Annotated in this window: 41 protein-coding genes and 1 tRNA gene (1 of these 42 cut by a window edge); 32 read left to right on the forward strand and 10 right to left on the reverse strand. The window is 58.1% G+C overall.

Going from position 1 to position 57,671, the window contains the following annotated elements; translation table 11 throughout:
* Nucleotides 1–93: 93 nt before the first annotated feature.
* The 9 genes from obgE to HMPREF2980_RS05715 all read left to right on the forward strand — a co-directional run bounded on the left by obgE (nucleotide 94) and on the right by HMPREF2980_RS05715 (nucleotide 9,226).
* Nucleotides 94–1,701 (forward strand): GTPase ObgE, encoded by a 1,608-nt coding sequence (gene obgE, locus HMPREF2980_RS05675; RefSeq protein WP_070690688.1) that lies wholly within the window; start codon nucleotides 94–96, stop codon nucleotides 1,699–1,701.
* 411 nt (nucleotides 1,702–2,112) lie between these two features.
* Nucleotides 2,113–2,862, forward strand: coding sequence for a nicotinate-nucleotide adenylyltransferase (gene nadD / locus HMPREF2980_RS05680; RefSeq protein WP_070635090.1), 750 nt, complete (start codon nucleotides 2,113–2,115; stop codon nucleotides 2,860–2,862).
* Nucleotides 2,855–3,922 (forward strand): sulfite reductase subunit alpha, encoded by a 1,068-nt coding sequence (locus HMPREF2980_RS05685; protein WP_070690690.1) that lies wholly within the window; start codon nucleotides 2,855–2,857, stop codon nucleotides 3,920–3,922. The genes nadD and HMPREF2980_RS05685 overlap by 8 nt, the downstream gene beginning before the upstream one ends.
* Before the next feature lie 66 nt (nucleotides 3,923–3,988).
* Nucleotides 3,989–4,426 carry a ribosome silencing factor gene (gene rsfS, locus HMPREF2980_RS05690; RefSeq protein ID WP_005505774.1) on the forward strand — a complete coding sequence of 146 codons (438 nt, stop codon included), beginning with the start codon at nucleotides 3,989–3,991 and terminating at the stop codon, nucleotides 4,424–4,426.
* Between the two features lie 203 nt (nucleotides 4,427–4,629).
* A tRNA-Ala gene (locus HMPREF2980_RS05695) sits at nucleotides 4,630–4,702 on the forward strand.
* A gap of 112 nt (nucleotides 4,703–4,814) precedes the next feature.
* A complete protein-coding gene (locus tag HMPREF2980_RS05700) occupies nucleotides 4,815–5,789 on the forward strand; it encodes a cation diffusion facilitator family transporter (RefSeq protein ID WP_070690693.1) in 975 nt (324 codons plus the stop codon).
* A gap of 372 nt (nucleotides 5,790–6,161) precedes the next feature.
* A complete protein-coding gene (locus tag HMPREF2980_RS05705; protein ID WP_070690695.1) occupies nucleotides 6,162–7,562 on the forward strand; it encodes a glutaminase in 1,401 nt (466 codons plus the stop codon).
* A gap of 334 nt (nucleotides 7,563–7,896) precedes the next feature.
* Nucleotides 7,897–8,907, forward strand: coding sequence for a polysaccharide deacetylase family protein (locus tag HMPREF2980_RS05710; protein WP_070690697.1), 1,011 nt, complete (start codon nucleotides 7,897–7,899; stop codon nucleotides 8,905–8,907).
* Between the two features lie 46 nt (nucleotides 8,908–8,953).
* Nucleotides 8,954–9,226, forward strand: coding sequence for a hypothetical protein (locus HMPREF2980_RS05715; protein WP_246823570.1), 273 nt, complete (start codon nucleotides 8,954–8,956; stop codon nucleotides 9,224–9,226).
* Between the two features lie 96 nt (nucleotides 9,227–9,322).
* On the opposite strand, the gene HMPREF2980_RS05720 is transcribed toward HMPREF2980_RS05715, so the two are convergent.
* From HMPREF2980_RS05720 to HMPREF2980_RS05730, 3 genes are all read right to left on the reverse strand, one after another.
* Entirely contained in the window at nucleotides 9,323–9,901 is a 579-nt protein-coding gene (locus HMPREF2980_RS05720) for an excalibur calcium-binding domain-containing protein (protein ID WP_083313507.1), read from the reverse strand.
* A 221-nt stretch (nucleotides 9,902–10,122) separates the two neighbouring features.
* A complete protein-coding gene (locus tag HMPREF2980_RS05725) occupies nucleotides 10,123–11,301 on the reverse strand; it encodes a restriction endonuclease PLD domain-containing protein (RefSeq protein WP_070690700.1) in 1,179 nt (392 codons plus the stop codon).
* 22 nt (nucleotides 11,302–11,323) lie between these two features.
* Nucleotides 11,324–12,481 carry a DNA cytosine methyltransferase gene (locus HMPREF2980_RS05730; protein ID WP_083313508.1) on the reverse strand — a complete coding sequence of 386 codons (1,158 nt, stop codon included), beginning with the start codon at nucleotides 12,479–12,481 and terminating at the stop codon, nucleotides 11,324–11,326.
* Between the two features lie 307 nt (nucleotides 12,482–12,788).
* Between HMPREF2980_RS05730 and HMPREF2980_RS05735 the strand changes: the two genes are divergently transcribed.
* Nucleotides 12,789–15,419, forward strand: coding sequence for a Z1 domain-containing protein (locus tag HMPREF2980_RS05735; RefSeq protein WP_168165850.1), 2,631 nt, complete (start codon nucleotides 12,789–12,791; stop codon nucleotides 15,417–15,419).
* Nucleotides 15,420–15,671: 252 nt separating this feature from the next.
* Here the strand turns inward: HMPREF2980_RS05735 and HMPREF2980_RS05740 are convergent, their stop codons facing one another.
* Nucleotides 15,672–16,412: a DsbA family oxidoreductase gene (locus HMPREF2980_RS05740; protein WP_070690708.1), complete on the reverse strand. Its 741-nt coding sequence runs from the start codon at nucleotides 16,410–16,412 to the stop codon at nucleotides 15,672–15,674.
* 227 nt (nucleotides 16,413–16,639) lie between these two features.
* Nucleotides 16,640–17,767 (reverse strand): polysaccharide deacetylase family protein, encoded by a 1,128-nt coding sequence (locus HMPREF2980_RS05745; RefSeq protein WP_070690711.1) that lies wholly within the window; start codon nucleotides 17,765–17,767, stop codon nucleotides 16,640–16,642.
* A gap of 177 nt (nucleotides 17,768–17,944) precedes the next feature.
* On the opposite strand from HMPREF2980_RS05745, the gene HMPREF2980_RS05750 reads away from it, so the two are divergent.
* The 10 genes from HMPREF2980_RS05750 (at nucleotide 17,945) to HMPREF2980_RS05795 (ending at nucleotide 33,525) form a co-directional block, all read left to right on the forward strand.
* Nucleotides 17,945–19,054, forward strand: coding sequence for an App1 family protein (locus HMPREF2980_RS05750; RefSeq protein ID WP_005505793.1), 1,110 nt, complete (start codon nucleotides 17,945–17,947; stop codon nucleotides 19,052–19,054).
* Between the two features lie 786 nt (nucleotides 19,055–19,840).
* Nucleotides 19,841–20,065, forward strand: coding sequence for a glutaredoxin-like protein NrdH (nrdH, locus tag HMPREF2980_RS05755; RefSeq protein ID WP_005505794.1), 225 nt, complete (start codon nucleotides 19,841–19,843; stop codon nucleotides 20,063–20,065).
* 74 nt (nucleotides 20,066–20,139) lie between these two features.
* Nucleotides 20,140–20,670 (forward strand): class Ib ribonucleoside-diphosphate reductase assembly flavoprotein NrdI, encoded by a 531-nt coding sequence (gene nrdI, locus HMPREF2980_RS05760; RefSeq protein ID WP_070690714.1) that lies wholly within the window; start codon nucleotides 20,140–20,142, stop codon nucleotides 20,668–20,670.
* The gene (gene nrdE / locus HMPREF2980_RS05765; protein WP_005508802.1) at nucleotides 20,643–22,823 is read left to right on the forward strand and encodes a class 1b ribonucleoside-diphosphate reductase subunit alpha; all 2,181 of its coding nucleotides are present in this window, start codon (nucleotides 20,643–20,645) and stop codon (nucleotides 22,821–22,823) included. Before nrdI ends, nrdE begins: the two co-directional genes overlap by 28 nt.
* 146 nt (nucleotides 22,824–22,969) lie before the next feature.
* Nucleotides 22,970–23,947, forward strand: coding sequence for a class 1b ribonucleoside-diphosphate reductase subunit beta (nrdF, locus tag HMPREF2980_RS05770; protein WP_070690717.1), 978 nt, complete (start codon nucleotides 22,970–22,972; stop codon nucleotides 23,945–23,947).
* Between the two features lie 301 nt (nucleotides 23,948–24,248).
* On the forward strand, nucleotides 24,249–25,292 hold the full coding sequence (locus tag HMPREF2980_RS05775; RefSeq protein WP_070690720.1) for a zinc-binding dehydrogenase: 1,044 nt from the start codon (nucleotides 24,249–24,251) through the stop codon (nucleotides 25,290–25,292).
* 232 nt (nucleotides 25,293–25,524) lie between these two features.
* A complete protein-coding gene (locus tag HMPREF2980_RS05780; RefSeq protein WP_005508799.1) occupies nucleotides 25,525–27,237 on the forward strand; it encodes a formate--tetrahydrofolate ligase in 1,713 nt (570 codons plus the stop codon).
* Nucleotides 27,238–28,535: 1,298 nt separating this feature from the next.
* On the forward strand, nucleotides 28,536–29,309 hold the full coding sequence (locus tag HMPREF2980_RS05785) for an MBL fold metallo-hydrolase (RefSeq protein WP_049358352.1): 774 nt from the start codon (nucleotides 28,536–28,538) through the stop codon (nucleotides 29,307–29,309).
* 126 nt (nucleotides 29,310–29,435) lie between these two features.
* Nucleotides 29,436–32,324, forward strand: coding sequence for an excinuclease ABC subunit UvrA (gene uvrA, locus HMPREF2980_RS05790; protein ID WP_070690723.1), 2,889 nt, complete (start codon nucleotides 29,436–29,438; stop codon nucleotides 32,322–32,324).
* Between the two features lie 28 nt (nucleotides 32,325–32,352).
* Nucleotides 32,353–33,525, forward strand: a complete 1,173-nt coding sequence (locus tag HMPREF2980_RS05795; RefSeq protein WP_070593375.1) for a GNAT family N-acetyltransferase — start codon at nucleotides 32,353–32,355, stop codon at nucleotides 33,523–33,525.
* A gap of 153 nt (nucleotides 33,526–33,678) precedes the next feature.
* On the opposite strand, the gene HMPREF2980_RS05800 is transcribed toward HMPREF2980_RS05795, so the two are convergent.
* Complete coding sequence (locus HMPREF2980_RS05800; protein ID WP_070690848.1) at nucleotides 33,679–35,178, reverse strand: glycoside hydrolase family 1 protein; 1,500 nt, start codon at nucleotides 35,176–35,178, stop codon at nucleotides 33,679–33,681.
* Between the two features lie 142 nt (nucleotides 35,179–35,320).
* Here HMPREF2980_RS05800 and HMPREF2980_RS05805 point away from each other — a divergent pair, with 142 nt between their 5' ends.
* The 6 genes from HMPREF2980_RS05805 (at nucleotide 35,321) to HMPREF2980_RS05830 (ending at nucleotide 44,142) form a co-directional block, all read left to right on the forward strand.
* Nucleotides 35,321–36,019, forward strand: coding sequence for a lipoate--protein ligase family protein (locus HMPREF2980_RS05805; RefSeq protein ID WP_070690726.1), 699 nt, complete (start codon nucleotides 35,321–35,323; stop codon nucleotides 36,017–36,019).
* 105 nt (nucleotides 36,020–36,124) lie between these two features.
* Nucleotides 36,125–37,015 carry a fumarylacetoacetate hydrolase family protein gene (locus tag HMPREF2980_RS05810; RefSeq protein ID WP_070690729.1) on the forward strand — a complete coding sequence of 297 codons (891 nt, stop codon included), beginning with the start codon at nucleotides 36,125–36,127 and terminating at the stop codon, nucleotides 37,013–37,015.
* Nucleotides 37,016–37,883: 868 nt separating this feature from the next.
* Complete coding sequence (locus tag HMPREF2980_RS05815; RefSeq protein ID WP_070690731.1) at nucleotides 37,884–40,598, forward strand: Rib/alpha-like domain-containing protein; 2,715 nt, start codon at nucleotides 37,884–37,886, stop codon at nucleotides 40,596–40,598.
* Between the two features lie 117 nt (nucleotides 40,599–40,715).
* Entirely contained in the window at nucleotides 40,716–41,159 is a 444-nt protein-coding gene (locus HMPREF2980_RS05820) for an ArsR/SmtB family transcription factor (protein WP_070690734.1), read from the forward strand.
* A 132-nt stretch (nucleotides 41,160–41,291) separates the two neighbouring features.
* On the forward strand, nucleotides 41,292–43,325 hold the full coding sequence (thrS, locus tag HMPREF2980_RS05825; RefSeq protein ID WP_070690737.1) for a threonine--tRNA ligase: 2,034 nt from the start codon (nucleotides 41,292–41,294) through the stop codon (nucleotides 43,323–43,325).
* Nucleotides 43,326–43,875: 550 nt separating this feature from the next.
* Nucleotides 43,876–44,142 carry an aminotransferase gene (locus HMPREF2980_RS05830; RefSeq protein ID WP_070690739.1) on the forward strand — a complete coding sequence of 89 codons (267 nt, stop codon included), beginning with the start codon at nucleotides 43,876–43,878 and terminating at the stop codon, nucleotides 44,140–44,142.
* 74 nt (nucleotides 44,143–44,216) lie between these two features.
* Here the strand turns inward: HMPREF2980_RS05830 and HMPREF2980_RS05835 are convergent, their stop codons facing one another.
* The 4 genes from HMPREF2980_RS05835 to HMPREF2980_RS09435 form a co-directional block, all read right to left on the reverse strand.
* On the reverse strand, nucleotides 44,217–45,770 hold the full coding sequence (locus tag HMPREF2980_RS05835) for a hypothetical protein (RefSeq protein WP_070690742.1): 1,554 nt from the start codon (nucleotides 45,768–45,770) through the stop codon (nucleotides 44,217–44,219).
* A 266-nt stretch (nucleotides 45,771–46,036) separates the two neighbouring features.
* Complete coding sequence (locus HMPREF2980_RS05840; RefSeq protein ID WP_070690745.1) at nucleotides 46,037–48,943, reverse strand: FAD-binding and (Fe-S)-binding domain-containing protein; 2,907 nt, start codon at nucleotides 48,941–48,943, stop codon at nucleotides 46,037–46,039.
* Between the two features lie 368 nt (nucleotides 48,944–49,311).
* Complete coding sequence (locus HMPREF2980_RS05845; protein WP_070690749.1) at nucleotides 49,312–50,307, reverse strand: restriction endonuclease; 996 nt, start codon at nucleotides 50,305–50,307, stop codon at nucleotides 49,312–49,314.
* Between the two features lie 140 nt (nucleotides 50,308–50,447).
* Complete coding sequence (locus HMPREF2980_RS09435; protein WP_141744435.1) at nucleotides 50,448–50,678, reverse strand: hypothetical protein; 231 nt, start codon at nucleotides 50,676–50,678, stop codon at nucleotides 50,448–50,450.
* A gap of 113 nt (nucleotides 50,679–50,791) precedes the next feature.
* Here HMPREF2980_RS09435 and HMPREF2980_RS05850 point away from each other — a divergent pair, with 113 nt between their 5' ends.
* The 6 genes from HMPREF2980_RS05850 to HMPREF2980_RS05875 all read left to right on the forward strand — a co-directional run.
* Nucleotides 50,792–52,492: a potassium channel family protein gene (locus HMPREF2980_RS05850; RefSeq protein ID WP_070690751.1), complete on the forward strand. Its 1,701-nt coding sequence runs from the start codon at nucleotides 50,792–50,794 to the stop codon at nucleotides 52,490–52,492.
* Between the two features lie 493 nt (nucleotides 52,493–52,985).
* The gene (locus HMPREF2980_RS05855) at nucleotides 52,986–53,648 is read left to right on the forward strand and encodes a hypothetical protein (RefSeq protein WP_070690754.1); all 663 of its coding nucleotides are present in this window, start codon (nucleotides 52,986–52,988) and stop codon (nucleotides 53,646–53,648) included.
* Between the two features lie 87 nt (nucleotides 53,649–53,735).
* Nucleotides 53,736–54,311, forward strand: coding sequence for an HIT family protein (locus HMPREF2980_RS05860; protein WP_070690757.1), 576 nt, complete (start codon nucleotides 53,736–53,738; stop codon nucleotides 54,309–54,311).
* A 507-nt stretch (nucleotides 54,312–54,818) separates the two neighbouring features.
* Complete coding sequence (locus tag HMPREF2980_RS05865; protein ID WP_070690760.1) at nucleotides 54,819–56,018, forward strand: hypothetical protein; 1,200 nt, start codon at nucleotides 54,819–54,821, stop codon at nucleotides 56,016–56,018.
* A gap of 78 nt (nucleotides 56,019–56,096) precedes the next feature.
* Nucleotides 56,097–57,380 carry a Mur ligase family protein gene (locus HMPREF2980_RS05870; RefSeq protein WP_070690762.1) on the forward strand — a complete coding sequence of 428 codons (1,284 nt, stop codon included), beginning with the start codon at nucleotides 56,097–56,099 and terminating at the stop codon, nucleotides 57,378–57,380.
* Nucleotides 57,380–57,671, forward strand: the 5' end (the start) of a protein-coding gene (locus HMPREF2980_RS05875) for a type 1 glutamine amidotransferase (protein ID WP_070690764.1). Its footprint extends 476 nt past the window's final position; the window shows 292 of its 768 coding nt (coding positions 1–292); the start codon lies at nucleotides 57,380–57,382; its stop codon lies off the right edge, out of view. Before HMPREF2980_RS05870 ends, HMPREF2980_RS05875 begins: the two co-directional genes overlap by 1 nt.

Below are 57,671 nucleotides of genomic sequence, written 5' to 3' on the forward strand. Positions count from 1 at the left end.
CCCCAACCCGGTCGCGCCTGCCGCCGCATCCGCAGCATGATTGGTGTGTGCCGTGCGGTGGCGAAGTGAAGATGTTCAAGATAAGGAGAACCCGTGGCAGAGTTCGTGGACCGCGTGGTCTTGCATGTATCTGGCGGTCGCGGAGGTAACGGCTGCGTCTCCGTGCGACGTGAAAAGTTTAAGCCCCTGGGCGGCCCTAACGGCGGTAACGGTGGTAATGGTGGCGCGGTGATTCTGCGCGTGGATAACCAGACCACGACCCTGCTGGAGTACCACCACAGCCCGCACCAGCACGCCCCGAATGGCGATATTGGTCGTGGCGATATGCACCACGGCTTTAACGGTGAGGACCTGGTTCTGACCGTGCCGCAGGGTACTGTGGTGAAGGACCGCGAGGGTAATGTTTTGGCTGACCTGCTGCGTGTGGGCGACGAGTACGTTGCTGCCCGTGGCGGTATGGGTGGTCTGGGTAACGCTGCGTTGGCTTCGGCTAAGCGTAAGGCTCCCGGTTTTGCTCTGCTGGGCACCCCCGGTGAAGAAGCTGATATTGTTCTGGAGCTCAAGTCCATTGCGGATGTGGCTCTGGTGGGTTACCCCTCGGCGGGTAAGTCTTCGTTGATTGCTGCGATTTCTGCGGCGCGTCCGAAGATTGCTGACTACCCGTTCACCACCCTGATCCCGAACCTGGGTGTGGTGCAGGCAGGCGATGTTCGCTATACCGTTGCGGATGTTCCGGGTCTGATTGAGGGCGCTTCTGAGGGTCGCGGTCTGGGTCACCGCTTCCTGCGCCATGTGGAGCGTTCTTCGGCTCTGGTGCACGTGATTGACTGTGCGACTCTGGAGCCGGGCCGTGACCCGATTAGCGACTTTGAGGTAATCCGCGGCGAGCTGCAGAACTATGAGGTTGACCCGACTGCGGGTGTGACCGTGCCGCTGCATGAGCGTCCGCAGATTGTGGTGCTCAATAAGATTGACGTTCCTGAGGCTCGTGAGCTGGCTGAGTTTGTTCGCCCCGAGTTTGAGGAGATGGGTTTCAAGGTCTTCGAGATTTCGACTGCTTCCCATGAGGGTCTGAAGTCCCTGATCTTTGCGATGGCAAAGCTCGTTGAGGAAGACCGCGAGGCTCGTGCCGCTGCCGAGAAGGAAGCGGAGCGCGTGGTTGTTGAGGCTCCTGTGGTTCGCCCGAAGGGCTTCCGCGGTAAGAAGAAGCAGGAGTTCATTATTCGCCGCGAGGAGCGTAACCTTGAGCCGCTGTTCCGCGTGATTGGTGAGAAGCCTGAGCGTTGGATTCAGCAGACTGACTTCAATAATGATGAGGCTGTCGGCTACCTGGCGGACCGCCTGGCGCGCCTGGGTGTTGAGGATGAGCTGTTCAAGGCTGGTGCTCGTGCCGGTGACGCCGTGGTGATTGGTGAGAATGACAACTCGGTGATCTTCGATTGGGAGCCGACCATGGTCGGTGGCGCTGAGTTGCTGTCCTCCCCGCGTGGTACGGACGCTCGTCTGGAAGAGATCATTCGCCCGACTCGTGCGCAGAAGCGTGTGGAGTACAAGGAGCGTATGGACGCGAAGGCGGAGGCTCGTGCCGAGCTGGAGTCCGAGCGCGCTGCAGGCGTGTGGACCGAGTCGGTTGAGTACCGCAAGAAGTTGAAGGAAGGCAAGGTCGACGAGAATATCGACATGCCGAACGTCGACGACTAGTAGCTGAAGCGTAGCTGTTGCCTAGACAGCTGTTGCCTAGACAGCTGTTTCATAGACAGCTGTTTCATAGACAGTGAGTGGTGCCGCGTACCGGGGTTTGGCTCCGGTGCGCGGTGCTTTCTTGTGTGCGGTGCTTTCTTTTGTGTTCTGTGGTTGCCGCTCGCGCCGGATGTGCGTGTCGGAACACGCGGGTGAGCCTGTGGTCGGGCGTGCTGGCTGGGTATTCCACTGGCGGCTTAGCTCACCCCCGTCATTTCGGTTTTTTTGACCGTAAGCAGGTAGCATAGAGGGGAATGTACGCGGGCACCTTTTTCGGTGTTGCGTACCTTCTGTGTACCTGCCCGCATCCGCGCCTGTGGTGGCTTTTTAGCTGCCGTGGTGCGGTCTCTGTCCCCAGCAAGGACGGCATTTGTGACTGACCAGCCTGTTCACCTTGATTTTGGTGCTCCGAGCACCGAGTCGATTCCCCCGCGCACTCCCGGTCGGGTGCGTCTGGGCGTGATGGGTGGAACCTTCGATCCGATTCACCACGGACACCTGGTGGCAGCTAGTGAAGTTGCCGCCGTGTTCGACCTGGATGAGGTCGTATTCGTTCCGACCGGTCAGCCCTGGCAGAAGGTGGGGGAGCGGCACGTGAGTGACGCTGAGCATCGCTACCTGATGACGGTGATTGCAACCGCGTCGAACCCGCGTTTTACGGTGAGCCGTATTGATATTGACCGTGGCGGCGCCACCTACACCTTTGATACGCTTAACGAGCTGCGCGCTCTGCGCCCGGATGCTGACCTGTTCTTCATTACCGGCGCGGACGCGATCAGCCAGATTATGACCTGGCGTAATGCCCATAAGCTGTGGGATTTGGCAACTTTTGTGGGCGTGACCCGCCCCGATCATGATCTGGATCCGCCGCTGGCTGAGGGTCGTCATATTACGACCCTGAAGATTCCTGCGATGGCGATTTCTTCGACTGATATTCGTCGCCGCGCAGCTGAAGATGCCCCCATCTGGTACCTGGTGCCGGATGGTGTGGTGCAGTACATTGCTAAGTACGGCCTGTACAAGAAGGACGCTTTGACGGCGTACCGTGACGGCTTGCCCCGCGTGAAGGATGAGTCTGGGCAGGCACCCCAATCGACGAATAATGAGGGAACACATGAGTGAAGCTACGGGTTCGAAGCCCTATAGCGAGGACGAAGCGTACCTCTACGAGACGTACGTGACCGAGGACGGCATTGAGGTGCCGCCGCCTACTAAGGTGATGGGTCCGCGCCGTCTTGCCCGCTACCGTGAAGAAGTTGCCGAGTACCTGCGCGCGAACCGCCGCGGTGAGCCCGCGAAGCCTGTTGCGAACATGGGCTCCGTGATTTATACGGACGCTATTGACCCGCAGGTTCTGGCTGTTCAGCGTCGTTTTGCGGCGCTGGCGGCTCAGGGCAAGATTGACACTGAAGCGAACGATGAGGAGAAGCTGCACGAGCCTGCTCCTCTGACCAGTAGCCTGCGTATTCTGCGCCCCGAAGAGATCGCGCAGAACCGTGTGGATGCGACCAGCCCCTCCGCGGTGGATAACCCGATGACTTCTTCGATCCCGGTCATTGCCGTGGTTAAGGAGGAGAAACCGGAACCCGAGCTGCACCAGTACCTGGTGCGCGATGAGCCGAAGGTTGAGGAGCTGGACAGCTCTGACGTTGAGACTGAGCAGACCGAGGTTGCTTCCGTTGAGGAAGAGACTGTTGAGGTTGCTGAGGTTGAAGAGTCTGCTGACGAGCTGCCCACCCGCGTGAGCGCGGTGGACGCGCAGGGTCTTGACCTGAGCGTGCTGGATAGCGCCTCCGCAGGGGATACCGTGGATTCGGTGGACGGCGACCCGACTGTTGCTCTGAGCCCGGATGAGGTTGAGGAGCTGCTGCAGCGCATGGTGGATCGTCAGGATCCCGAAGAGTCTGCTGCTCTGGTCGAAGAGGTCACCGAGGAAGCTGAGGAGTCTGAGGAAGTCGCGAAGGATGCAGAGTCCAAGGTTGCTGATTCTAAGGTTGCTAAGTCCAAGTCTGCTCCGGTACCTTCCGCTGAGGCTTCCAAGGAGTCCGCTTCTAAGGGCGCTGTTGAGAAGACTGAAGAGGTTCTGCAGCCTGCGCAGAAGGCCTCCCTGGCGTGGCTGTGGATTGTGCTGCTGCTCGCCCTGGTTGTTGTTGGTCTGATTATGATTTTTGGCCCTAAGTAGGCCGTGAACAATGCACCCCTGTTGCGGGTGCTGCCGGCGGGTGTTCTGCCGGCAAGGAAGGAAAATATGACTGCTGCACAGTCCTCGATTGAGGCTCTGCGCATTGCCGCCCGCGCTGCGGAGGAGAAGCAGGGAACTAACCTGTTCGCTGTGGATGCATCCGACGCGATGGGTCTGATTGATGGCTTCCTGGTGGTTTCTGCCCACAATGAGCGCCTCGTGAACGCTGTTGCGGATGAGGTTGAGGACGCTCTGCGTGAGCAGGCTGACCTGAAGCCGGTCCGCCGTGAGGGTCGTTCCTCGGGTCGTTGGATTCTGCTGGACTTCGGCGATATTGTCGTGCATGTTCAGCATGAGGAGGACCGCGAGTTCTACGCTCTGGATCGTCTGTGGGCTGAGGCCCCGCGTATTGAGCTGGGGGTTGAGAACGAGGCTCCCTTCGACATTGAGGGTGAGACTGAGGAAGATGCTGCGCGCATCATTCCCGCTCAGGATGAGGCGTAAGCTTGATTTTTAGCTGATGAGGGGTGGGCTCTGCTGGCGCTGTATGGTGCCGCGGGTCCGCCCCTTTCGGCGTGTTTGCGGGTATTTCTGCATGCCCGGTTGCCCCGGAACTTTTTTGGATTTTTGGGTGCGCTGGTTTGCATCGTTGTCCGTGGTGTGTGTAATATATTCATGTTGCCTCGTTGAGGTCACTAACTGAATATGGGGATATGGCGCAGCTGGTAGCGCACCTGCATGGCATGCAGGGGGTCAGGGGTTCGAGTCCCCTTATCTCCACGTTTTCCTCGGTTGAGGAGCTTGTCGCCCGGTTCTTGTGAATCGGGCGATTTTGCTATCTGCCGATAACTCTCGATAGTCAACAACACAGTTCATAGTTGAGGAGTCACTCATGGGAGCGCACGCACATCACGGCCACGGCGGGCATCACGGGCATCACCACGACCATTCGCATGCCCCGAGCCCGGAGGACGCCGCCTCGATGCGTCCGCGTCTGCTGATTGCGTTCAGTCTGGCGGTCGTTATTGTGTTGGCGCAGGCGATTGGTTCGCTGGTCACGGGAAGTCTCGCGCTGCTGACTGATACGGCGCACGCTGTTACGGATGCCTCCGGTCTGCTGGTTGCGCTCACTGCGGCTTCGTTGATGACGCGCCCGGCGACTTCGCGCCACACGTGGGGTTTCCGCCGTATTGAGGTGCTTGCCGCCCTCGGGCAGTCGGTGCTGCTGCTCGCGGTGGGTATCTACACGGCGGTGGAGGGTGTGCATCGCCTGTTCGCCCCGCCGGAGGTGCCCGGCACCGAACTGCTGATCTTTGGTGTGGTTGGCCTGGTGGCGAACGCTATTGGCATTGCGGTGCTGGCTACGGCGAGGAACGCGAACTTCAACATGCGTGCCGCGTTCCTGGAGGTGCTCAATGACGCCCTGGGCTCGCTGGGCGTCATTGTGGCGGCTATCGTGATTTGGCTGACCGGCTTCTACCAGGCGGATGCCCTTGCGGGTCTATTCATTGCGGCGCTGATTGTGCCGCGTGCAGTACGTTTGATGAAGCAGACGACGGCCGTGCTCATGGAGTTCACCCCGGACGGCTTGGACCTGGACGCGATGCGTGAGCACATGCTCCGCGTTGAGGGCGTGGTGGAGGTGCACGACGTGCACGCCTCGATGGTGGCGACCGGTCTGCCGGTGGTGACCGCGCACGTGGTGGTTGCCGATTCATGCTTCCATGACGGGTCTGCGGTGACGATTCTGGACCATATCCGTTCGTGTGTGGCGAGCCATTTTGAGGTGTCGGTTGAGCACTCGACCTTCCAGCTGGAGACCGCCGAGCTGGGTGGTCGTGAGCCGGACTCGGTTCGCCACCCCTAGGCTGGCTCGCGCAGGTTTTGCCTCGCGTAGATTTTGCCCATGCTTCGCCGGCAGGTCTGCCCGCCGCGGTAGATAGAGCAGAAATAGCAAGCCAGAACAGGTACCAGAACCAGAGATAGCGGGGGAGAAGTGACCGTTATATTTGGTGGCTTCAACACGCAAAAGATACACTCTTTAGGGAGCAAAAGGTGCTCCTCACCCACACACTTTGACAGGCCCGCTGGCTGGCTCTTTAGTTTGGTAGCCGCGGTAGCCTGCAACGATGAGCGCCTCAGCCCAGCTGAAACGGAATAGCTGAAACGGAACAGCGGGCGGGCGCATCCATAGATTTTTGACGAGAACAACCACGATTAGCAGCAGATACGGAATACCATGCATTCACCTATTGCCACTTACCTGACCGAGACCCTCGAGTCGGTCGCTTCTGATACCTCCGGTGAGTTGGCAAACTACATTCCGGAACTTGCCGCCGTGGACCCGGACAAGCTCGCCGCGTCTATCGCCATGGTTGACGGTGAGCAGTATGCCGCCGGTGACTCCGATGTGGAGTTCACGATCCAGTCGATTTCTAAGCCGTTCGTGTACGCCCTGGCGCTCGCGGACCGCGGCTATGATGATGTGCTTGCGAAGGTGGGTGTGGAGCCTTCCGGTGAGCCGTTCAACGAGCTGTCCCTGGAGGACGGCTCCGGTAAGCCGCTGAACCCGATGATTAACGCGGGCGCGATTACCACCCATTCGCTGGTGGGCCCTCCCGGCGCGACTCAGGGCGAGCGCATGGAGCGCGTCATTTCTGGTTTGTCTGCGTTTGCGGGCCGTCGCCTGTCGGTGAATGAGCGCGTGTACGAGTCTGAGCTGGAGCACGCGCACCGCAACTACGCGATTGCGCATATGCTGCGCGGCCACGGCATCCTGACCGGCGACCCGACCGTGGCGGTGCAGGGTTACACCCGCCAGTGCTCGCTGATGGTGACGGTCAAGGATTTGGCGTTGATGGCGGCGACTTTGGCGAACTATGGTGTGCATCCGGTGACGGGTGAGCAGGTGGTTCCTAAGACTGTGGTGCGTCAGGTGCTGAGCGTCATGTTCACGTGCGGTATGTATAACGCTGCGGGTGACTGGGCGACCCAGGTGGGTGTGCCGGCGAAGAGCGGCGTGGGCGGCGGCATTATTGGTGCTGTGCCCGGTCAGCTGGGTGTGGCGACGTTCTCGCCGCGTCTGGACGGTCATGGTAACAGTGTGCGCGGTGTGGAGTTGTTTGAGCAGTTCTCGGATGACATGGGCATGCACGTGATGAACGTGCCGACCGTGGCTCGTTCGGCGTTGCGCGCGAACTACCAGATCGGTTCGGGCGATGAGTCTATGCGCCTGATTCAGTTGCAGGGCCGTATCCGTTTTGCGGGTGTGGAGCGCGTGATTCGTGAGATTGTGGAATCCCCGATGGAGGGTTCCAAGGTCGCCCTGGATGTGACGCGCGTGTACGCGGTGGATGAGGTCGCTCAGAGCATGCTCCTGGAGCTGATGCGTCGCCTGCGGAATGACGGGTTCAAGGTGTACCTGATTGATAATGACGAGACGATTACGAATACGGATGCGCTGCGCAGCATGGGTGTGAAGGTTCTGACGAACCCGGCGGCGGTGACTTCTGCTGAGTCGGATGCTGAGCGTGTGGCTGAGGCGGACGCCGAAGAAGCTGCGGAGGCTGCGGCTCTGGAGGCACTGAATGCGTTGGAATCCGCTAAGTCGGAGCAGCCGGAAGCTTCGGAGTCCGAGTAGGTTTCACTCCGCGTACTTGATCGTATCTGCGTACTTGGCAGTACGATTGCGTGAACTTTATATATTGAGGCCCCTTTCCCGGGCGCGTTGTGAACGTGTTCTGGGGGAGGGGTCTTGCTGTACTTAGAATTGCACCTTGCGCTGTAGCTGGGGCTGTACTTGAATCTGTACCTGGATTATCTGGCGTGCGGGTAGCTTAGCGTACTGAGCGTGGTCTTCGGTGAGTGAGGGGACTGAAAGTACGTAGAGGTTCTTTAATAGCGCAGTTGTTAATCATTAAGTAATATTTTGAATTTTTCGATAGCTAACAGTGGTCTCATCATACACTCGTAATATGAACACTGTTCCACACCCAGAAACACCTATCGCTCCTCGTCAATCCGCTATTACTGATCCCACCGCTGACCGGGCGGTGGCGGGTGCTTCTGCCCGCGCCTCCATGGGGCGACGGGAACTCTTACAACACGTTGGTACCTTTGGTCTGGGCGCGGTGGGCTTCGGCGTGCTGGGTCTTGGCCTCACCGGTTGCACCCCGTCGAACACCCCATCGAGCAGCCCGTCCGGTAGTGCGTCGGGTAGCGCCTCGGCGAGCCCTTCTTCGACCCCTTCGGCAAGTTCGGCGGCTGCCCCTTCCGCATCTGGCTCCGCAACGGGTGCCCCATCCTCGACCGCCGCGGCATCTCAGACCGCTTCTGCGACTGCGACCTCGTCGAACCCGGTTCCCGAAGCTCGTGCCTGGACTGGCCCGCAGACCGGCCTGCCCGGTGAGGGCAAGTATATTGCGTGGACGGTCGATGACGGCGCCGATCCGGAGGTGGTACGCGCCTACGCGGAGTTTTCCCGCCGTACCGGCACGCGCCTCACCTTCTTTATCAACGGTCAGTACCCGGCGTTTAGGCAGCATCGTGACCTGTTGTTGCCGCTGGTGAAGAGTGGTCAGTTGCAGATTGCGAACCATACGTATAGTCATGCGGCGTTGACGAGCCTGACGGATGAGCAGATTGTTCAGGAGTTGACCCGTAATGATGAGGAGATTAGGCGGCTTTTTGGGGTGTCTTCGAAGCCGTATTTCCGCCCGCCGTACGGGTATTATGATGCGCGCGTGTTGGCGGCTGCGGCGTCGTGTGGTTTTACGCGCCCGGTTCTGTGGTACGGGTCGTTGGCGGATTCGTCTAATATTTCTTCGGCTGAGGTGTATGCCTATGCGGAGAAGTATGCGTTGGCTCAGCATATTGTGATTGGGCATTTGAATTATCGGGGTGTGGTGTCTGAACTGGACCGTATTCGGGCGTTGTTGGATCGGCGCGGGTTGAAGACGGTGACGATTCGTGACTATTACGGGTAGTGCGGGGGAACCCCGGCGAGGGGTTCCGGTGGGTATACTGGGAGGCATGATGAAGCTTCCTCAGAACCCTATCCTTCGGCAGGTGCACCGTTTCCGTGAGTCGCTGCTGCTTCTGCTGTATTATTCGCTGTCTTTTCTGGGTGTGCGGTGGGTGCGCACGGGGCATCCGCGTGTGGCGGCGGTGTGGTCTGTGGGTTTGTGGCTGAACTTGGTGCTGCGCGGTATGGGCCAGGTGGTGCGTATGCTGGTGCCGGTCCTGCAGGATGCGGAGGCGCGCCGTGCTCGTGCTGAGCGTGCCCGCGCCTACCAGCCGCGCTAACCTCACCGGCTGAGCTAACAGACTAGGCTGATACGACGAAGCCCCCTCGTACTAGAAATAGTACGAGGGGGCTTCGCTATATCTGGGGGTAGAAGCTTAGTGCTTCTTCTTCGGCTCGCACGCCACGCCGTCACCATCAGAATCAAGACCAGGACGGTAACCCGGCTCGCCACGATGCAACGGCGCCGCACCAGCTGCACGTACCGCATCACAATTCTTGTAATAAACACTCGACTGCGCCGGAGCCTGCTGAACCGGCTGCGCGGGAGCTTGCTGAGCGGGAGCCTCAGCCGCCGGAGCCTGCGCGGGCGCCTGCTGGACGGGCGCCTCCGTAGCTACCGGCGCCTGCTGAACAGGCTCAGCCTGTTGCGCGGGAGCCTCAGAAACCGGAGCTGCCGGCGCCTCCGCGGAAGGTGCCTCAGCCGCCGGTGCCTGCACGGGAGCCTCAGTAGTCGGAACCGGAGACGGGGTTACCGTCGGGGTAGGAGACTCCGAAGAAGTCGCAGACGCACTCGGAGAAGAACTAGGAGTAGCTGAAACCGAAGGGCTAGCAGAAACAGACGTCGACGATGACGCAGAAGGCACAGGCTTCGGAGCGCGAACAGACGAAGAGCAACCAGTCAGCAGCAGAGCACCCGCAAGAACACCAGCGGTCGCGGTGTGAATTTTCAACACAATATTCCTTTATAAAGTGAGTGGACAAGGGTGTTCACCGTAGAACACACACTCAAGTGTAAATGAAAACAACCCCGCCCGCAGACAACATCGAGCCGCCCACAAAGAACCCGACAAGGAAAGACACAATGTGCGGGCACGGTAAAGCCCCCTCGCACCGGTTCAACTAAGAACCGGGACAAGGGGGCTTCGCTCTATCTGGGAGCACTCACCGGGAGGCGCTAGTTGTCCTCGTGGGAAAACTCGTTGACAATCTCGGGTGCTTGCAAGGCAACCTCATCGCGTTCTGCAGTCTCGCGTGAGAAATCCAGATAGTAGTTACCCTCAGAGGTGCGTGTAAAGGTGACGTAGGTGCGGCCGTAGTCAAGTAACTCACGAATACCAATCTTGGTTCCTGGTTGAAGTCCCATGCGCTTACGAAGATATGCACCAAGTTCGCTATTGTGTGGAATGGTGGACATATCTTTACCATAAGGTTTGTCCTTGTCACCACTGGCAACGCGCATGGTGAGGGCCTCACCATCATCGCAGTACACCGTAAACGGCATGTTCTTGCTGGGAAAGAAGTTTGACCGCGCAATCTCAGCAGGAACGGCGAAGTAGGCTTCATCCTTATTAGCTCGATTCTGGCGGAGACCCCAATTGATTCCGGCCCCATTATAAGATGTGCCCCCACGTTTGCGACTGTAGAGATAAAGATTGACGGACGGGAAGTCCTTCAGTCGTTCCTCGCGTTCCGTCTCAGGCTCAGGGAGAGGCGGTACCGGAGGCAGAGACTTATTCGCCAAGATATCGTAGGGTGCTTCGGGGAAAGCGAAGAGAGAATCAACCACAGGGTCGGTGCAGCTCAACGAAGCATCGAAAAGTGTGTCGAGGTAGTTCTCTGCGTGCTCCACCGACACCGGCACAAGAATGTTCTCCTGTTGACACCCTGAAGCGTCACGACCGATATTGAACCCATCCGTTGAAAGGTTAGCCGAGCCAGCGTAGGCAGTATCGAAGGAGCCGTTCTTCGCCCAAGCGTAGAGCTTGGTATGCACCAGAGGAGAGAGGCGGGGATCTGGGTATCGGATATCCAGATACCCGCGGCTTGATTTAACCCACTCTTTAAAAAGCTCGTGGGTTCTGGTGCTTATCGCACCGTCTCGTGCCATACCAACCAGAAGATGAATCTTAGGAGTAGTACCATTAGGTTCAAAAGCATTCAAATCGCCCCAGCTATTACCCTTGCCCTTTTGGGGCGTGGCATCTCTCTGATATAGGGCATACAAAATAGCGGCTGGGGAGACAAAACCTGTTACTGCCCATAGCTCTTGTCCGGTACAATCACCCTCAGGATAGGGCGAATGGAGAACATCTTTAACAAGGTCGTCGCCCATGAGTGACGAATAAATTTTCATGGGAATCAGGTCCTTCTTTCACCTAGAAAAGAGTGCTTTCTTTCTCTGCCTCGAGTTTGTCTTCCATCACCTGAATACGCTTCTCTACATCAATATTTGGTTCAATGCTTTCGTAGGAAATACCTTCAAGAGTCTTGAAGAGAGCCTCAAAAACGACCTGTGCACCGTCCGGGGGAACCGCCATGCCAATCTGGCGACGGACGTTCTCCTTGCTACCGATGAACTTATACCAGTCAGGGAACGTCTGCAGACGTGCGCGCTCGCGGTTAGTGAGGGCGCGGGGCTCTTCCCAGTGGTAGATGTGCGTTCCGCCGCCACCGGATCCGGTGACGGTGTACGCGGGCTTATTGGGGTCCAGACGCTTATAAATCTGGCTGAGCTTAGCGCCACGCACGTTGAGGCGCAGTTCCTCAGGCATGTCGGTAGCGTTGAAAGCGTTCTCGCCGGGCTTGATATAGGCGAGGCGCTGCTTCACCACCTCAGACTGACGGGTCGGTTCGTTGTTGGTTGCCCACTCGGGGATGGGAGGCTCGGTAATCGCTTGCTTAGCGGTGCGCATCATCGAAGGTTCGGGAGTGGTGGGTGCCGGAACCTTGAACGCTACACCCTTTGCGGCAACGTCATTGCGCAGACCCACGATAATGATTCGGTGTCGAGCCTGGGGGAGACCGTACTCTTCAAAACGGTATTTATGAGCAACAATGGTGTATCCCGCACGCTGCATTTCACGCAGAATGTAGGGGAAAGCAAGACCCTCATTAGCACCAGAAAGGCCGCCCACGTTTTCTGCCACAAACCATTCAGGCTTATGGCTCTTGAGCACGTTGATTCCATAGGAGTAGAGAGGACCGTAGGTACCGTCTAGGCCCTTCTGCTTTCCTACGAGGCTGAAGTCATTGCAGGGAAAACCGAACGCAAAACCATCAATCGGGGGTAGCGCGTCGGTATCGAGCTCACGAACGTCACCTACGTATACGGTCTCTTCAGATGCACCAGGAGTGTTTTCGCGGTAGGTATCTGCAGTCGTGGGGTCGTAGTCATTAGCCCAGGCATGCTCAATTTTGATGCCCGGAATTTCATCAGCAGCATTGTGCGCGCCCAGGGCAATGCCGCCGGGTCCGCAGAAGAGTTCTCCCATTTTGTAGGTTGTGAGTGGGGACGACGTGTGCTTCTTAGTCATAAGGTTCTCCGCTTGTAGTGGTTTGAATCTCTGTTTTAGGAAAGGTCATCGAATGTTCCGGATGTCCTGCATGGATTTTAAGGGTAACAATATTTCAGCTAGAAAGCAGCCTGCTCGGTCATCTTGAGCGGGCTGACGGGGCGAGGGTCTTGTAGAGACATGTTTCCTGATGAGAACCCAATGAATAAGCTGGTAACAGGCTGCGAAGTATAACAATATTCAGACATGAGTTAGATGCTATACTCACATAAGAACCTAATAGTCAGGTTCGTTTGTTCATACTTAATTTTTCGATGAGGAGAAAATGGTGGAGGAAAATAACTGTCAGAAAGAGCTGGTTGAAACTGCAAAGCAGGCAATCCAAGAGGTCGCGAAAATCAATGGCCTCAGTTATCAGGAAGCATGGAACCGGAAAATAAATGAATTGCGCATGTTTAGTGCGCCAGAGGAGCAATTTATGCCTGTATATAAAGAGGCATTGAGAATCCTAGAAGAGGAAGGTTCAAATAACGACCATGAAGGTAAAGCGTGGCCTTTTCTGCGGAAGACTCTACAAAAACAAATTAAAAACAAGGAAGCAGTTAAAACTATTGATCGTGAATCTGGAGAAATACTTAATCTTCTGGTAAATCTAAATGAGAAAGGGGTGAAGCGTAAGGGACTTGTCGTTGGTTATGTTCAGTCAGGTAAAACGGCAAATTTCTCGGCAGTTATTACTAAGGCAGTCGATGAAGGATATCGTCTTGTCATTGTTATGACTGGTATCCTTGAATCGCTAAGGAGTCAGACTCAAGCCCGCCTGCAAAATGGTGTTGCTGATGCAATTATTAAAAGTAAAAAGAGTGTTATTTCCCTGACATCAGTAAAGTCTGATATATCCTCAGATGATGCTAGCAACCTAGAGGCAAATTTGCATACTGGAGGTGTTGCATATGCTGTTGTTAAAAAGAATCATAATTGCTTGAAGTATCTTATGGAGCAATTGAGGATTGTAAATCAGAAGGGTTTGTTAAAAGATGTCCCTGTACTCATTATCGATGATGAGTCGGATCAAGCAACTCCTAATACAGCAAATAAAACCGAGGACTACTCGACAATCAATGGAGATATGCGTCAGATTTGGGAGCAGGTGCAACAGGGTTCATATGTTGCATATACTGCGACTCCCTTTGCTAATGTCTTTATGAATCCGAAAGATGAGGAACGCTACACCGAGCACGTAGAATCGGATAATCCTGAGAACCCCGAGGGCGAAACTATTGAGCGCTACCCGGGTCTGTACCCCTCAGACTTCATCTACGCTTTGGAACGCCCGAATGGCTACATTGGTGCGTCCCGTATTTTTGGTACCCCTCTGTGGGCTACCGAGGACGAAGACGGCACCCTTAACGACGGTGTAGATATTGATGCATTGCGCGATATCGATACTGAGGAAGCCAAAATTCTGCGTCATCCTACTCGTAAGGACGGCGGGGACTACATACCTGAGATGGTGCCCAGCCTTGAAGCCGCAGTGCAGTGGTTTATGATTGCCACGGCTCTTCGTCGTCGTCGTACTCAGAAGCAACAGCACAGCTCGATGCTGATTCACCTTTCACATCTGAAGGAAACCCATTTTGAAGTTGAGAAGGTCATCAAGGACTACATCTCAAAACTAAAGGAAAACTGCGGAAAGCCTGAGATTAACGATGCTATGCAGAGTCTGTACGAGCGCGAAGTTGCTCGTATGCTGGCTATCCGTCCCGAGAAGATTTACCCCGATTGGGATGAACTGAAGCTTGCCGTGAGTCAGGTTGTCCGCGAGACCAAGTGTATTGTGGAGAATAGTGCTTCAGACGAACAACTGAAATACGAAGACAAGGAACCGCTTACCTGCATAGTAATTGGTGGTAACGCTCTCTCCCGTGGCCTGACTCTTGAAGGTCTTATCTGCTCCTATTATCTGAGGAAGAGTAAGACTTATGATGCGCTTCTGCAGATGGGTCGTTGGTTTGGGTTCCGTCCGGGCTATGAGGATTTGATTCGTTTATGGACTACTGAGGATATTCAGGAAGATTACCGTTATCTTGCTGATATTGAGGATGAACTTCGTGAAGAGATTCGTGAGATTGACGACCCCTCTGTAGTAGCCGTTAAGATTCGTGCCGATCGGAAAAAACTAAATGTGACGTCTCCGAATAAGATGCGTAACGCGGCGCCTGTCAATATTAACCACAGCGGTAAGTCTTATCAAGTGACTCGATTCGAAGAACAGAATGATAAGTGTTTGAAACATAATATTCAGGTTCTTGAATCACTCATTAAATCTATCGGGAGTACCCAGGAAGCTTTGAGGGGAAAAAATAATGGTAGCTATCTCTTTGAAGGAGTTCCAGTAGGTACTATTATTGACTATCTCACAAATTATCAGGTTCACCCTTCGAACCCTGGAATAGATGCGGATAGACTAGTTAAATGGATTGCTGAGAACGTTACCCAGAATTGGAATGTAGTTATCTATTCAGATACTGATGAGAATAGGCCTAAGAGAGATTTTGCAGGATATGAAATTCGTATGGCAGATCGTACTGCGGTGAAAAGTAAATCAACTGAGGGTATCGTGGATATAAAGAGTCTTGCTAATCCTCAGACCTACGTGTTAGATCTTCGCATTCTAGCTCATCATGGAAAAATTAAAATTTCTGAGATTGACTTAAAAAAGGCAGAAAAGGATAGTGGGAAGAAACTTCGCTCTTTAAATGGAAATTCTCCTCTACTGGTTGTCTATGTGGTAAACCCTAAGTCACAAGCAAACAGGTCAGGGCGTCGTGACCTTGATGCTGTCGCTCCGGTTGTTCTGCATACGATTGTGATTCCTAAAATTGTTAGCTCCGGTAAATCAAACCATTTTTCGGTTGATGCGCTGTTGAATAACGACCTGGGCCTTGAAGAAGAGTAGGGGAAGGCGAATCCAGCCTACATTCTTCTGAGAGAGATGCACATTCATTAGCAATGAACCTGAAATAGAATCTTTTTGTGACTGTTTTGGCTGGTTCTACGTAACTATGCCTTGCAACTAATAAAAAGTAAGAAGCCCCCTCGCACCGGTTCGCATAGGAACCGGGACAAGGGGGCTTCGACCTATCTACGGGCTGTATGAGCCGGGGGGGCTAGGGGAGTAGCACCCCCGCCGCGCACTTCTCAGCGGCTACTAGGAGCAGTTGCCGTTCATATCGCAGGACGGACCCGCCTCCGCAGCATTGTTACCTGCCGCGTCACCAGCCGCGCCCGCCAGAGGGTTCAAAAACTCAACACGGTGAGTCTCCTCCCACACCTGACGCAGCGCCTGCACCAGCATTTCCGCAGGCTGCGCACCACTGACCGCCCACTTCGACTCAATCAAGAAGAACGGCACACCATTAATGCCCAGCTGGCGCGCCAACTGCTCATCAGCACGCACATCCGCCGCGTAACGGTCGCTCTTCAACACCGCCTCAACCTCGGCAGTATCCAGGCCAATCTCAGAAGCAATATCCAGAATCGACTCGTGATCCTGCACCGAACGGCCCTGCGTAAAGTACGCCAGCTTAAACGCCTCCTGCGCCGCCGACGCCAAACCCTGCTCCGCCGCATAATGAATCACACGGTGCGCATCAAACGTGTTACCATACCGCGCCTGACGCCAATTGAAATCCAAACCCACCTTGCGGGCACGATCCGCCAACGACTCCTGGCTCGCAATCGCCTGCTCTAACGGCATCTGATACTTACCAGCAATCAGCTCAGGCAGCGAACCGGCAGGATGCTCCGTAGCCGACGGATCCAGCTCAAAGCTATGCCACACCACCTCAACCTCGTCGCGGTGCTCAAACTCGGCGAGCGCCAGCTCCAGGTTACGCTTGCCCACGTAGCAGAAGGGGCACACAATATCGGACCAAATATCAATACGCATGGTAACTATTCCTCTCATACTCGGATGCGGCACGTTGCCGCCTTGTACGCTCACCTAACGCCCCGGTTGCCGTGTTTATTCCCGGCTATTCCCCAGCGTTATTTCCCAGCGGTTATTCCCGTCGGGTACGGCAAAGCCCCCTCGCGCCGGTCCGTACAGAATCTCAATACAGGATGTCCGTACAGGAACCGGGTCAAGGGGGCTTAGCACACGCGAAATACGCGACCCTATCGGCGGGCAGCCGCCGGTGTGGTAGTGGCAGTAGCCGCGGGAGCAGTCGTAGCCGCAGGTGCGGCGGTCGCACGAGCAGGCGGAGCCGTAGTGGTTGCCGCCGGAGCGGTCGTAGCCTGCTGATTAGCCGCTGCCTCATCCTCATAGCGGGTAGTCGGTGCCTGAGTCGGAGCCTCAGTAGTCGGCTCCGGGGTAGGGGCCGGCGCCTCCGTAGTAGCCTCGGGGGAGGGGGTGTTCTCCTCCGGGGTGGGGGTCGGCGAAGGAGCCGCCGCCTTAATCTCTTCCTCGGATGCGTCACCGTAGTAGTCACGAACCGTCACCGCAGTCAGGCCGCGGTCATCAATCAGGCCCTTCACCTTATCCAGGATCGGGATGATCGTCTCGTAGTTCAGGTGACCCAGCACAATCTGCTGCGGCAGCATGTAGCGGATGCAACGCATGTAAATCACGCGGGAGCTGGTCTTCGCCTCGTCACCGGTAGTGCCGTTCCACATGACCGGGCGGGTAAAACCAATCTCACCGGCAGCCTTCAGAACCGCATCGTTGTAGCGGCCGTACGGCGGGCGGAAGTACGGCTTCGACGAGACACCGAACATGCTCATAATCTCGTCTTCGTTACGCTGCAGCTCTTCCTTCACACCCTCAGCATCCAGGGTGGTCAGGTCAGCGTGGTTGTACGTGTGGTTCGCAACCTGAATCTGGCCGCTCTGAACCAGCGGACGCAGTAACGACACATGCTCCTTAAAACCGGTGTAAGAAGCGTTAATGAAGAACGTCAGGCGAGTATTCGTACGCTTCGAGAACTCAGCGTAGCCGCGAATCGCCTCCGGGCTTGCGCCGTCATCAACAGTCCACGCAACATACTTGCCGTCACCAACGAGGGAGTTGCCGATGCCGGGCCATTCGCGCGGCTTATCAACCGGGTTGCCAGCAGCGGCAACCGTCGGCGAATTTGTGGGTGCGGGGCGAGTAGCGGCAGCAGAGGTCTCGCCGCCAGCCTGGTACGGAGTGAAATTACCGCTGGTGCCGTCGTAGTCATTCGACTTCTTCGAGCAGGCAGCAATCAGCGGAAGCATAGCAGTGCCGAGCACAAAAAGTCGGCGGTTAGGCTGTGAGTGGGTCATACTCTCCAGGATAACGCCCCCACCTGCAAGGAACGAAGCTGAACAGCGAATACACCCTAAATAATGTGCACATCACACCCCGCGCTCAGCACCACAGTATTAATAGGTATAAAAACTAGGTATAAGAACACAAAATCCTAAAGCCGCAAGCCGGTAACGCTCCGCTACACTAGTGGGATGGAGAATTTGGGCACTCACGAACTGCGCAACCTTGTGAACGATGCTGCCGACGAGGCAGTCAACATCGGCTACCGTGTTGCAGACCGGCTGCACAGGTGGCGCGAAAAGCGCGCCATCGCCGCCGGTCGCGAGCCTATTCTCGTGCCCACCGAAGGCTACGGACGCGCCGCCTCCGAAGGAAACCCCGGCTGGGTCCGCATCATCGCCCGCGCACTCTACAAGACGGTCAACCTCGAACGCCTGCTACAGGTCGTAGAAGGCACCCAAGACACCGCCAACCCCATGCGCGGCTGGCGCTCCTTCACCGCAACCGCAATGTCCGACGCGCCCGTCACCATCGTCATCGACGGCACCAAGTACGAGGCGTACACCGACCGCGGCGGCGTGCTCGACGTCAAACTCAGCATCGACCTGGAACCCGGCATGCACGAAGTCATCATGTACGTGCCCGGCTCCCGCGCCGTAGCAACCAGCGTCTACATCGTTCCCGAAAGCCAGAAGCTCGGCGTCATCATGGACGTCGACGACACCGTCATGGTCACCATGCTGCCGCGCCCCCTCGTCGCCGCCTGGAACTCCTTCATTCTCGACGAGCACGCACGCATCCCCACCCCCGGCATGGCGGTCATGACCGACCGTATCCGCCGCAGCCACCCGGATGCACCGTTCATGTACCTATCCACCGGCGCCTGGAACATCACCCCGACCCTGCGCCGCTTCCTCAGCCGCAACGGCTACCCGCGCGGCACGTTCCTGCTCACCGACTGGGGCCCCACCCCCGACCGCTGGTTCCGCTCCGGAACCAACCACAAGGTCGAGTCCCTGCGCCGCCTCGCCGAGGAATTCCCGCAGATGAAGTGGATCCTCGTCGGTGATGACGGGCAGCGCGACCCGTACATCTACAACGGCTTTGCGGTACGCTACCCGGACAACGTGGCGGCAATCGTCATCCGCAACCTGACCGTGGGGGAGACCATGCTCGCCTCCGGCCGCGTGTGGAGCGACTACCGCGCCGAACAGATGATGCGCTCGCCGCTGTGGATTGAAGCCACCGACGGCGTAACGCTCAGTAAGAAGCTGCGCGAGCTGGGCCTGATTGATTTCTAGGCGGCTAGTCTTGTCGGTATGTCTCGCCGGTTGCTAAAACCAGCGCTGATACTCAGTAAACCCACCGCAAATACCGCGAAATACCGGTATATGCGGTGGGTTTTGGTGTTTCAGCGGAATTAACCAACTTAAACCCACGACACACCGGCTACTGAAAAAGAGTTAAAAATCTTTTCTACAGCCTTAATCACATAGCTTAAACCCGCTCGAAGGGGGTTAACCCCCGCCTTTAAGAAAGTCCGTTCTGCTTTAAAACCGCGCCGTTCCGCGCAAGAACGGGCGAGAGTTAAGATCTCTTTAAAATCAAGCCCGAATCTGCCGGGTTTTATGCCCCCAAACGCATACATGAGGTTAACTGAACCTCAACTCAGCGGGCGAATGAACCCTTAAAAATCCTGACCAACTTAAACCCCACCTGTGGATAACCCGGCACACCCCGCGAAAATACGGCGAACTAGCCCCGCGGCAGGGTGTGGATAAGCTGTAGACACCCCCTCTTAAGTGGGTTCAACTGTGGGTTTATCGAACGAAACACGACCCTCGCACCACATCATCTTGTGGTGCAGAAAAATCTCGACACTAGATGTAGTATTAATACTCGGTTCCACCACTACGGCACTTTTAGGCGCCCTGCCCCAGCGCAGGAAACCACCACACCCCACTAGGAGGGGGCAGCGGACGGCACAGCGCCCGCCGTAAATAACACGTGGTGAACCACCGACGAAACACGCCAGATTCATTCACGAGATAAGCCCGCCCGAGCGGGAGAAAGTAAGAGGCACTCCCATGGTAGTGACCGTGTACACCAAGCCCCAGTGCGTCCAGTGCAACATGACCTACCGCGCCCTCGACGCGAAGGGTATCAGCTACACCAAGGTTGATATCACCGAAGACGCTCAGGCCCTCGAAATGGTCAAGTCCCTCGGCTACATGCAGGCACCCGTCGTCATCGCAGGCGACGAGCACTGGTCCGGCTTCCAGCCCGACAAGATCAACGCTCTGGCAGCGTAACAACCCTGCCGAAACCCGTACAAACGGAAAATCGGCACGGAACCACACCGGCCCACGAGAATAAGGAGTACAGATTGAGTACCGCCCTCACGCCCAACCCCGTCGACGAGCACGCAGAAATCCGCAAGATTCTTATGGATGCACGCAATGCTTCCGAGGGTCGAGCGACCGAGGACGAACTGGACGATACAGCGCCACTCATCGTGTACTTCTCCTCCATCTCCGGTAACACCCACAAGTTCGTGGAGAAGATCCGTGCCCGCCGCCTCCGCCTGCCGCTGCGCACCGGCGAGGACACCCTCATTCTTGATGAGCCGTTCGTGCTCATCGTCCCCACCTACGGCAAGCCTGATGGCGCCGGTAACGTTCCCCCGCAGGTGGTTAAATTCCTGAACGTGGAGCAGAATCGCAACCACATACTCGGTGTGATTGGCTCCGGCAACACCAACTTTGGTCCGCTCTTCGGTATCGCGGCAGACATTGTCGCCAAGAAGTGCGATGTGCCCGTGCTCTTCAAATTTGAGCTCATGGGCACCGATTCAGATGTAGAAAAAGTCAACGAAGGATTGGAAGCATTTTGGACGCAAAACTGCCCTCAGCACTAGAAACTCTCGGTGCAGGCCACAACGGCAAGAGCGTGCCCGAGAAGTTCAAGGGTATGAGCTACCACGAGCTGAACGCACTGCTGAACCTCTACGATGAGAACGGCCAGATCCAGTTCGATGCAGACCGCCAGGCGGCACGTCAGTACTTCCTGCAGCACGTCAACAACAACACCGTCTTCTTCCACGACCTGGAAGAGAAGATCGAGTACCTGATTGAGAACCAGTACTACGAGCCGGAACTCTTCGACAAGTACAACTTCCAGTTCATTAAGAACCTGTTCAAGCGCGCCTACGCCGTGAAGTTCCGCTTCCCGACCTTCCTGGGTGCCTTCAAGTTCTACACCTCCTACGCGCTCAAGACCTTCGACGGTCAGCGCTACCTGGAGCGTTTCGAAGACCGCGTCTGCATGGTCGCACTGCTGCTGGCAGAAGGCAACGAGAAGCTCGCCGAAGACATCGTCGACGAGATTATCTCCGGCCGTTTCCAGCCGGCAACCCCGACCTTCCTCAACGCAGGTAAGAAGCAGCGCGGCGAGCTCGTCTCCTGCTTCCTGCTGCGCATGGAAGACAACATGGAGTCCATCGGTCGCTCCATCAACTCTGCACTGCAGCTCTCTAAGCGCGGCGGCGGCGTGGCATTCGCCCTGACCAACCTGCGCGAGTCCGGTGCGCCCATTAAGAAGATTGAGAACCAGTCCTCGGGCGTTATCCCCGTCATGAAGCTGCTGGAAGACGCCTTCTCCTACGCAAACCAGCTCGGCGCACGTCAGGGTGCCGGTGCCGTGTACCTGCACGCACACCACCCCGACATCTACGCCTTCCTGGACACCAAGCGTGAGAACGCTGACGAGAAGATCCGCATCAAGACCCTCTCCCTGGGCGTTGTCATCCCCGACATCACCTTCGAGCTGGCGAAGAAGAACGAGGACATGTACCTCTTCTCCCCGTACGATGTGGAACGCATCTACGGCGTGCCCTTCTCCGACATCAACGTCTCCGAGAAGTACTACGAGATGGTCGACGATGCACGCATCACCAAGAGCAAGATCAACGCGCGTGAGTTCTTCCAGACCATCGCAGAGATCCAGTTCGAGTCCGGCTACCCGTACGTGATGTTCGAAGACACCGTCAACCGCGCGAACCCCATCGCCGGTAAGATCATCATGTCCAACCTGTGCTCCGAGATCCTGCAGGTTTCTGAGCCGTCCACCTACCACGCTGACCTCGGCTACGAGACCGTCGGTAAGGACATCTCCTGCAACCTCGGTTCGCTGAACATTGCACTGACCATGGACGGCGACGACTTCGGCAAGACCGTGGAAACCGCGATTCGTTCGCTGACCTCCGTCTCCGACCAGTCTGACATCCGCTCCGTACCCTCCATCGAGCGCGGCAACGGCATGAGCCACGCCGTGGGTCTGGGCCAGATGAACCTGCACGGCTACCTGGCACGCGAGCACGTCTACTACGGTTCCGAAGAAGCACTGGACTTCACCAACATGTACTTCTACACCGTTGCCTACCACGCAATCCGCGCCTCCATGCAGATTGCTAAGGAACGCGGCCAGCGTTTCGAGGGCTTCGAGAACTCGAAGTACGCATCCGGTGAGTTCTTCGCAAAGTACATTGAGAAGGAATGGGCACCGCAGACCGAGCGTACCCGCGAACTGTTCGCTAAGCACCACATCCCCACCCGTGAAGAGTGGATTCAGCTGGCTGCTGACGTGGCACAGTACGGCATGTACAACCAGAACCTGCAGGCTGTTCCGCCGACCGGCTCCATCTCCTACATCAACGGCTCGACCTCTTCGATTCACCCGATCGCTTCGAAGATTGAGATTCGCAAGGAAGGCAAGCTCGGCCGCGTCTACTACCCGGCACCGTACATGACCAACGAGAACCTGGAGTACTACCAGGACTCCTACGAAATTGGTTACGAGAAGATCATCGACACCTACGCTGTTGCAACCCAGCACGTGGACCAGGGCCTGTCGCTGACCCTCTTCTTCCGCGATACCGCAACCACCCGCGATATCAACCGCGCCCAGATTTACGCATGGCGTAAGGGCATCAAGACCATCTACTACATCCGTCTGCGTCAGATGGCTCTTGAGGGTACCGAGGTTGAAGGCTGCGTATCCTGCATGCTCTAGCCCGAATGCTGTGACGCATTCAGCCTGAGCTGGCACACTATAACTAAAGACTGGAAGGGACGGTTATGGTGAACACGCGATCCGCCTGCGCGACTGGCTGGGCGCGCGTGGCACCGTAACCGCCCCTAAGAATCGGAGAATTACTAATGAGCGAAAAGGTGAAGCTCGTCGACCACGTGATCGAGGCTATCAACTGGAACCGTATTGAGGATGAGAAGGACCTTGAGGTTTGGGATCGTCTGACCGGTAACTTCTGGCTGCCGGAGAAGGTGCCGCTGAGCAACGACGTGCCCTCTTGGAAGACCCTGACTGAGGAAGAGAAGCAGCTGACCATGCGCGTCTTCACCGGTCTGACCCTGCTGGACACCATCCAGGGTACTGTCGGTGCTGTGTCCCTGCTGCCGGACGCTGTGACCGCGCACGAAGAGGCCGTGTACACCAACATTGCGTTCATGGAGTCCGTGCACGCAAAGTCGTACTCCTCGATCTTCTCGACCCTCGCCTCCACCAAGGAGATTGACGAGGCGTTCCGCTGGGCTTCTGAGAATGAGCACCTGCAGAAGAAGGCGAAGATTGTTCTGTCCTACTACACCGGTGACGACCCGCTGAAGAAGAAGGTTGCCTCCACTCTGCTGGAGTCCTTCCTGTTCTACTCGGGCTTCTACCTGCCCATGTACTGGTCTTCGCACGCGAAGCTGACCAACACCGCTGACCTGATTCGTCTGATTATTCGTGACGAGGCAGTGCACGGCTACTACATTGGCTACAAGTTCCAGCGCGGCCTGGCGAAGGAGTCCGCGGAGCGTCAGGCAGAGCTGAAGGAGTACACCTTCAACCTGCTGTACGAACTGTACGAGAACGAGGTGGCATACACCCACTCCCTGTACGACGGTGTGGGTTGGAGTGAGGACGTTAAGAAGTTCCTGCACTACAACGCTAACAAGGCTCTGATGAACCTGGGCTACGAGCCGATGTTCCCGGCGTCCGTGACGAACGTGTCCCCGGCGATCCTGTCGGCGCTGTCCCCGAACGCTGATGAGAACCACGACTTCTTCTCCGGTTCCGGCTCTTCATACGTCATTGGTAAGGCTGTGAACACCGAGGACGAGGACTGGGACTTCTAAGCACCCCTTCTCGCCGTGAGATATCAGGCTGAATAAACCGAGCGGAACCCCCGCGTATCCACTGTGGATGCGCGGGGGTTCCGCCATTTAACCGGGCTATTCAACGTGCCGGGATGCGGTGCGGAAGCGGGGGAGAGGCAGCAGAGAAGCGGCGGAGAAGCAGGGGAGTAGGAGCGGTTGTTCTGGTTCCGGTTGTCGGAATTTTTACCTTCACCCCGTAGCATAAAAAATTATTGATATATCGGGGTGTGGGGCGTACTCTGATACGACTAACCATCAACGCAGATTTGAAAGGAACATCATGCGTTCAGTTGTTATGGAAGCCCCCGGCAAGGTCGTCGTCAACGAAGTCGACAAGCCGACCCTGCTCGAACCCACCGACGCCATCATCAAGCTCGCAGCATCCTGCATCTGCGGCTCCGACCTGTGGCCCTACCGCGGCGCACAGCCCGTCGACCACCGGGCAATGGGCCACGAATACATCGGCGAAGTCGTCGAAGTAGGCTCCGAGGTCACCACCGTAGCCCCCGGCGACTTCGTCGTAGGCTCCTTCTGCATCTCCTGCGGCGAATGCGAAACCTGCACCGCAGGCTACCCCTCCCGCTGCCTCAAGGCAATCGCAACAGGCGACGCCTTCATCGGCGCACGCTCCAACGGCACCCAGGCAGAATACGCCCGCGTACCCTTCGCAGATGGCACCCTCGTCAAGACCCCCGCTGCACCCACCGCAGAGCAGATTCCGCACCTGATGGCGGCATCCGACGTGCTCGGCACCGGCTGGTACGCAGCAGACGCAGCGCAGGCAGGCCCCGGCAAGACCATCGTCGTTGTTGGCGACGGCGCAGTCGGCCTGAGCGCAGTCATCGGCGCTAAGCAGCTCGGCGCGGAGAAGATCATCATCATGTCCCGCAACCCCGAACGTCAGGCGCTCGCTAAGGCATTCGGCGCAGCCCACATCGTGGAAGAGCGCGGCGAAGAGGGCATCGCCAAGGTTCTGGAGCTCACCGACGGCGTGGGCGCACACGGCGTCGCGGAGGCTGTTGGCACCCAGCAGTCCTTCGACCAGGCTCTCGGCTGCGTACGCCACGGCGGCTACATCGGCTTCGTGGGCGTTCCGCACGACAGCTCCATCGGCACCGATAAGCTCTTCGGCAAGCAGGTTCACCTGGAGGGTGGCCCCGCCCCCGTGCGCAAGTACCTGCCGACCCTCATCGACCTGATTTACAAGGGCGAAATTGAGCCCGGCCGCGTCTTCGACATGGTTCTGCCCATTGACGAGGCGGCTAAGGGTTACGAGGCAATGGACCAGCGTACCGCCACCAAGGTTCTGCTGACCATGCCGTAATAGCCGCTCGTATCGCCGGTTCTTGTACTTTCTTGTACTAGCAACCCGGCGCGTATACGCTACTGATCCCCGCACCGACCCTGTTCACTCCATGTGAGCGTAGGGTACCGGTTGCGGGGATTCGTGCATTAAAAATTGAGTTTATTTGTCGGAGTCCGGCGAGGTGAGGGACAAATGCGTGAGCCAAGGCATAGAATAAAAGAGCATGATTCGTACAACTCGAAGGATGACAATGACGAAGAAGCCTTTCCCTTCCGACCTCGAAATCGCACTTGCCGCCGATCTTTGGCCTATTAACAAGATCGCAGCAGACAACGGCATCAGCGAAGATCGCCTTGAACCCTACGGCAAGTATGTCGCTAAGGTCCTCCTCGACGAAACCACCAACGCAGAGACCGCCCGCAAGCGCGGCTCCAAGTACATCGTGGTTACCGCAGTTACCCCCACCCCGCTCGGTGAAGGTAAGACCGCAACCTCCGTCTCCCTCGCACAGGGCTTCGCACAGACCGGCCGCAAGGCAATCCTGGCTCTGCGTCAGCCCGCAATGGGCCCGACCTTCGGCATCAAGGGCGGCGCAGCGGGCGGCGGCTACTCCCAGATCGTTCCCATGGAGAAGCTGAACCTGCACCTGACCGGCGACTTCCACGCCGTCACCGCAGCGCACAACCTGCTTGCCGCCATGATTGACAACCACCTGCACCACGGCAACGAGTTGCGCATCGACCCGCGCGCTATCGAGTGGCGCCGCGTTATCGACATGAACGACCGCTCCCTGCGCAACATCGTCGTGGGCCTGGGCGAACGCATGGACGGCGTGGTCCGCGAGACCGGTTTCGACATCACTAGCGCCTCCGAAATCATGGTGATTCTCTCGCTGGCAACCTCCTTCAAGGACCTGCGTGAGCGCCTGGCAAAGATCGTAATCGGCCTGAACTACGACGGCGAGCCCGTCACCGCAGCCGACCTGAAGGCTGACGGCGCAATGTCTGTCATCCTGGCAGACGCCATCAACCCGAACCTGCTGCAGACCCTGGAGCACACCCCCGCCCTGATTCATGCGGGCCCCTTCGGCAACATCGCAACCGGTAACTCTTCGGTTGTGGCTGACTACGTTGGTCTGGAGTACTCCGACTACGTCATTACCGAGGCTGGCTTCGGCGCCGACATGGGTGCCGAGCGTTTCTTCAACGTCAAGTGCCGCGTCTCCGGTCTGAAGCCGGACGCCGCAGTGCTCGTCGTAACCGTGCGCTCCCTGAAGTCCCACTCCGGCCTGTACAAGATTGTTCCGGGCAAGCCCCTGCCCGAGGGCATGCTGCAGGAAAGCCCCTCCGACGTGGAGAAGGGCGCAGAGAACCTGAAGAAGCACATCGAGATTGTGCGCAACTTCGGTGTTCAGCCGGTCGTGGCAATCAACGCCTTCCCGACCGACTTCGAGTCCGAGCACGAGACCATCCGCCGTATCGCTGAGGAAGCTGGCGCTCGCGTCGCTATCCACCGCGGTGTGGCTGAGGGCGGTAAGGGCACCACCGACCTGGCAGACGTGGTTGCTGAGGCATGTGACGACGTTTCGGATCTGAAGTACACCTACGATCTTGAGGACTCCATCGAGACCAAGATTGAGAAGGTTGCGACCAAGGTCTACGGCGCGGACGGCATTTCGATTGCTCCCGCTGCCGCTAAGCAGCTGAAGCGTTTTGCTGAGCTGGGCTACTCGCACCTGCCCGTGGTTATCGCGAAGACCCATCTGTCCATCTCTTCGGATGCAACTCTGAAGGGCGCACCGACCGGCTGGACCCTGCCCGTGCGCGAGGTTCGCCTGGCTGCAGGTGCCGGTTACGTCTACGCTATCTGCGGCACCATGCGCACCATGCCGGGCCTGAGCAAGAGCCCCGCAGCTGAGCGCATCGGCTTCGACGAGAACGGCGTGATGGTCGGCCTGTCCTAAAGCGGCTGTTCCAGCTGATTTATAGCTAGTGGAGGCGGCGCTCCTTCCCCACAGCGGGGGAGAGGCGCCGCCTTTGCTGTGCCCTATGGTGCTTTTGTAGAGTGCTCTGCCCCAGATACATGGAAGCATGAGGGGCGAATACGAGGTGCGCAACGCTTGAGGGCGAGGGAGCTCTTGAAAACAGAGTGAAACCAGACTGCAACCAAGCTGAAACCTGGCTACAACCAGACTGCAACCAGGGGGAGTGAAGGATCCTGAAACCCCTGGTGGAGGGGTCTTTCAACCTTTCATTGAGGCTTCTAGGGCGCCTGTTTTGAGGGCGGAATTGGTACGTGCTGGTTAATAATTGGGCTCTATTTGTGCTTGAAGGTCAGGTTTTATTAAACAATCTATAGAGGTTGATTTTTTAGTGACACACTGTCTTGCATTTTGTGAAAATACGGCATTGACTAGGTATTTTGCTTTTTGAAAGGGGTTTTAATGGGTGCACTCAGTGAACCTGAAAGTGGGGCTGATGTTATTGTTTTGTAATAAAACCTCTACTTTAGGGGGTACCTACAGGGGTAAAACAGACCAATTGATTTTGCCCTCGCGCGAATAATTGTGCAGATTTTGAACGGTGAGCAGTACATTTTTTCCTGCTCATGAAGTTGCAAGTACTTGAAGATACTTTCACCTTAACCCTCTACTTCCGCAGAATACCGGGCTAAAACTGTGTATTGAACCTTTGGGATTGCCGAGTGTGGAGCTTAAGTTAAAGGTGCACCGAAGTGCCAAAAGAGGGAAATTCTAAAATTATTTTGGGTGAAATAAGTCACGCTAAAACTCGAAAAAAATGAAATTGGTACGTATGGATACCCTAAAAAACACCTGTTTTTATTACAGAATGATTACAATGAGGCGCGGGTCACTAAATCCGGCTCTCCGTACCAAATTGGGTGGTAAAACAGCCCCCAAAAAGTTCGCTACTATTGAGTCATCAAGTAATCGTGAGATTTCCAAAGTCCTCGGGTTGCTTGTGTTTGAGTGAGTGATAGATACCCCTGGGTGTCATGAGAAGCGACTGTGTATCGATGCGCAGTCGCTTCTCTGTTTAACTTTTGAATTTCAGTGGAACCTCAGCCGGGCGGAATCCAGCCGGAACCTAATCCGTACCGAGCATGCTCCAGAATCTGTTCCCTGTGCATCCCGCACAGGCAACCCGTACATGTATCCCGCGCGGTCAATGCCGAATGCGCTGATAGGGGAGTATTACGCATAGGTGCCTGCTGTGCGGTCACAACCCCTACACTGGAACTATGACTACTTACCCCGAACCCACCCTCATCTTTGAGAACCCTGAACTGACCGTCCGTGCGTTCAGCGTCTCCGAGATGGACAATAGCGTCTACCTCATCACCATGCGCGCCACCGGCGAGCAGGTGCTCATCGACCCTGCAGACGATGCAGAAGAACTCTACGCATTCACTCTCGACGCGCTCCTGAACGACTGCCCGCAGCTCGAACTGGCAGATGGTGAAGAACGCCGCGTGCGCGTCATGGAGAAGGAAGAGGACTTCAACTCCATCAGGCCCCGCGCTATTGGTCTGACCGGCATTCTGGTTACTCACGGCCACTGGGACCACATCCGCGCTATTAAGGAGCTCGACCACCTCACCGGTGCCGTGACCTCCGCGGGTGCAGCTGACGCTGCTGAGATTAAGGAACTGGAAGACTACACCGTCGAAGAGGAGCTGACCGGCGGCGAAAGCTTCGACTTCTACCTCTCTGATACCGTCATCCGCGCCCTGCACGTGCCCGGCCACACCCCCGGATCCATCGTCTACACCCTCGAAACCACCTGGGAAGACGGCACCCCCGCAACCCTGCTGTTCACCGGCGACGCTCTCTTCCCCGGCGGCGTGGGCAAGACCGACTCCCCGCAGCAGTTCGGTGAGCTCTTCTCCAATGTGCTCGAAAAGCTCTTCGGCGGCTTCGAAGATGACGCCATCGTGCTGCCCGGCCATGGCCGCTCCACCACCCTCGGCGACGAGCGCCCCCACCTGGAAGAGTGGGGAACCCGCGGCTGGTAAACCGCGCCTGACAGTCCGCCTCATATAAGTGCTGCACCCTCATGCCTTCACCCGCCGCATAATCCCGCTGGTGAAAGGCGTGAGGGTGTAGAATTTAAGTTCGAAGATAAGACGAAAGGATTTTCGATGACACCCCGCCCGGCACACGGTAGCACCGCACTCAAAGCGAACGACCTGACCAGTATCCGGGTTCAGGGTGCCCGCGAAAACAATCTCAAGAACGTAGACCTCACCATTCCGCGTGATGCGATGGTCGTCTTCACTGGCCTCTCCGGCTCCGGTAAGTCCTCCCTCGCCTTCGACACCATCTTTGCGGAAGGTCAGCGCCGCTACGTTGAGTCGCTGTCCTCCTACGCGCGCATGTTCCTCGGACAGGTCGACAAGCCCGACGTAGACTTCATCGAGGGCCTCTCCCCGGCGGTGTCTATTGACCAGAAGTCCACCTCCAAGAACCCGCGCTCAACCGTCGGTACCATCACCGAAATCTACGACTACATGCGTCTGCTCTGGGCGCGCATCGGCCACCCGCACTGCCCCGAATGCGGCGAAGAAATCACCCAGCAGACCCCGCAGCAGATCGTGGACATTCTGCAGGATTACCCCGAACGCACCCGCCTGCAGATCCTCGCACCCGTCGTCAGTGCACGTAAGGGCGAGTTCGTAGACCTCTTCAAGGACCTGCTGACCCAGGGCTACTCGCGTGCCCGCGTGGATGGCGAAACCGTGCAGCTCTCCGACCCGCCCAAGCTCGCCAAGCAGTACAAGCACACCATCGAGGTGGTCGTCGACCGCATCGTCATTAAGGACGGTATTCACCAGCGCCTGACCGACTCCATCGAAACCGCGCTCAAGCTCGCCGACGGCCGCGTGCTCATCGACTTCGTGGACCGAGAGCAGGACGACCCCGAACGTACCCGTTCCTTCAGCGAAAACCTTGCCTGCCCCAACAACCACCCGCTGCAGATCGACACCATCGAGCCGCGCGCCTTCTCCTTCAACTCGCCGTTCGGCGCATGTAGCGCCTGTGACGGCATCGGCTCGCGCCTGGAAGTAGACACCGAACTGCTCGTGCCCAACCCCGACCTGACCCTCGGCGAGGGCGCTATCGCCCCCTGGTCACAGGGCAAAGCAACCACCGAATACTGGCTGCGCCTGCTCGCAGGCCTGGGGGAGGAACTCGGCTTCGACCTGGACACCCCCTTCAAGGACCTGCCCGCCAAGACCCGCGCCGCGATCCTGGACGGCAAGGACTACAAGGTTGAGGTGTCCTACCGCAACCGATTCGGCCGCGAACGCCGCTACACCTCCGGATTCGAAGGCGTGAAGGCGTACATCAAGCGCAAGCACGAAGAAACCGAATCGGACTTTGCCCGCGACCGCTACGAACAGTACATGCGCCAGGTCGCCTGCCCCTCCTGCGGCGGCGCGCGCCTGAACCCGACCATCCTCGGCGTGAAGGTCGGAGGCCAGTCCATCGCAGACATCACCGACCTGTCCCTGGCTGACGCGCTCGCTTTCGTGCGCGGACTGCAGCTCAGCGCCCGCGAAGCCAAGATTGGCGAGCAGGTCCTCAAAGAAATTGACGCGCGCCTGCAGTTCCTGCTGGACGTTGGCCTGGATTATCTGACCCTCTCACGCTCCGCCGGTACGCTCTCCGGCGGTGAGGCGCAGCGCATCCGCCTCGCAACCCAGATTGGTTCGGGCCTGGTCGGCGTGCTCTACGTGCTCGACGAGCCCTCCATCGGCCTGCACCAGCGCGATAACCGCCGCCTCATTGAAACCCTGACCAAGCTGCGCGACATGGGCAACACGCTTATCGTGGTTGAGCACGACGAAGACACCATGCGCGAAGCCGACTGGATCGTGGACGTAGGACCCGGTGCCGGCGAGCACGGCGGCGAAATCGTGCACTCCGGCAGCTTTGAGGAGCTGCTGAAGAACACCAAGTCCATTACCGGCGACTACATGGCTGGCCGCCGCAGCATTGAGGTGCCCGCATCCCGCCGCCCCGTGGACAAGAAGCGCCAGCTGACCGTGCGCGGCGCCCGCGAAAACAACCTCAAGAACGTGACTGTGTCCTTCCCGCTGGGCGTATTCACGGCGGTGACCGGTGTGTCCGGCTCGGGTAAATCCACCCTCGTCAACGACATTCTGTACACCTCCCTGGCGAACAAGCTCAACGGCGCCAAGCAGGTACCCGGCCGCCACAAGAGCATCGACGGCCTGGAACACCTGGACAAGGTCATTCACGTGGACCAGTCGCCCATCGGCCGCACCCCGCGTTCGAACCCCGCCACCTACACCGGCGTGTTCGACCACATCCGCAAGCTGTTCGCAGAGACCAGCGAAGCGAAAATGCGCGGCTACACCCCCGGCCGATTCTCCTTCAACGTCAAGGGTGGCCGCTGCGAGGACTGCTCCGGCGACGGCACCCTGAAGATTGAAATGAACTTCCTGCCGGACGTGTACGTACCCTGCGAAACCTGCCACGGCAAGCGCTACAACCGCGAAACCCTCGAAGTGCACTACAAGGGCAAGACCATCGCCGACGTACTCGAAATGCCCGTGGAAGAAGCCGCAGAGTTCTTCGCCGCATTCACCCCGATTGCGCGCCACCTGAACACCCTCGTGGACGTGGGCCTGGGCTACATTCGCCTGGGTCAGCCCGCAACCACCCTCTCCGGCGGTGAAGCGCAGCGCGTGAAGCTTGCAACCGAACTGCAGAAACGCTCCAACGGCCGCTCCATCTACGTGCTGGACGAGCCGACCACCGGCCTGCACTTTGAGGACATCCGCAAGTTGCTCGCCGTGCTGCAATCGCTGGTTGACAAGGGCAATAGCGTCATCACCATCGAGCACAACCTAGACGTGGTCAAGTGCGCCGACTGGATCATCGACATGGGCCCCGAAGGCGGTAGCGGCGGCGGCACCGTCATCGCCGAAGGCACCCCGGAACAGGTGGCTCAGGTGAAGGGCTCGCACACCGGCGCGTTCCTTGCTGAGATCCTGAGCTAGCCGAGAGCTTGAACTAGAGGAAACCTACGTGACTGATACTCAAGGAACTGAACCTAACTCGGGAGCCGAGCGCTCTGCGGGTGCTGCGGGCTTTGGCGCGCGCCGAGACACTGTGAACCGGGGTGTTGTGAATCGTGGCGCTGTGACCACTGCGGACCGTGCCCGGCACATCCTGCACACCCAGCTTGAGGCGGACTTCTGCCAGGCGCCCGGGTCGATTAGCCGCGCCCTCGAAGAGCTGCGCGACTACCCGGATGCCGAGAGCCTGCCGCTGCTCGCCACCGTGCAGCCTCCCTCCGAGAAGATGGGTGCCGCACGCCGCCGCAACGACGACATCTGGGAGTTGCGCGTCGCCAACTACGCGAGCGTTGGCATTCTCTGCGCCAAACATCCGCGTGTGCTGGAGAAGGCGATTGACTACATGCTCGGCGACCAGTCGAACTGGTTGGGCGACTACGCGCAGCTTCGCCAGCTCAACGAACTGCTCACCCCCTACACCCAGCAGGTCAGCGGCACGAGTATCTACTACACGCCCGGCCGCGCCCTGCTGAACTCGGTCGTACCGGAGGGCGTGCAGGCGCAGGAGGTCAAGTGTGCCGTGCCCGGTGTGGGTATGATGCGTCGCGTTGACCCCGCCGAGCTGAAGGCAGCGCTACTTGCCGAAATCACCGGCGAGCGCACTATTCGTAGGGAAGCAAATGCCTCCGCCGGTGCCCTTGAGGTTGACCCGGAGGACACCGAGACGCGCGTAACCCGCCTGCGCGTGGAGCTGCTGGACGCTGAGCAGATTGAGCGTTTCCGCGGGGATAAGCGCTACTCGAACGCGCTGGGCTTTAGCGTGACCCGCCCGGATGTGCTGGTGCTCGCCGCATACCCGGTGGAAGAGGATGCAGCTGATGTACCCGCGGCGGGGGAGAGCGACCCTGCGCTCGCAGACCCTATCGCCCTCGTGGGTGTGAGCGACGATTCGCCGATAATGCGCCAAATCGGTATCGATGTGCTGCCCGCCTGGCGCGGCGCCGGCATCGCCAGCGTGCTGGTGCGTGATGCCGCACGTCTGACCCTGGCGGAAGGGTACCTGCCGTTCTACGGTACGAGCCCCTCGCACATCCTCTCGCAGAGGGTCGCGATGAACGCTGGACTGGTGCCGACCTGGTGGGAGTACGTCTCCACCAGCCTGAACGATTTGCCCATGGACTAGTTACCCATGGATTAGTTGCCCATGGACTAGAGCCGCCCGAGCTAGGCATAACGTACATACAGAATGCCCCCGAGATTGGAGTCTCGGGGGCTTTTTACTGCTGGTTTCGCGGGGTTCAGAGTCGCACGGGGTCAGCGTCTAGAGCCTCAGCTTCTAAAGCTCCGCGCCGTTGGTGGCAATCACCTCGCGGTACCAGTGGAAGGACTTCTTGCGGTAGCGCGCCAGGGTGCCGGTGCCGTCGTCGTTGCGGTCCACGTAGATGAACCCGTAGCGCTTGGACATCTGCGCGGTGGAGGCGCTAATCATGTCGATGCAACCCCAGGTGGTGTAGCCGAGCACGTTCACGCCGTCCTCAATCGCCTCACGTACCGCGTGCAGGTGCTGGCGCAGGTAGTCGATGCGGTAGTCGTCCTCCACGGTGAGCTCACCGTTCACCTCGACCAGTTCGTCGCGGGCGCCCAGGCCGTTCTCCACGATGAACAGCGGCTTCTGCCAGCGGTCCCAATACTGGTTGAGGACCACGCGCAGGCCGATCGGGTCGATCTGCCAGCCCCATTCGCTGGCGGGCAGGTTCGGGTTCACCACGCCGCCGAGGATGTTGCCCTCGCCGCGTTCGCCTCGTGCCGGGTCGCCGGTCGCGCAGGTGGACATGTAGTAGCTGAACGACACGAAATCCACGGTGTTCTTCAGGTCCTCGCGGTCCTGCTCGGTGATGTTCAGTTCCACGCCCTTCTCACGCAGGGCACGCAGGAAGTAGCCGGGGTATGCGCCGCGCACGTGTACGTCACCGAATGCGAAGTTCGCCTGTTCCGTCTGCATGGCGGCGAGTACGTCGGCGGGGTCGGGGGTGAGCGGGTAGGTGGGCATGGCAAGAATCATGCAACCGACCTGGGCGCCGGGCGCCAGTTCGCGTGCCGCAGCGGTGGCGCGTGCGGAGGCGACCAGCTCGTGGTGCATCGCCTGGTACAGGTCGGCGTCGCTGAGCTGATCCGCCGGGGTGTTAATGCCGCCGGACATGAACGGCAGGTGCAGCATCGAGTTGATTTCGTTGAAGGTCAGCCAGTACTTCACACGCTTGCCGTAGCGGGCGAACACGGTGCGGGCGTAGCGTTCGTAGAAGCCGATGAGTTCGCGGCTGGTCCAGCCGTTGTACTGCTCCACCAGGTGCAACGGGGTTTCGTAGTGGCTGAGGGTGATGAGCGGTTCCATGCCGTGCTTTTCGAGCTCGTCGAGCACGCGGTCGTAGAAGGCGAGGCCCGCCTCGTTCGGGGTTTCTTCGTCGCCGCGGGGGAAGATACGCGACCAGGCGATGGAGAAACGGAAGACCTTGAAACCCATCTCCGCGAGCAGGGCGATGTCTTCGCGGTAGCGGTGGTAGAAGTCAATGCCCTCCAGCTTGAGGTTGTTCTCGGTGGGTTCCGCGGTGCGCGGGTACAGGCCGCCGGCGGGCAGCACATCCTGCAGGCTGGGGCCCTTGCCGTCTTCGTTCCAGGCGCCCTCGAACTGGTTGGCGGCGGTGGCGCCTCCGAAGAGGAAACCGTCAGGGAACGCGCCGAGCGGCTGCGGCTCGGTCAGCGCCGGGTTGGTGGGCTGTTCAGCGCTGACGCTGGGTAGCGCGGTGGTTTGGGCGGTGATGTGCTGGTCCTGATGCACGGCATCCTCCAAGGTGCTTTAGGATTTTCTTCTACCCTAGCGGAGGGGGAGGGGGATTACTAGGTTTTAGCTACCCGGGTGGGCGTTTTCGCATTGTGGGGAGACGTAGGAGCTGTGGCGGGCGTAACCGTAAAATAGGAACGTGCAGATTATTCGAGAGACCGGCCCCGAATCCGGCGATATCCTCATTCACCACGACCAGACGCTGCAGATGCTCCGCGAGGTGGCAAGCGGGCAGCGTGAAGCAACCCTACGCATGTATCAGCCGAACCCGACGGTCGCGTTCGGCCGCCGTGACGAACTGAACCCCGGCTTCGCGGAGGCCTCCGCGGCGTGCGCCAAGCACGGTTTTGAAGTGTTGGTGCGCAAGGTCGGCGGGCACGCCGCCGCCTACCATCAGGGGTGCCTGGTCGTGGACCATTTTCAGCCCGCCTCCGACGCCCGCAGCGGTAACACCCTACGTTACGAACTCTTCGGTTCCATGTACGCGCAGGCGCTCCGCGAGGTCGGTGTGGATGCGCGCATGGGCGAGATTCCGGGGGAGTACTGCCCCGGCGAGTATTCGGTGCACGCGCAGCTTCCCGCCTCCGCAGGTGGTGGCCGCATTAAACTGGTCGGCACCGCCCAGCGTGTGGTGACCGGCGGCTGGTGGTTCAGCACCGGCATCGTGGTCTCCGACTCTGCGCCGCTGCGGGCGGTCACCGCGGATGTGTACCGTGCCCTCGGCATGGACCTGGACCCCGCTACGGTTGGCGCGGCGCAGGATGCAAACCCCGCCCTGCTCATGGAAGACCTGGAAGACGCCATCGTTGAGGTGTACGCCCAAAACGGTTTTCACTAGGCTACCCATCTGACGGAGCGACTATCGGGTCTGCTCCCAGCGGCCTAAACCCCACCCCTAAACTTTTATTCCGTTTTTACCCCCACCTGAAGCGAAGGAGCATCCATGCGTTGGGCACAGATTAAAGACTCGAAGGGCAGCCGCGCGGTCTGCTTCTTCGAAGAGACCGTGTACGAGCTTCCGGCGAAGCTCAGCCCGCTACTGAATTTCTACAGCCGGTTCCGGCTGAACTTTGGCGACCCGAAGAACGCCGTGGCGATCCTGAAGGAGAACGGCGCGACCGTCATGGGTCACGGCGAGGAGCTGTGGAACTCCCTACCCTTTATTCGCCCGCTGGATAAGCCCGGCAAGATTGTGTGCGCCGGCCTGAACTACCGCGACCATGCCGCGGAAATGAACCTTGAGGTGCCTGAGCATCCGGCGCTGTTCGCGAAGTTCCCGAACGCGCTGATTGGCCCCGGCGAGCAGATCCGCATGCCCGCCGCCGACGGCACCGGCAGCACGAAGGTCGACTGGGAGGTTGAGCTGTGCCTGGTCGTGGGCGCTCGCCTGCGTAATGCCACGGAGGAGCAGGCGCTTGAGGCTCTGATGGGGTACACGGTCATGAATGATGTGTCGGTGCGTGACTGGCAGGGTCGTTCCTCGGAGTGGTTCCAGGGTAAGAACTGGGATGCGATGACTCCGTTCGGTCCGGTGATTGTGAGCCCCGATGAGGTTGACCCGGTTGCCGGCCTGGAGCTGGTCTGTGAGGTGGATGATGTGGTGCGTCAGCGCGGCACGACGGCGGATATGGTGTTCACTCCGGCGCAGCTGCTGTCCTATATTTCGCGGTTTATGACCCTGGAGCCGGGTGATCTGGTAGCGACGGGTACCCCGGCTGGGGTTGGTTTGTCGCTGCATCCGCGTCAGTGGTTGAAGCCGGATCAGACGGTGCGCACCCGCATCGAGGGTATTGGCGAACTGGTGAATGTCTGCTCGGAGGCGGGCGCGCTGTAGTTATCCGATAGCTCTGTGAGTAACCGCTATTGAACCCACCTGAACCCACGGAGGCGGGTGCGGCACCTGCTATTGGGTGCACCGCAAGGCACCCACAAATGAATATCTATGCACCCCGCATGTGTTTTTGAGGCGCATGCGGGGTGCTTTTTGCGTTAATAAAGCCCCCGGTGGGCGGCTTGGATTCGTTGCTGGGAGCTGCGTGCAGTACCTCGAGTGGGGAGTGGTGCGTTTGCATGGTTACACGCTGACAAACACATAGAAACTTTGAACTTTTACGTGAATTTTAGGGTTTTACGTGGGTTTTGAGGGGTCTGCGGGGTGAAAAGCAGGGTGCTCCTGCTGGGTGGTGGTTGCCAGAAGTCGCTTTTTGAGGGGTGGCTGGGTGCCCGTCTCGGTGCATGGGGTGCTATCTGCTCTCGGTGCAGAATCTCAGATTGTGGTCACCTGTGAGAAATTCAACAGGAAGTTTTGGCGCGTCTTTCAGGGAAATTCAAGGTTTAAGGTTTAGTTTTCCGTGCGCATTTTTCGTTTTCTTCACATCACCCTCGCTTGACTAGGGGTAAAGCATAAACACTGCGGTGCAAATTCCGAAAACCTGAACATCTATCAATGCACACAGGTGTAAAGAAATATGAGTCTAAACCTGAACCTTTATCAAAAAATCGGTGCCCCAAATCACAAACTCGTTTTGCGTTCGCCCAAAAGACTATGTAGGGTATGGGGATTATCTGAGAGTTTCCTGAGAATTCCTGCCAGAAGATCGGGGCCCACCCGGGCACACCCTCAGATGCATATTTCACTCACGTCCGTGTTTGTTCATACAAACGCACTCACTCAAACAAGCCGACACGAACGGAAGAAAAACATGACCGCAACTGCATCCAAAAATCCGGCACAGCGCCCGACAAACCGCCGCCGTGCCACCATCGCTGCCTCCGCAGCACTGGCAACCGTCATCACCGGCGCGAACCTCCCCGCGACCTTCGGTGCCACCGCCTCCACCCGCAACGTATCCGGTACCACCTGCGTCGACGCAGGCTACCGCACCGTGCCGACCCTCGCGAACATCACCAACGTCGCACCCGGCCCGACCTGCTACTGGAACCCCGACCAGCAGGCGAAGACCATCGACACTCTCGCACCCGTCAACTCCTCCCTCACCAAGGAGCAGCTGACCACCACCGAGAACACCTCGCCGCTGAGCGGCAAGCTCGCCAGCGACTCCTTCGCAGCCCAGAAGCTCACCGGCACCGAAGCCGTCGCGCCCAACAGCAGCGAAATCAGCCGCACCTTCCTTGAATACAGTGGCGATGCGGGCAACCACCCCGTCACCACCGCCATCAACGCCGGCACCGTGAAGAAGGACCGCGCCCAGACCGTCGGCGGCCACGAGAACATCCCGACCCTCGCCGTGAACTCCGCGAACCCGCACCAGGAGTACGTCGAGGTCGTCTCCCGCGATGGCCGCGTCAACGCCAACGCAGAGAACAAGCGCATCCTGACCGGCGGCATCCCGATCCCGAACTGGCTCGCTGAGGACCACGGCCTCTCCGGCGACCAGTCCGTCGCCCTGTACGATGAGGCGACCGGCATCTGGCGCTCCTACTTCAAGTTCGTCAAGGATGCAGACGCACAGACCTACACCAGCACCGCCCGCGTGCAGGTTGGCGGCGGCAACGCCTCCACCCCCAAGAGCGCCAAGATTCAGTACGACAACGTTGGCCGCGGCAACGCAGGCCAGACCGTCACCATCAAGGCGCCCGTCAGCATCGATGCGAAGTCCGGCAACGCCCGCACCTCCTACCCGATTGCTCGCGGCGCGAAGTTCCGCCTGGCAAAGAACGTGCCCGGCGCGTCCATCAACGAGACCACCGGCGAGATTACCTACAAGATTCCCGCAGGCACCCGCGGCACCGTGGACATCCCCGTTGCGGTTGACTACCCGGCGACCTACCACGTGTCCTCCGGCGGTTACATGCTCGCTAAGCCGAACTTCGGCGGCGTGGGCGAAGACAACTACTGGCTGACCCTCAAGAACGGCACCTCCTCCGTGGTGGGTATGGCGAACGAGCTCACCCAGATCGGTGTGGACGAGCTCAAGGCCGGCAAGATCAACCACATGGTGTCCATCACCGCGGCTGACTACGCTGCACTGGTCTCCTCCTTCCCCGCGAAGGGTACCGACGGCAAGATTGACGCGAGCAAGTACCCGAACGCACCCCGCGCGGGTCAGCGTGGCTTCCTGCCCGCAAGCTTTGACGTGGAAGAGCACCTGGCAAACACCGGCCACGCTGACGACCAGCTCACCCGCATGATCCTGACCGCAATGAAGGAATACGGCTTCATCCTCACGGACCACAACCTCTTCACCAACGCATTCAACCTGGAGGCGGCAAGCTCCTACGCGCCCTACGCCCGCCAGGGTAAGAACGTGTACAAGGAAGACCCGCAGCTGGCGGCAATGTTCGCGAACTTCGTGCCCAGCGGCTTCACCGGCAACCAGTTCCCCTGGCAGCAGGTGCAGTGGATGCCTGTGAACTACACCGAGTCCGCTGAGAACACTGCACGCCGTGAGGGTACCCAGGTTCTGCCGCAGAGCAACAACCAGGCTGCCGACTCGAACGCTGACGCGCACAAGATTGCACGCCCCGTGACCGTGCGCCGCTCCGCCGTGCGCACCCCCAAGGCCGTGCGCATCAGCGACGCCGAGACTCAGAACGCGGCAGTGAACCAGGCTTCGGACGCCGTGAAGTTCAAGTACCCCTCGGATTCCTACGGTAAGACCGGTACCGGCTCCGGCGTGTTCTACCAGCCCGCCGAGCACCACGCCACCGTCTACTCCGGCGAGACCGCAGTCGCGCAGAGTGTTCACCAGTCGCACAAGGTTTCCCCGAACTACCGTTACGCGCGCGACTACAACTTCCAGGAAATCCAGCAGACCCCGAACTTCCGCCCCAGCCGCTGGGTCAACAAGGAGAAGGTCAACACTGCTGGCGGCCAGTTCTCCAGCGCGGAGACCGGCATCCGTTTTGCCTCCAACGGCAAGACCGGCACCTACTCGATCGATCTGAACACTCACGAGGTCACCGGCACCACCTGGGATCTGCGCCGCGACAACGGTACGAACATCACCGTGAACCGCACCGGCAAGGCACCCGCACGCATGTCCGATGTGAAGGCGAAGAGGGGCTCCGCCGCGCAGCTGTACTCGATCCCGCTGAAGGTACACGTGGTCGATAAGAACAGCCCCATCGCACGTGAGGATTCCGTCTCCCTGTACTCAGGCACCACCCAGAACGTGGCTGTCCTGAACAACGACGAGGCATCCTTCGGCGCGTACAGCCGCGGCGAAACCGTGAAGAAGCTGGAGCTGCTCAACCAGCGCGGCCAGGCCGTCAGCGCATACAGCGATGAATACGGCACTTACCGTGTGGTGACCCTGCCCGACGGCACCCAGGGCATCGCGGTATCTGCTAAGAATAAGCAGGGCTTCGCGCCGCTGGTCCGCTACCGCGCAGTGACCGACAAGGGCGTAAAGTCCGCTGAAGGTTACCTGCAGGTAGCAGTCGCTAACCGCTAGCCGGACGCACCCGCGAGCATCAGCGCACATAGGGGAGAGGGGCACGTCAAGAAAGCACGCCGCACAGGCGTAACTTCCTTGACGTGCCCCCTTTCCTGTACATAAGGTGAAAATACTATGACTCAGAGCCAGCACACAGACCAGAACGAAACCACCCACACTCACTACGCCGCCGAGCAGGTAGCGAAGCACGCCGTAGAGCATGCCGTGGAGCACGCCCACGAGGTGCCCACCAACGCGCCCCTCCTCGAAGGCAGCGGCCCCAAAGACTGGGAGGAACAGTTCGGCCCGTCCGTGGCGATTTTCTCTGCGCTCGCGAACCCGCTACGCCTGGCGATTGCGCACCACCTGATGCACCGCCCGCACAGCGTGAGTGAACTACACACCTGCCTGGGCATTTCGCAGCCGCTCGCATCGCACCACCTGCGCATCCTGCGTGAGGCGCACGTGATTGACCGTGAGCAGCAGGGCCGCACCACCATTTACCGTCTGAAGGACGACCATATTAGCCACATTGTGGTTGACGTGTATGAGCATACGCGTGAGCATCATGCGGACTAGTCTGCCCTCAAGCTGAGCGTTGGCTGGGAGCCGTTGTAAGATGGTGTGTGTCCGTGCACCAGTACAGTGCGGAATAGTATGCGCACCCGCGGCGCCCCGAGTGGCACGCTTGCGCCTGAGTTAAGGAGACTTATGTCTGCCGCTGATTCTTCAGCAATTGTTATTAGCGTTTCTGGTGAGGAGCGCGAGGTCACCGCGAAGACTGCCGCTGAGCTGTTCGCTGACGACCCGAAGATCGTTGTGGCACGCGTGAACGGCGTGCTCGTTGATCTCTCCCACGAGCTGTCTGCTGGCGATTCCGTTGAGCCGGTTTTCATTCACGAGCCGGACGGCCTGAACGTTCTGCGCCACTCTGCCGCGCACGTGATGGCGCAGGCGGTGCAGGAGTACCGTAAGGACGCCAAGCTGGGCATTGGCCCGTACATTACTGACGGCTTCTACTTTGACTTTGATGTGGCTGAGCCCTTCACTCCGGAAGATCTGAAGAAGATCGAGAAGTCGATGATTAAGATCATCAAGTCCGGTCAGCTGTTCCGCCGCCGCGTGGTCACCCACGACGAGGCTGTCGCCGAGATGGCGAACGAGCCGTACAAGCTGGAGCTGCTCTCCCTGACCCAGGGCCCCGGTTCTGGTGCGGATGCTGCCGAGGGCGCATCCGTGGAGGTCGGCGAGGGTGAAATCACCATCTACGACAACGTGCACCCGAAGACCGGCGAGACCGTCTGGAAGGACCTCTGCCGCGGCCCGCACCTGCCGAACACCAAGCTGATTGCTAACGGTTACGCCCTGATGCGTGCCGGTGGTGCGTACTGGCGCGGTTCTGAGAAGAACCCCATGCTGCAGCGTATTTACGGTACCGCTTGGCCGACTAAGGAAGAGCTGGTGGCGTACAAGGAGCGCATCGCTGAGGCGGAGCGCCGTGACCACCGCCGCCTGGGTCGTGAGCTGGACCTGTTCTCCTTCCCGAAGAACATTGGCCCCGGCTTGCCGGTGATTCACCCTAAGGGTGGCGTGATTAAGCGCGAGATGGAAGACTATGTGCGTACCCGCCACATTCAGGAGGGTTTCCAGTACGTCAGCACCCCGCACATTTCGAAGGAAGACCTGTTCTACACTTCCGGTCACCTTCCGTACTATGCGGATGGCATGTTCCCCTCCATGGAGCTGGATAACGGTAACTACCGCCTGAAGGCTATGAACTGCCCGATGCACAACGAGATTTACCGTTCTCGTGGCCGTTCGTACCGTGAGCTGCCGCTGCGTTTCTTCGAGTTCGGCACCGTGTACCGTGACGAGAAGTCCGGCGTGCTGCAGGGCCTGACCCGCGTGCGCATGATTAGCCAGGATGACTCCCACTCGTATGTGACGAAGGAGCAGGCACCGGACGAGGTGCGTCACCTGCTGAAGTTCATGCTGAGCCTGCTTGAGGACTTCGGCATGACTGACTTCTACCTTGAGCTGTCCACCCGCGACACTGAGGGTGATAAGAAGGATAAGTTCATCGGTACCGATGAGCAGTGGGAGGAGGCTACCGCGGTTCTGGAGCAGGTTGCGAAGGAGACCGGCCTGGAGCTCGTCCCGGATCCTGGTGGTGCTGCGTTCTACGGCCCGAAGATTTCGGTTCAGGCGAAGGATGCGATTGGCCGTACCTGGCAGATGTCGACCGTGCAGTATGACTTTAACCAGCCGAGCCGTTTCGGTCTGGAGTACCAGGCTGCGGACGGTACCGTGCAGGAGCCGGTCATGATTCACTCGGCGAAGTTCGGCTCGATTGAGCGCTTCTTGGGTGTGCTGACTGAGCACTATGCGGGTGCGTTCCCGGCATGGCTCTCGCCGGTCCAGGTGATTGGTGTGCCGGTGGCTGAGGCGTTCAACGACTACATGACCGAGATCGCGGATAAGCTGCGTGCGCACGGTGTGCGTGTTGAGGTGGATTACGGCTCGGATCGCTTCACGAAGAAGATCCGTACTGCGTCTACTGAGAAGGTTCCGTTCATTCTGATTGCTGGCGGTGAGGATGCGGAGCACGGCGCTGTTTCGTTCCGTTTCCGCGGTAACAAGCAGGAGAATGGTGTGCCTGTGGATGAGGCTGTGGCACGTATTGTGGAGCATATCCGCAACCGCGTGAACGAAGACCCCAAGCCCAGCACTGAGGCTGCTGAGTAATAAGGGGTTAGGCTTCTACCTAGCTATATAGAAAACCACCCCCTTTGCGGCGACAAGCTGCGGAGGGGGTGGTTTTTACACGCGTTGAGGAGGCGGGGGTGGGGGAGTGCGGTTGGGTGTAGAAAAGTGTGTTGTGGTGGAGTTTTTAGTCCCAGAATGCTAGCGTGGTAGTAAGGCGAACGTCCATAGTCATTCAGAAAATGGGTATCTGGATGGTCCTGAAAATGACGCATTACTGTTGATTATCGAGGGAGCACGAGCGTATGAAGTCGAATAAGTATGTTCCTGTTGGGATGCTGTTCTTGATCCTGGCAATTATCTTGAATGTGGTGTCAAATGTCAGCGACCTAGTGCTTGGAATTCTCTACGGCATCTCAATAGCAGTATTGATTATTGGACTATTGAATAGTCGAAAATAAGTGCTGTAGCAGACGAAAACGGACCCGGCTGACTATCCATCAGATAACCCGCTGGGTTTTTCGGGGAGCAAGGTTTGTTTACGAAGAAGTATCAGGCTTTGCTGTTGAAGCGCATTTGAAAGAGTGAAGGTATGGCAAGCGTTGAGGTGATGAAGGAGCGGGCTCGTATTGCGGGTCGTTTCAACCTGTCTGCTCGCCGAAACCCGGAACACAGGGCACTTGTTGCGCTCGCTGCACAGAAGGCGGGAGGGGAGTGCCACGTCATCCCTGCGGCTCCCGGCGAAGAAGAGGCTGAAGTGCTCCGCCGCGCGCACAAGGTTGCGGGCGGTAAACCGGTCATTATCGTGACGGAGACTGACGGGGAGCTTCACGCCCGCCTTTTCAACGTAGATATATAAATACCCTAGGGGCTTGATAAAAACAAAATGTATTTTATCAAGCCCCTAGGGCGTAAATATATTTCTATTTCTTATTAGGAATCTAATTTATATGCACCTTGGTGACCACCCACACTAACAGCATGATTGGTTGTGGTATTACTATTGAATGTAATGCGGAAACAAGATAGGCAATGTTCCTCGCTATGGGTACTCCATACAACATGAGGCTTAATTACGTAGAAATTTGTTGTAGTTAGGTGAAACTTATCTATTTGAATCGCGTCAATACTAACTGGAGCGTAGAAGTTAACTTGATGCAGGTGTAGTGTGTCAATTTTTCCAATATTATAGAATTGGACTTTTGTAGAATTGAAAAAATCGACACTTTCGGCATCATTGGAGTTATATAGAGCTTTCCCTTCAATAAGGAAGTCGACATACTCAAACCATATGCTGCTGATCTCTTCTGCGGTAATGTAGAGCCCGTTATGGATGGTTGCCCCGACAATTTTAATGTTTTTAATTTTTTCATATCTAGCATTTTTATAAGATGTTCCAATCGTAACGAATCCCTTTATTTCGCAAGATTCCAAGTATATATTCTCTGCCGTGTTCGTCCTATATATACTGTCTTTATCTTCCGGAATAAATTTTAAGCTCCCATTAATGGTGTGATTATATATATTGAAATCTGCATTTTCGCAATTCTTAACAACAATTCCGCCAGGCGTTTCGGTTTTCTTGAGATCGTCTTTGTTGTTGCGACCAATTTGTATGGTAGCTGATATGATAGAAGTGAAAAATATATCGTGAGGCATGGAATTGCCTTCAATTATAATGGGTAGACGTCCATTTTCGGTTGCACTTAGATTGCGAATATCTAGCTTTGCCTCATTTGTAAAAGTATTCTTTTTAAGATTTATTTCTTGTGTTACGGAATATGAATCTCCGTGGATATTTAAATCTCCATCAAAGGTGCAATCGGATAGGGATATGGGGTCATGTTTCAAATAATTATTTTCATCAGTCTTTGAATAAGCAAGCTTGAGTGAGAGGCCATCTTGGAATTTACATCCATCCAGCTTTAAATTTTTTATTGATTTAATATTTTCTATAGAGACTTTCTTTGAGAAAAGTGCGCCACGTAAATCAATAACGAGGGATTCCCAATCATAGCCATTTTCATCAGTTGCGATGAATCGTGTGTTAATTTGTTTTGCAATGGCATTGCATGTGTCGTTCTCATGCAGGTTAGCACCATTGGAAATTCCTGCATTTCGAGCATAAAGACAGACTTTATTCAGAAGGTCCTGTGCTTCCGTTTGATGTTTTATATCTCCAGTATTTTTGTATTCTTCTAAATAAAAATCTATCTCTTTAAATATTTCTTCCACTGCTTTCTCCGCCACTGCCGAGTCCTTTGAGTACATATTTTTAATGTTTATTCTTAAATTCGACAGGTTATTCTGTCTGCTATAGATATCATTCCTGCCCTCTTGGATTTTATTTCCTTCTTTTGTGATATTGTTTCCTTCTTTTCTGATATCATTTTCTTCTTTTTTGAGTTTGTTGTGCTTTCTTTTTTCGAACCAGCTTCCGAGTTGAGCCAGTGACTTCAGGGGGTCACCAGGGATTGTATTAGGCATACTGTTACCTTTCTGTGAATGGATTGGATGAAAATTATTATATTGAAATAATTATGTACTTTATTTATATGTGATACACATCTAGTATAGCTGATGTGAGGTGCACGATGCCTTAAATGAGAACTTCTTCTGCTCTGTATTTTGTATAGCGAGGCATGCATGGGTGAATTAGTGCGGTACATGATATGTAAGAAGGGACCCGGCAGGCTATCCATTAGATAGCCCGCCGGGTCCCTTCTTTATACCGTTGCTATGCGCTCAACCTTTTAGCGGGTGGTGCGTTCCAGCAGCTGCAGCACGTTCTGGTAGCTGTGGCCGGTCGCCTCCGTCATGCCCTGCTCACAGGTGCGGTTCGCCGAAATATATGCGGCGAACTGCTTCTGCTCGCTCAGCTCGGCAGCCTCCGCCTCCGTAGCGCTCGCCGTCAGCTCCGGGTGCAGCATACCGCGGTCACCCGCATAACCACAGCAACCCCAGTGCTTCGGCACATACACGTCGTCACTCATCGCGTTCGCAATCTTCTCAAACGCAGGCTGAGTACCCAAGTGAGTCATGGAGCAGGTCGGGTGCAGAGCGACCGACGGCAGGGGAGCGGACACGGTCAGCTTGTCCAGCATGTTGTCCGCGGCGAACTGCACCGCATCGTACATGCGCAGACGCGAGTAGTCCGGCTCACCCGGCTTCAGGCCGTTCACGATCTTGTGCTCAAGCGCCTTAATAACCTTCTCGCGCATCACCTCAAGGCCCTCAGTACAGGACGAAGCGTCACACACGACCGGCAGGCGGCCACCGTCAGTAGCCTCCCACAGGGACTTCAGCACACGGTCACTCATAATCGAGTAGCCGTCGGTGAAGCCCTTCGACTTCCACGGGGTGGAGCAGCACATCTCACCAATATTGTCGGGGATGCGGTACTTCACGCCCGCACGCTCGCACAGGCGGATGAACGCCTGGGTTGCGTTGACCGGGTCGTGCTTGCCGTCGCCATCCACACCGCCGAACATGGAGTTCACGCAGGCGGGGAAGAACACAATCTCAGCGGTTGCGTCCTTGTGCGGCTTACGTGCCGGGCCACCAACCGGCAGGTCCTTCTTGTAGGAAGGAACCATGTCGTCACCCATGACCTTGCGGGCAATGTTGGTGGTGCCGTGCACCACGGGGAACGGCAGCTTCTTAGCCACAGTCAGGGACTTACCGGCGACCTTATCCATGATGCCCCACTGCTGTGCGGCAATCTTCCAGCCGGTAGCGGCCAGCTTGTCCTGGTTCTCAGAACGCAGGCGGCGAATCAGGTCACCGGTGTTGATGTTCACGGGGCAGCGGGTCTGGCACATGCCGTCCACAGCACAGGTCTCAATGCCGTAGTACTCGTACTCCTTACGCAGACGCTCAGCGAGCTCGTGGTCGCCGTTCGCCTCAGCGGCAGCAATCTCACGGCGCAGCACAATACGCTTACGCGGGGTGAGGGTCAGGTTGCGGGAGGGGCAGACAGGCTCGCAGTAGCCGCACTCCACGCAACGGTCGACTTCTTCCTCAACGGTTTCAGCGACCTTCAGGTCGGTCACGTAGTCGGTGTCCGGCTCAACCAGCAGAACGCCCGGGTTCATGAAGCCCTCCGGGTCGATGAGGCGCTTGATCTGGCGCATCACGTCGAAGAGTTCCTCACCGAACTGGCGGCTCACAAACGGAGCCATGATACGACCGGTACCGTGCTCAGCCTTCAGCGAGCCTTCGTTACCGAGAATCAGCTGAACCATTTCTTCGGTGAACTCGCGGTAGCGGTCCAGCTGCTTCGGGTCGCGGAACTGCTCGTTCAGCATGAAGTGGATGTTACCGTCCTTCGCGTGACCGAAAATCACGGAATCCTGGTAGCCGTGCGAATCGAACAGCTTGGTCAGGTCGCTACAGGTGTTACCCAGAGCCTCGACGGGCACAACCACGTCTTCCAGCAGCGCGTTAGTGCCGGAACGGCGGTTACCCGCAACGGTGGTGTACAGGCCACGGCGGGCAGCCCACAGTGCGTTACGTTCGGACAGCTTGCTGGTCATCGACACCGGCGAAGCCACGGGCAGGCTCTTAAACATGGGTGCCGCAGCGGCAGCCAGGTCGTTCAGCTCCTGCTCGGAGTTGCCCTGGAACTCAACCAGCAGGGCGGCGTGATCCTTCGCATCGATGGCGGCGAGCGCCTCTGCAGCCTGACCGGTACGCTGAGCCACACGAATACTGGTGGCGTCCATCAGTTCGACGGTAGCGAGCTTGTTAGCAACCAGTTCAGGCACGGAACGTGCAGCATCAATCAGGTTGTCGAACACGAGCAGGCCGGTGGAAATGTTCTTCAGAATCGGCAGGGTGCGGTAGGTTGCCGAAGCAACAAAACCGAGGGTGCCTTCCGAACCAATCAGCAGGTGCTGCAGAATGTCTACGGGGGTCTCAAAGTCGACCAGGGAGTTCAGGCCGTAACCCATGGTGTTCTTCATGGAGTACTGCTGGCGGATTTTCGCCATGGATTCGGGGTTTTCAAGCACGCGCTTACGCAGGCGTAGCAGGCCCTCGTGAAGTTCAGGTTCGAGGGAGCGCAGCTTCTGATCGGCGTCCGGTTCTGCGGTGTCGATGATGGTGCCGCTGGGGAGCACGAACACCATGGAGTCCAGGGTGTTGTACGTGTTGTAGGCGGTACCCGAAGACATGCCGGAGGAGTTGTTCGCGACCACGCCACCGATGGTGCAGGCGGACCAGGATGCCGGGTCCGGGCCGAGCTTGTAGCCGTAGGGTGCCAGGTAGTTGTTGACCATCATGATGGTCGCGCCGGGCTGTACGCGCACTTTCTTGCCGTCTTCAAGGACCTCAATTTTCTTGAAGTGGCGGCGGGTGTCGACCATCAGGCCGTCGCCGCTTGCCTGGCCGGAGAGGGAGGTGCCGCCGGAACGGAAGGTCAGCGGCAGGCCGAGGTCACCGGCTGCACGGAAGATGTTGGCGACGTCTTCGGCGGAGTCGGGGCGGACCAGGCCGGCGGGCACGAGCAGGTAGTGGGATGCGTCGTGTGCAATAGCGAGGCGTTCGAGTTCGGAGACGCTCGATTCGACGGCTTCTGCGCGTGCATCGGAAAGTAGACGGTTGAGGGTGTCCGCGTAGGGGGACTTGAGTGCTTCAGATGTATTTGACACAACGGTCATGATCTTGAGCTTCCTTACTGGTGAAGGGTGTGAATGCTGTCCTTATTCCAGTATCTTCCTTTGAACGCCGTCTTTTCTGGTTAGCTATGGCTAAGCTTGGCGACTACTTGTCACCATAAAGGGGGTGGGCTATACACCGTGCCGATGCGTAGGTTTGCCGCGTATTTGCTGGTTTTCCGGGGGTACCGTGCGGGGCTACCTGGGTATATCTGAGGAGGCGCACCCACCACACGCAGAACGCCGCGGCCGCTCTTAGGCGCGGCCGCCGAGCGCCGTAACATTCCAGCGGCTCACCAAAAAGGCGGCTAACCCAAAAGAAAGCGTGGGGCAGAAAACTACATGCTTTCCACCCCACGCTTATGTAATGTTTAGGCTTCGTCGAAGAAGTCCTCATCAAGCTTCATGATGGTGTACGTACGTGCCACCTGCACACCAACACCGTACTTAATCATGAGGCGTGCCAGGTGCTCACCATCAATCAGAACGAGGGAAACTCCGCCACCAAGTTCCTCCGCGTAGCCGCGTGCGCCAGACGTAAAGGAGCTCGACGTGATGAACACGCCCTGCGTTGCCTTGCCGTGCAGTGCGCCCACAAAGCTCTGAAGGGCAGGGCGTCCCACCACATTGTCCTTGGCGTAACGCTTAGCCTGGACATAAATCTTTGAAAGACCCAACGCATCCTGGTCAATGATTCCGTCCACGCCGCCGTCATTGGAAGCCGGAGTAACGGTGCCGCGTCCTGCCGGGCCGCCGTAGCCCATCGCCAACAGAACATCCACCACCAGATGCTCAAAAGCAGTCGGAGACATTGCGCGGACGCGTTCCAAAATATCGTGCGTCAGCGCGGACTCAATCTGAGTGATGCTTTCATCAATGAGTTCCTGCGGGGTGCTATCAGACACCTCAGAGGGTGCAGTCGTGACGGCAACAGTCTTGGTAGCGGTCTTCGGGGTTTCCTGCGGGTCCTGCTCGGAACTATCAGACTGGGAACGCTCACGCGTGCTGCGGGCGGAACGAACGATATGCGCGACGACATCATCGGGGATGCCCCCAGGATGAGCCTCAATCAGCTTCAAGCCTTCGTCAGAAATAACCTGCTGACCGCGGCGAGGGGAATCAACCGCACCGAACATCTTGAGATAGGTCAAGCCCCAACTAATGCGGTCCACATAGACGGGACGCTTGCCGTTCGGCAGGTAGGGTAGTAGCTGCTCGTCAGAAAGCGGGTAGCGCTCTGCTACAGCGCTATAAATCTCTTTATTGGTGCGGGAGTTGCCGTCAGATAGGTAAGCAAGAATGCTGGGAATGAATTCGTAGAACTTGGGAAGTTCAACCTCAGTGGTATCAGGCGACTGAGCGGTCATCGGTGTATCTCCATTGATTGATAACGGCTGGTTAATAACGGCGGGTAGTCCGTTCTTAATATACCTCTAATACAAAAGATAATCGTTACCAGAGGTGCCTGTTTTCCCTTGTGCAGGCTTTATTAGCGCCGCAGCTGCTCTTAGGCACGCCCGCCGAGGGCCGTAACATTCCAGCTAGCAGTACTATCAGAAGTCACCACACCACAAAATAGGGGAGAACCCGCCGAAGCACGCACCCCCAAATCCTCCACAAACACGCGGCCACCCGCAGGCACACTACGCTCCTTACGATCCACACCCGCACAATACACCGTCATCTTCGCACCCGAACGGTTCTCCACCGCAACCGAACCGCCGCCCGATTTCGACACAGTATCGTGCACAAAACCGCGGTGTAAAGACCGCCGCCCAAAGGTCACAGCACAAGGTCACAGTGCAACGAAATAGAAACGCAAACGCAACGGCGTGGAGTATCATTCACACTATGGATAAGGCAGAACAGAACCAGACAGACAACACGGTAAAGAACGGCACAGCACCCAATACCTCGGGGAATACCTCGGGCAATATTCCGGGGAACAGCCCGGTGGGTGCGTCTGCGCGCCCTGAAACTGTTGCATCTGAAACTACCGCATCTGAAGCCGCCGCTGAGAATACCACGAAGGCTGGTTATACCCAGTCGGCACCGGCAGAATCCAGTGCCGCCAAAACTAGTGCTGCAGCAAGTAGCCCCGCAGAGGCTACCGCCCCCGGCATGGAGGCAGTACAGGTTGATGCCGTGCAGATTGATAGCGCCCGCCTGGACAGCACCCACTCCGTCTACTCCACCGACCTGAACCCCGACGACGACTACGAAGAAGTCGTCGAAGAATACGCCACCACCGATGCGCCGGACGGTACGCACCGCGAGGAGCGCCGCATCACCCGCACCACGCATCACCCGCACGGCAAGGGCGACCAGAAAGCTGGCACCCAGAAGGCAGGCACCCAGGGTAACCCTGATAGTGCCGCCGAGATTATTGACGTAGGCGAACCTGAAACGCACACCACGACCATCCGCACGGTCACCCGCACCGTCACGGACCCGCCGCGTCGCGCCCCGCGCACCCGCCTGTTCCGCACGCTCAGCAAGTACCGCGGCGAGAAGAACCTGGCCGCGTGGGAGGAGCGTTCCTCCCGGCCCATGTTCGTGGCGTCCGTGCTGTACTTGCTCGCGTTTGCCGCGCCCATCATGAGTACGCGCATTCAGGAGCCGTACGACGGGTACCTCAACATCATTCAGATGATTCTGTGGGGCCTCTTCGCCGCCGACTACTGCGTGCGCCTGTACCTGGCGCCGCGGCGACTCTACTTCATCACGCACAACCTGATGAACCTGGCCATCGTGCTGCTGCCGGCGTGGCGTATCGTTAGCTTCCTGGCCATGATTCACCTGACCGCCAACCGCCAATACAAGAGGCTCTCCGAACTGGGGATGAAGCTCTTCGGCTACACCGCGATCTTCATCATCATGTTTGCCCTGTCGATCTATTCGGTGGAGTCCTCCGAGCCGGGCGCGATGATTCGTGACCTGCCCACCGCCTACTGGTGGATGTTCACGACCCTCGCCACGGTCGGCTACGGAGACGTTTACCCGGTCACCGGTATCGGCAGGGTCATCGCCGTGATCGTCATGCTGTACGGCGGGGGCTTGGTCGCGGTTGCTACCGGTGCGCTCGCGAGCTGGATTATCGAAAAGTTTGGTGGCAGGGAGGAGCAGGAGTACCCCGCAACCAAGGCTGACGTGGACGATCTTCGCCAGGAGATTTCTGAGTTGCGTGCCCTGCTGGCTCGTGAGTATGCGCGCCGTGAAGCCCGCGACTACACGTTGCGTGAGGTCGTGGATGAAGACGGTGTGCACCCGGTTCCTTCGGATGCGGAGGCGGCACGCCGCGCCGGTTTCAGCGCCGCCGCGGGCTTTACTGCCCCTGGTACTCCTGGCGCTCCGGGTGCTGCTGCGGCAGCTTCTGCGGAGGCTACCCCGAACACCGCGCCCGGCGCCGCGCGGGCTGGTGAACCTGCCGACTCCTCGGCATCTCATGAGGTTGCGGTGCGCGAGCAGGAGCCGGTCGCCCTGCTGGAGGAGACCCGCCAGACGTTCACGATTATTCGTGAGAAGTTCTCGCTACGTTCCCGCAAGCAGTAGTCCGCTCGCAAATACCCTGCGGACAGTAACCGGGCTGTAGCGGCTCGGTTGCGGTAGCGCAGATAGCAGCGCAGATATAACAGTTCAGTTGAGGCTTGGCGCTCAAACCCACACCGCATACTTATTGAAGCGGTGGGTTTGGGTGCCGAGCCCACGCGAAGGCAAGACGAAGGCAAGAAAATTGCCGCCCACGCCACCGTGCGGGATATTTCGCCTTGTCGAGGCAAAATTAGCCCGTGGAGAGTGCAAATTGGGGCTCGTGTGCGCGAAAAACCCCTCAACTTAAGATCTAATGTGACCAAACTATCTTTTAAAAATGGCCGCCACTGGTGAAACTCCTAGCCAGAGCCTATAAACTATCTACCGTGCCGGTTATCGAACGCCCTGTAGCCTCAATGCGCTACGGGGTGTCGTCGTATCCCCACCTCACTCACGGGGAGGCACCACTCAACTCACAAACTCACTCAAACACATACTCTGTTAGGACACGTTCGTGGTACCTAAGTCCACTCTGGGCGCGCTCGCTCTACTCGGCGCGCTCTCTCTCACCGCGTGTGCACCCGCACCGAATAACGCCTCCGCAAGTGCGGTTGTTGACCCCGCAGCTTTTGAAACCGTCGAGCCTAGTGCCGTTTCCGCCCCCGGCGATGACAGCACCGGAATTAAGGCGGCGGTTAATGCCTCGCATGACCCGTCGATTCACCCTACCGCGACCCAGCCCACTGAAACCCCCGCGCCGGCGGGTGCCGGTAGCTATACGCCGGATGCTCAGGAACAGACCGCATACACCGCGGCGCCCATGCCTTCCTCTGCAGCCGTTGCGCGCTCGCAGAAAATCATGGACGGCACCTGGGTTCAGCAGGACTCCACCAACCTCGAGAACTACATGGATGCCGTCATTCACGACGGCATTATCGAGGTCACCTACCACCTGAACCACGAAGAGCTGGCAACCCCCTTCTGGGTTGGCACTTTCGAGGCGAAGACCGGCAACTTCAGCTACATTTCGCACGTGGACCATGCGAAGCTGAGCCATGCGCCGTACGCCTCCGATAAGGAAACCAAGGAATTCACCATGGAGGACGGCGTGCTGAGCTTCCCCATGACCTTTGAGGGTGCCACCCGCATCATTCACCTGGAAAAGCAGCACAGCTAAGCGCGCTGCCGGGGGAGTTATCTCATATCTGGCACGCATGACGGACGGGGCGTTCCTGTTGCCGCGTGTGGGTTATAGAATGGGACTATGAGCGAGAACACGACCCCCGAGCACGGCACCGCAGCCTCGGTGCAGGATTCCTTCGAGCTGCCCAGCGCACCGGACCAGTTCCAGCGCCTGTGGACCCCTCACCGCACCGCCTACGTGAGCGGTGGCCAGAAGGACTACACCGAGAAGACCTGCCCCTTCTGCACCGCGCCCAGCCGCAGTGACGAGGAGTCGCTGATTGTGCATCGCGGCGAGCATGCCTTCGTGATTCTCAACCTCTACCCGTACAACCCCGGGCACCTGCTGGTCTGCCCGTACCGCCACATCCCGTTCTACGATGACGCGACCGAGGCAGAAACCATAGAGATTGCGCAGCTGACCCAGCTCGCCATGAAGGTTCTGCGCGAGGTGTCGCATAATGACGGCTTCAATATCGGTATTAACCAGGGCAAGGTTGGCGGCGCGGGCATTGCTGATCACCTGCATCAGCATATTCTGCCGCGCTGGAGTGGGGATACGAACTTCCTGCCGATTATCGCTCACACCAAGACCATGTCCCGCACGCTGGACGATATGCGTTCTGCGATTGCGGAGGGGTTTGCTCGCCTCAGCTAGATGGCGTGGATCATCCGTCAGATAGTCTGGGTGGCTTGGTGATTTTGAAATTTTGCACTAATTGCTTCAATTTGCCAGCTAGTGCATAGAAATTCTGCGTCATAAATGCGCAGATTGGGCAGTCGATGCGTATTTGAATGATGTTATGTCCATTGGATATGGCAAAGTTTTAAATGCAGCAAGGCTGCGGGGAAGCTTCCGGCTTCCAAAAACACCGCATAGCTCACCGAAAAATAGCGGTCACCGATCGCTTTCGGGCTTGGCAGGGTAAGCGCCCTGCCTCAACCACAGAGGTCAGCGCCTCAGCTGAGAACCCACCCCGTCGTGCATGAACGCACGGCAACACTGCGGGGGTGCGGATCAGCGTGAAGGACGCTGGCCTCTTTTGCTTTCCGAGGATGTGCGCCTGTATCGAACGCTTAGATGCGCCGCCAATGGTTCGATACCCGGATGCACCGCCCCCACCCCGCGAGAAAGAACCCGCCAGACCCGCTAGAGTGGAATGCTATGGACTACCCCAACCTGCTTGAGACTGCTTTCGACGAGTTTAGCGCTGCGCCCGCCGCCGGTAATGGTGCCGGTGCCGGTAATGACGTCGCCGCCTGTGATTCTGCAGGCGCGCCGCAGCTACTCATCTGGAGGCAGATCCGCTGGTCCAACCGCCGCCCGCTCATTGAGGTGGAACCGGTCGTGCCCGGAGGGGTCCCTGAAGGAGCTCATAACCGGGCATCTCAAGCGGTGGGAGAGGGCGCCTCCACCCAGGAAAGAAGCCCCGCGCAGCGTGGCGTTCCAAGTGGGGTTCGCATCCAGATTCCGCTGACCCCCGGCGCCTACCTGGGGTTGCGTATTCCGCGCGATAGCGAGGGGGAACTCTACCGCTACTGCGCCGGATACACCACCGGCACGAGCAATGACGCCGCCCCCGAATCCGCGGGAATCCGCCGCGTACCCTGCCCCGAAGGCACCCGCATCCAGCGTGGCCAGCAGTGCCCGCGCTGCACCGCCCGCGACGAATTTACCGCCCTGCACAGCGCGCACCTGTACCCCGGAACGCTCACCGAATCCATGCGCGCCTACGCCATGCTGGAGCACCGCCTCTACATCGCGACCTTCCCCGACGGTACACACAAGGTCGGCACGAGCTCCCTGCATTCGACCCCGCGCCGCCTGGACGAGCAGGCGGTCGCCACCGCCACCTACATTGCGCTTGCACCTGACGGCCTTGCCATTCGCCGCGCCGAGGACGCCGTGACCGCCCTCGCGAAGATTCCGCAGGTCAAGCAGGTGGCGAGCAAGTACCGCGCCTGGACGAACCCGCTGCCCGGTGCGCAGCTTCGTGTTGCCCATCAGGAGGCGGTTGCCCGCGCCCGCGAAGCGCTCGCCGAACTAGCACGTACCGACCCGGAGGTGCCGCTCACCGCCCTGGATGAGCCGTGGATTCCGTCGCTTGCCATGAACCGCCCGTATGCGGCTCTGCGCGCGCAATCGCCCGAACCGCTGGCGCCCTGTGAATCTGGTCTGGGTGGTTCCGGTACTGAGAGCGGGGCGGCTGGCTTCTTCTGCACGGGCGCGGCGGGTCAGTTTTTGAGCGCCCACACCGGCGATGCTGACGCGGCGTTCCTGGTGAATACTGCCGCGTGGCGGAATGTGCTGGTGGAGCCGGCGCAGGAGTTCACGCGGGTGAGGGTGCAGGGTTCTCTGTTCTAATACCGCCGTCTGCCGCCCCGTCCGGCATGAGCGAACGAGCCCAGCGGACCATTCAGCCGCTGGCGTGCGTGTACTAAAATGGTAAGCATGTCCAAACCCCTCATTCGTCTTCTCGGCCAGGGCGTACGCGCCGCGACTAAGCTTCGCGGCGGCGGCTCCGCCTTCCCCGGCCTTGTCATGGAAAAATTGCACCCCGACTTCGTTGCTGAAGAGCTCGCGAAGCTGCCCTACGGTGTGGTTGTTGTCTCCGGTACGAACGGTAAGACCACCACCACGAAGATGGCTGTGCAGCTGCTTGAAGCTCAGGGTCTGAAGGTTTTCACTAACCGCACCGGTTCGAACTTTGTGCGCGGTGTCGCCGCGGCACTGCTGGGCGAGATGACCCTCGGCGGCAAGCTTGATGCTGATATTGCTGTGCTTGAGCTGGATGAGGCGCACGCCGTGCACTTCGTGAAGGCCGTCAAGCCCGACTACGCTCTGCTGCTGAACGTTCTGCGTGACCAGCTGGACCGCTTCGGTGAGATTGACACGACCCGCCGCATGTTGGCGACCGTCGCCTCCGCAACGACCGGTACCGTGGTGCTCAACCGTGAGGACCCGCGCATCCGCTCCCTCGCTGAGAACGTGCAGCCTGGCGTGACCGTCAAGTATTACGGCCTGGATGAGTCCCTGCGCTCGTACTTCCCCTCGGATGATGAGATGCGCGGCGGCACCGTCGCGAAGGCAACCCTGCCCGAGGCAGACGTCACCCTGACCGCGTTCTCCGGCACCTCCGCAACCTTCGACCTGGCGGGTGTGGAGCGAGTCGGCGAGATCAACCTCTACGGCATTTACAACATCTTCAACGCGGCTGGAGCTATGGCGCTGACCCGCGCCGTCATGGGGGAGAAGCTCAACGAAGATAGGCTCATCGCGGAGCTGGCGAAGATTACCCCCGCCTTCGGTCGCGGTGAGACTCTGAACGTGAACGGCCGCCCGCTGCAGCTGCTGCTGGTGAAGAACCCGAGCGGTTTCCGCCTGTCCCTGGCGAGCGCGAACGCTGACGACTACGCCACCATGATTACGATTAACGACCAGTACGCTGACGGTCGTGACGTGTCCTGGCTGTGGGATGTTGACTTCGACAGCTTGAAGAAGACCGGCGTGCAGATGGTTTCGGGTGTGCGTGCCTGGGATATGGCGCTGCGCCTGGAGCATGACGGCGTGAAGGTTGACGAGGTCAACGAGAACCTTGCCGATGCGCTCAAGGGCTTCATTGCCTCCAGTGGTAACGCGCCCATGCGTATTTTCTGCACCTACACCGCAATGCTGGCTCTGCGTGAAGAGCTCGCAAAGATCACTGACGTTGAGAGGGTCTCCTAATGACGGCAACTCACACTTTTGAGGGCACCCCCGCCTCCGGCCCCAATAACGGTAAGACTCTGCGTATTCTGCAGCTGTACCCGCTCGATATGAACATTTACGGCGACTGGGGTAACACTCTGGCGTTGGCTCGTCGCGCGCAGGCGCACGGCTTTGACGTGCAGATTCTGGACCACAACCCCGGTCAGCCTTTCCCGGAAGATGTTGACATTATTCTGGGTGGCGGCGGTCAGGACTCGGGTCAGTCCGTGATTCAGGATGACCTGCACGCGAACGGTGACACGCTGCGCT

The sequence above is a fragment of the Rothia sp. HMSC076D04 genome (genome assembly GCF_001814645.1).
Lineage (GTDB): Bacteria > Actinomycetota > Actinomycetes > Actinomycetales > Micrococcaceae > Rothia > Rothia mucilaginosa.

Bases quoted from the DNA above. Each gene is read 5' to 3' on its own strand.
- HMPREF2980_RS05705 (WP_070690695.1), top strand. From the start codon at position 6,162: ATGCATTCACCTATTGCCACTTACCTGACCGAGACCCTCGAGTCGGTC.
- HMPREF2980_RS05750 (WP_005505793.1), top strand. From the start codon at position 17,945: ATGGAGAATTTGGGCACTCACGAACTGCGCAACCTTGTGAACGATGCT.
- HMPREF2980_RS05700 (WP_070690693.1), top strand. From the start codon at position 4,815: ATGGGAGCGCACGCACATCACGGCCACGGCGGGCATCACGGGCATCAC.
- HMPREF2980_RS05815 (WP_070690731.1), top strand. From the start codon at position 37,884: ATGACCGCAACTGCATCCAAAAATCCGGCACAGCGCCCGACAAACCGC.
- HMPREF2980_RS05780 (WP_005508799.1), top strand. From the start codon at position 25,525: ATGACGAAGAAGCCTTTCCCTTCCGACCTCGAAATCGCACTTGCCGCC.
- HMPREF2980_RS05835 (WP_070690742.1), bottom strand. From the start codon at position 45,770: ATGCCTAATACAATCCCTGGTGACCCCCTGAAGTCACTGGCTCAACTC.
- HMPREF2980_RS05810 (WP_070690729.1), top strand. From the start codon at position 36,125: ATGCGTTGGGCACAGATTAAAGACTCGAAGGGCAGCCGCGCGGTCTGC.
- HMPREF2980_RS05870 (WP_070690762.1), top strand. From the start codon at position 56,097: ATGGTAAGCATGTCCAAACCCCTCATTCGTCTTCTCGGCCAGGGCGTA.
- HMPREF2980_RS05840 (WP_070690745.1), bottom strand. From the start codon at position 48,943: ATGACCGTTGTGTCAAATACATCTGAAGCACTCAAGTCCCCCTACGCG.
- HMPREF2980_RS05745 (WP_070690711.1), bottom strand. From the start codon at position 17,767: ATGACCCACTCACAGCCTAACCGCCGACTTTTTGTGCTCGGCACTGCT.
- HMPREF2980_RS05710 (WP_070690697.1), top strand. From the start codon at position 7,897: ATGAACACTGTTCCACACCCAGAAACACCTATCGCTCCTCGTCAATCC.
- HMPREF2980_RS05865 (WP_070690760.1), top strand. From the start codon at position 54,819: ATGGACTACCCCAACCTGCTTGAGACTGCTTTCGACGAGTTTAGCGCT.
- thrS (WP_070690737.1), top strand. From the start codon at position 41,292: ATGTCTGCCGCTGATTCTTCAGCAATTGTTATTAGCGTTTCTGGTGAG.
- HMPREF2980_RS05730 (WP_083313508.1), bottom strand. From the start codon at position 12,481: ATGACTAAGAAGCACACGTCGTCCCCACTCACAACCTACAAAATGGGA.
- HMPREF2980_RS05685 (WP_070690690.1), top strand. From the start codon at position 2,855: ATGAGTGAAGCTACGGGTTCGAAGCCCTATAGCGAGGACGAAGCGTAC.
- HMPREF2980_RS05830 (WP_070690739.1), top strand. From the start codon at position 43,876: ATGGCAAGCGTTGAGGTGATGAAGGAGCGGGCTCGTATTGCGGGTCGT.
- HMPREF2980_RS05785 (WP_049358352.1), top strand. From the start codon at position 28,536: ATGACTACTTACCCCGAACCCACCCTCATCTTTGAGAACCCTGAACTG.
- HMPREF2980_RS05845 (WP_070690749.1), bottom strand. From the start codon at position 50,307: ATGACCGCTCAGTCGCCTGATACCACTGAGGTTGAACTTCCCAAGTTC.
- HMPREF2980_RS05715 (WP_246823570.1), top strand. From the start codon at position 8,954: ATGATGAAGCTTCCTCAGAACCCTATCCTTCGGCAGGTGCACCGTTTC.
- rsfS (WP_005505774.1), top strand. From the start codon at position 3,989: ATGACTGCTGCACAGTCCTCGATTGAGGCTCTGCGCATTGCCGCCCGC.
- HMPREF2980_RS05740 (WP_070690708.1), bottom strand. From the start codon at position 16,412: ATGCGTATTGATATTTGGTCCGATATTGTGTGCCCCTTCTGCTACGTG.
- nrdH (WP_005505794.1), top strand. From the start codon at position 19,841: ATGGTAGTGACCGTGTACACCAAGCCCCAGTGCGTCCAGTGCAACATG.
- HMPREF2980_RS05725 (WP_070690700.1), bottom strand. From the start codon at position 11,301: ATGAAAATTTATTCGTCACTCATGGGCGACGACCTTGTTAAAGATGTT.
- uvrA (WP_070690723.1), top strand. From the start codon at position 29,436: ATGACACCCCGCCCGGCACACGGTAGCACCGCACTCAAAGCGAACGAC.
- HMPREF2980_RS05820 (WP_070690734.1), top strand. From the start codon at position 40,716: ATGACTCAGAGCCAGCACACAGACCAGAACGAAACCACCCACACTCAC.
- HMPREF2980_RS05775 (WP_070690720.1), top strand. From the start codon at position 24,249: ATGCGTTCAGTTGTTATGGAAGCCCCCGGCAAGGTCGTCGTCAACGAA.
- HMPREF2980_RS05860 (WP_070690757.1), top strand. From the start codon at position 53,736: ATGAGCGAGAACACGACCCCCGAGCACGGCACCGCAGCCTCGGTGCAG.
- HMPREF2980_RS05850 (WP_070690751.1), top strand. From the start codon at position 50,792: ATGGATAAGGCAGAACAGAACCAGACAGACAACACGGTAAAGAACGGC.
- nrdF (WP_070690717.1), top strand. From the start codon at position 22,970: ATGAGCGAAAAGGTGAAGCTCGTCGACCACGTGATCGAGGCTATCAAC.